This window comes from Lacticaseibacillus yichunensis, from assembly GCF_003946405.1.
Taxonomy (GTDB): Bacteria; Bacillota; Bacilli; order Lactobacillales; family Lactobacillaceae; genus Lacticaseibacillus; species Lacticaseibacillus yichunensis.
In genome coordinates this window covers 57672-111600 of the sequence record NZ_RHOG01000003.1, presented here as the reverse complement: position 1 = coordinate 111600, position 53929 = coordinate 57672, and the positions used below count along the sequence as shown (strand labels likewise).

The window sequence follows — 53929 nt, the reverse complement described above, 5'->3', positions numbered from 1 at the left end:
CCTCTGCATTCATTATACGACAGTAACGGAACGGTTCCCATGAAAACAAGGCACTTACAAATATTCAGTATCCACTAAGTAGTAGGATCTGACGCATCGATTGTCGTTGCGCCGTCCGCCTTCGTCACTTTTTGAACAGTGAACTTGATGCCAGACAGTGGCTTATGAACACTGGTGTCGATGCCAGCTTCATCATCAGTTGTCCCAGTCGCAACACCTGCACCGTCTTTGGTCGAATACTTATGAATGGTAATACTCCGAGTAGACGTGTCATCTGAAACTAATGAACTGCTTGCCGCGATCGTGCTTTGGCCGTTATTGACCAAGGTCACTGCGGTTGTGGTGAGCGCACCCAAGGCCAGGCCGCATACGCCAATTGTATAAAGTAAACGTACAGATTTTTTCATTATCATTCCTCCGAAGATCGCGTCTAGCACGCGATCGAGATACGCAAGTTAGCCTTGCGTTCCACAGCTCAGTTGCCGGCCGAATGGGCACGGCGCTTTTTGAACAATTGCAAAAGGACAAATGATCCGGCCATCACACCGGCCGCAAGAACCAACAGGCTGTACCCCACAGCGGGTACGATGCCACTGGTCTGCATGATCTTTTTGTCTTTGACCTTACCGACGATGGTGCCGCCAAGCGTCTGCTTCTTGGTGCCACCTTCAGACGGAGCTACCAGCCCGGACTTGGGGGTATAAACAAAGTCACTGATGAGCTGGCCAGCCATTTTATAAGGAAGAGAAAAAACGATCGGCGCTGCGGGCTTCGGGACGCCTGGGCCCTTTAACTCCGCGAGCAGGTAATCGCCGGTGGTCAGCTCAGGCCCGCTGATTGTCGCGGTGCCTTGCTGGTCGGTGACTAAGATCTGATCCAATGCATCCGTCCCGCCAACCACTTGATAGGACGATGCATCTGCTGGATCGATCTTTTGTTTGGAAGAAAGGGCCTGCACCTTCACAAGGTGGTATCGCGCGCCGGCTAGTGGCACCGTTGTCTGGGCGGTGCCGGCTTCGCTTTTTGCGGATACCTGTTTTTGAATGGTGATGCTCGGCGCACTTGTTGCCGCCTGCGCCGCGGACCCTTGCGACCCACTGATGGCCAGAAGAAATGTCACGACTGTTAACGCGAATACGCGCAACCGGTTAGTCAACATCTCTCACCACCTTATGTTTGCTGCGATGTAATTGGCTTGTTGTGTCCGACTTCATCACCTTCCTCGCGACTGAAACCAAGCTCGTGAAAGCCGGTCAATACGTCTTGAACTTGATCACAGTGACATCTTATGGAATTTGCTAAGCCCGGAAACAATGTGATACACATCTGATACAGAGAATTTTTAAAATCCCGTGCGGCCCCGGGTTCTAATGGGTCATTTCGGTGCTCTGATTGACGGCAGGTGGTAAAGCGGTCCGCGTGCGATCTGGAAAATAGCGTGCTTCCGCTTCTCGGCGTGCGGCCACCGCCTCATTGAAGCGATGGAAACGCTGGTTCAAAACAATGCGTCCCCGCAGCATCAAGCGCGCGTTCCAAGTCTGGCTGGCTTGATCAAAACTCACGCCGACCACCCCACTGCGGTTTGTCACGCGAATATTCAGCGACGCCGAAACGTTGGTCCCATTCGCAACGCCCAGCTGTGCGGCGCACCCGGCGTGTTCCCGCAGCACCGGTGTCGTCAACATCACTTCCCGCGAACGTTCGCGGCGCAAACACCCACAACTTTGCGTGGTGCCCCTGCGCAAGCGATAACTGTCCACGTCAAGCGTGTTCCCACAATCACATTGACAATGCCACATCGCATTCCCATTTCCGGCGTGGCCGACCCAACTCACCACGACCAGCCGCCCGAAACGCTTACCCGTTAAGTCGATTCGTCTGGTCATCCTAGATTCCCCCTTTCGATAACGCCATCATAAGGGGATTCGGCCGGCGATAACCAAAAGCGTACGCATCTGATACATAATTCTTTTAATTTGCGGGTTGTTTTTCCATTGTCATCAACGTCGCATATCTGCTACACTAGCCAAAACTGAGCGATTATATTGATACAATCCGGTTTGGTAAGGTGTGTCTGGCAATCGTTTGCATAAGCGGCGAAAAAGAAGCACACTAATAACAACAGGGCACGTTTTTCTGTGGGGAGAGTAGCGCGTCTGGTGGTGAGGAGGGACCCATTATGGGTTATATTGGACCGACGATCAGAGACATTCGCACCAACAAAGGTCTCAGTGCGAAATATATGTACAACGACATCATGTCGCGCGTGAACTATTCGCGTTTTGAAAGTGGGAAGATCGATACCTCTGCCGAGAACCTGATGGAGATGCTCAAACGGATCAATTTAATGATGTTCGAGTTCGCCAATTTGTCTGGGCGCGACACGGCTGCGGCGGTGGCCGAAACGGATCGCATGACCCAGCTCGTCGCTGAAGGACATGCGACTAAGAACCCTGAGAATTTTCGCGAGGCCAGCCGCATTGTGTACAAGAGCTGGCAAGAGGAAGGCTACGTTGCCGATCACGACATGTATCTGACGATGAAGGTGTACGCGGACTTCTACGCACATCATGGGCAGGTGATCGACGCGATGCCGGAGCTGCGCGACCTGCTCAATTATCTGGATAAAACAGAGACGTGGTATTCCTACGAGCAGATGATGTTGTATAACCTCTTGCCAATTTTGTCCGTGGACGAACTCTTGATTCTCCTACCGCTGTATCTCCAGCGCATCAACAAGGTCAGTCAGATGGATGCCAACATGGCCACGATCGGCGAGATCTTCGTGCAGGCCTTCCAGGTCGCGATCAATCACCGCGATTACGGCGTGTTCAAGAAACTGTTGGGCATGTTCAACGAGACCCACATTCAGGAGCGCTACATGGCGCCGCATTTCTACCGGCGTCTGTACAACGACTACGCGAATTACTACGATAAAAAAGACAATGCGTGCCTGGGTGAAGTGGAGTCGATGCTGGCCACGGTGCGGAATCTTGATTTTCCTTCTTATTATCCGCAACTTGCCAATACCGCTTTGTCGCTGCATGTTTGGCTGGCGGATGACGCGCCGAGCCTCAAAGATGTCGAAACAAACGGCTAGTGTTGCCTAATCCACTGACATAACCATAAACAGGTCTAAAACTTCGAGTGCTGATCGCACACGGAGCTTTAGACCTGTTTTGTTATATGAGGCTCTGCATTGATTTGTGTTTTTTCCTCTTGTCGCAAAAATATCTTCTCGAATCAAAACAGGTCCTCCCGAAAGAGCACCTGCACAAATATTTGTGAGTGGGAAAATTTCCCAGTCAATCCCGTTTCCGCCGCACGCTGAAGATCAGGCCAATCAGCCCAACCAATAGAGTGAACCCGCCGACGATCGACAGGATCAGGCCGCTTGAACTGCCGGCTTCAGGAAATTGCGAGGCCCATTTTTCCACCTTGATCAGGACATTATCTGAATCGGTGTTGGTGATCGTGATGGCTTTTTGCTTGGCGTCATTTGGATCCGCGAAGTCGTAACCAACCGGCAGCTGCGGGGTGTAGGTCAGGGTGTCGCCAATGTTGCCGGTGAGCGTCACACTGTCGCCGACTTGGACATTATTTTCATCCTGATACGTGATGGTCGCGCTGGCCTGCCGAGAATAGAGGACATAGGTCGCGGCGTTGCGCCCGGTGTAGGTCGAGGTGACGGTGTTGCCTTGGACGGTGGTCAGGTCGGTCAATCCTTGCGGCGCGTCGAGGGTGCCGCCATCCACGGAGACCCAGGAACGGGTGGTCGTGGCGTTTGGAACGTCCGGGGTGATATTGAAACGCGGGCCAAAGGTGATCTGGCGCAGCGCGTCCATATCCTCGAACATGCTGGTAAAATTCGTGACCTTGCTGGTATCCCAGTTGGTGAAATCGAGGACCGCCAGATTGACGGCCCGAGTGAACATGTTTTGCGTGGTGGTCAAATTGGTGGTGTTCCACTTCGCGAGACTGCCGATATTCCGCAATTGGGTGACCCGGAACATCGCCAACATGGTCGTGACGTTGTGCGTATCCCAGTTATCGAGGTCACCGATGTCGGTCAGGGCCGCCGTTTCGTCAAACATATAGGACATGTCGGTCGCCTTGCTGGTATCCCAGCCTGACAGATCCCCAATATCGTTCAGCGTCGAGGTTTGGGCAAACAGATAGTCCATCGCCGTGACGTTCCCGGTATTCCAATCATCCAGGTGGCCGGGCGTCTTGAGCGCGGTGAAGGCAAACATGTGCGACATGGTGGTCACTTGGCTGGTATTCCAGTTGCCGAGGTCCCCCACCGAATTCAGTTTCGTCGTGTTGTAAAACATAAACGACATGTCGATCACGTTGCCAGTCTCCCAGCCGCTCAGATCACCGGGATTCTGGACGGCGCAAGCGCTAAACATACCATCCATCGCCTTTGCTGCGGCGGTGTCCCATTGCGACAGGTCGCCGAGGTTGCTCAAGGCTGTGGTTCTGGCGAACATGGAACTGAACCAGTTGACGTTCTGGACGTTCCAATCATCGAGGCCCGTGATCGTCTTCATTTTTGAATCGAGCTGGAACATGGCGGTCAGATCCTGCACCTGCGAGGCATCCACATTGGCAAGGCCTTTGACCTGGGTCAGGCGCTGATAATTGCCCGCATTTTTCCCGACCGCATCTGTGCCAAACAAAAATCGGCAATTGGCCGGCAAGATCACATGCCCATCGATCGAGATCTGGGTGATGGCATTACTGTAGATGCGCCACGGCGATTCGCCTATGGAATCGGCGCCGGTACCCGGGCCGATGTGGAGCACGTTGCTAGTATCGATGTACCAGCGGCAGGTACCCCAGATGCCCTTTGCCACCACGTTGGTCACCTGCACGTTGACGTTATCCGTCGAATCCGTGGTGATCGTCGTGCTCGGCAAATTGGTCAGGCTGAATGGATCGTCCGTGCGAATGTATCCAGCAAGCGGCCCACTGCCTTTGACGCCACCCGCCGTGTTGATGTTTTCCTGATCGTAGAACATGTCGGTCGGCGCGATCAAGGCGCCGGGCCTGCCCATGTATTTGATCTTATAGACAGGCGTTTGGGCCCCACGATTGTTGACGGTGTAAAACGTGTACAGTGCGACTTGCATCGGCCAAGCCGGTACAGTTGTCCCCTGGCCGTTCGCCGCATTGGTGAATGTGTAGACAAAGGTAGCCGGGAGATAATCGGCATCCCCGAGCTCGTTGGGATAGTGCACCGTCACGGAGGACCCGGCTTTGCCTGTGATGATCACGGTCTGGCTCGAGCCAGTGAGCTGGTCGACAAAATTGATCGTCGCACTCATTTCCGCTTGGGTCGTATAATTCGGATCGAGCATCACGGGAATGGTGACGGTGGTGTCGCTGCCATCCGCCGGCGCCACCGCAGTCGCAACGGTCCCAGAACCACTCGCTAACATATAGCGAATCGGCACCGCCGAGGAGACTGTTGCGCCGGGCTTGCCACTGATCGTATCGGTGCCAACGACCGTCCCCGCAGTGGTCACGTAATTGAACGTCACCTTCCCCCGCGAGTCGATCACCTTCGTCGTGACATTGACGCTTTCGGCGAGCATCATCACATCTACGGTATTCGCGCCAGCTGTCAGCGTGTACGCGACACTGTAGTCCCCATTTTCCGTCGTGTAGCCATCCGGCAACCAGCTGGTCACACTGGCCCCAATCGGCCCGGAATAGCTTTTGGTGGCGATGATGCGCGGATCATCGTATGGATCGGACTGATACTGGAACCGGACACGCAACGTCACCCGGTCAGCCGGGTCAGCCGCATGCACAATTTGCGGGGAAAATTGTGTCGGCGCCATTCCCACATAGGTGACGCCAAGGGTCAGTGCGGCGGCGGATAATAGCACCATCTGAGGACATCGCTGAGGACGCCCACGTGTTTTTCGAATAGAATTCGTTAAAGTCTGCCACATAACATTACTCCTCCATGTTGATCAGGGTGCGAAGCGGGGCGCTTTGGCCTGAGCGGCTAGCTTGGCTCGGGTGCTTGAGGCGCTCTTAGCCTCGAGTGCACGAGACAGCTAAACGACTCAGGCTTGCCCCGCGAAGCCCAACTTCAGGGTGCGAAGGCCCGCGGGATGCTCGAGCAGATAGGGTAGCCTAGTGCTTGGTGGCGCACTTGGCCACCGAGTGCTGGGCGTACCTATATGCCTCGAGCATGCGGGCCGAAGCCCAACTTCAGGGTGCGGAGCGGGGCGCTCAGGGGTGAGCAGCTAACTTGGGCCTGGCGCTTGGGGCCGCCCTTAGTCCCGAGTGACGGGACCAGTTAGATGCCTCACCCCTGCCCCGCACAGCCCAACTTCAGGGTGCGGAGCGGGGCGCCTTGGCCTGAGTGGCTAGCTTGGCTCGGGTGCTTGAGGCGCTCTTCGCCTCGAGTGCACGAGCCAGCTAGACGACTCAGACCTGCCCCGCGCAGCCCAACTTCAGGGTGCGAAGGCCCGCGGGATGGTGGAATCTCGCCACTTGCGCACGCCTGATCCATACGTGGCCACGAAGCAGACTCGCACCACAGATTCGATACCCGATCTCCAGTATGCCCGCGATCACCGGCCACACACTTAGCTGTATCATAACTGTTTCAATTTTGAGCGAAAAATCGGCGCAATCATGCGTCATGACGGGGTTCCTCATGTAAAAGGCGCGAATGACTTGGCCCACGAGACGCAAAAACCGCCGACCCATGTTCGAGTCAGCGGCTTCAATCAACTATTCAATTTAGCGCTCGCGTTTCCGGCGGCTGAAGAGCAAGAGGCCCACTGCTCCGGCCAATAGCGCGACCGCCCCAGCAACCTGCAGGACCAGCCCACTGGCGCTCCCTGCTTGTGGGAATTCGGAGTGCCATTTTTCCACTTTGATAATCACGTTGTCATCCGCGCCGGTCGAAATCGTGATGGTCTTTGGATCCGCGTCGCTTGGATTTGCGTAGTCGTAGCCACCTGGCAGTTGCGGTGTGTAAGTCACGTTGGCGCCGATGTTGCCGGAGACTGTTACCGGATCGCCGACCGGGTCGCCGGTTTCATCCACATAGGTGATGGTCGCTGTGGCTGTCGCGCCTTGATACGTGTAGTCGATCTCGGTGTCTTGAGTCGTGTCCGGATCGACGGTGACTTGCTTCGCCTCTGTCGAACCATCGGAGCCCACGACCTGATAGCCCTCAATGGCATCTGGCGTGTAGGCCGCCCAGATGCCGACCGGCTGGCCATCATCCCCGATGATCGACGGGTCGCCATCCTCTAGCTGCCATGAACCAGTTGCGCTTGCGTCGAGTGCCCCAGTCACCATATCGTAAGAGACGGTGCGGTTATAAGTGACGCTTTGGTTGATCGTCGTTACCGTATTGTCAGGCTTGGTGACGGTGATCTTGCGGGTGATGGTTTTTGATTGCTGATCAGTCGTGTGTTTGTGAGTCAAATGCACGGTGAAATCATCCGTATCATCATGCGTCACGGTCACCGAACCAGTCGCGTTCTCGTCGGGTGTCAGTTGGTAATTTTCCGGTACATCCAGTGTGTAAGCCACATCGGTACCGCGCTCGCCTGTGATTGTTTGGGTGCCAACTGTTTTGCCACCATCGTCATCATCAACAAAGGTTGCAGTGGCTGAGTCTGTTTGAATGGCAAAGACGTAGGTGCCGGCAGGACCGCCAGCAAATGTGGAGAAATACACGCCTTTGCTGTTTGGCGTCGGACTTGTCAAGTTTGTGAGGCCTTCTGGATTATCGACCGTACCATTGTCTACAGATAACCACCAACGTGTTTCGTTACCGTTCGGAAGAGTCGTCGTATTTACAAATCCAGGGCCAAAGGTGATCTGGTGCAAGGATGTCATATTGTCAAACATGCCGCTCGTATTGGTCGTTTTAATCACTGGAATACTGCTTGTATCCCACCCCTCAAGGTCGAGCACCTCGATGGCGGCATCCCCAGAAAATAGGTTCTGCATGGTGGTGACCTTACTTGTGTCCCAGTTTGAGATATCGCCCAGGCTGGTCAAAATGGCGTCTTTCGAAAATGTGCTCATCAAATTAGTGACGTTGCTCGTATCCCAATTTGAGAGATCCCCCAGGCTGGTCAAAACGTAATCATTGCCAAACGTACCATTAAGCGTCGTGACATTACTTATGTCCCAGTTTGATAGATCGCCAAGGCTGGGAACAAGCACTAAGGAATTAAATGTGGTCGTGAGGTTGGTGACATTGCTAACGTCCCAGTTGGTGAGATCTCCTAGGGTGTTGACCGCTTTCATTGAATTAAATGCACTGCTCATATCGGTGATATTGCTAACATTCCAGTTGGATAGATCACCAATGGAGCTGATCCAACTAGTATTATTGAACATTAGTGCGATCGTCGTCACATGGCTCATATCCCAGTCGGATAGATCAAGCGGGCTTGTGAGCTTCGCGTACGAAAACATGCTGCGCATATCCGTGACCTTACCTGTCTTCCAAGTTGAGAGTGACCCAACATTGACGAACCCGGTCTGTAGAAACATGTTTTGCATTGTCGTCACATTTGAGGTATTCCAGTCTGACAAATCTGCCGATATGGTTGACGTACGACTACCCATGTATGAAAAAGTATTTTTAAAGGACGTGACATTCGCCGTGTCCCAGTTATTCAGCCCCTCGATCTGAGTCAGCTTATCATCATATGAAAACATACCCGACATATCAGTCACTGCTGAGGTATCGAAATTCTCGAGCCCTGTCACACTGGTCAACGACGACCACGATCGGATTGTATTCACATTGCCAAAGAGATAGGCAGAGATTGCCGGTAATTTAACATGACCTTCAACGGAGATCTTCTTAATTGTTGTCTGGAAGGCCTCCCACGGCGAATAAGTCCACGTATGAAGCCCATCTGGATCAACGACTGGCGAAGTCGTCGTGTCCATCCCTGTCCCTGGTCCAATGTGCAGGACGTTATCGGTATCGATGTACCAATGGCAGGTGCCCCAGATGCCTTTTGCGACAACTCTCTGGAGCTGAAGCACTTGATCATCACTGGCATCGGCCGAGATGGTCATCGCTGGCAATGGATTTTCCCCAAATGGGTCGTCGGCGAGGACATACGAAGCCAGGTCTCCCGAGCCCAAGGCCCCCGCGGCGGTGTTGATGTTATCCGCAGAATAGGTATCATTGGCGGCATCGGAGATCACAGTCCCTGGCTGGCCGGATTCTGCGATATCTTGAATCACGGTTGATGCGCCGGTCGAGGGATCCGTGTATGTCAATTGATAATGGCCATCCGAATCCGCATCGGCGGCACGGACCGTCTGGACGTTGGTGCCGCTTAATGGTGTTTGCGCGACCACGCCAGCCGTTGTCCCGATAGCCAGTAATGCGACCACGGTGACCCATTTATGTGTTTGCTCGTCGAAGCGTTTTTTCTTGTAATTACGTTTTTGATCACAGCGGTATTGCCCTTGCGTCACTGCACTCACCCTTTCATCACGCGCCTGACCGACCGGCCAAAGCGCGTGTGCCCGCGGCTCTTACGAAATTCGCGAAAACCCAACGATTCCCGTCATTTCCTTTTATGTAGATAATAGCCTCTCGGGATTTCGAGCGTGCTTCGTGTAACACATCTGATACTGGAAAAAGATAGGTAGTGAACTGAAACGTGGTCAGATGCCTGGGCGAGGCGCATCGAACGTTAAAGTGGGGCGTCGCGTTCTGTATAGTGGCATGCGGACTTTACCGCACCAGTAGCCGCACCAACAACGCGCCCAGCGCCACCTGCATCACCAGGGTCCCGCCGCCAAACAAGGCGATGCGCTTGCCTTCTTTGAGAAAGGCGCGCAGGTCCAGGCGCAGGCCGATCGCTGCCAGGGCCGTGGTTTCGAGCCAGCCTGAGAGCCAATGGGCATCGGCCGCGACGACTTTTGGCAATTGGATGACGCTTCCCAGCAGGCAAAAAGCGGCGAAACCCAGGACATACCAGGGAATCAGGAACTGTATTCGCCGCGCGGCGACCGCGGTGGGCTGGGGCTGGGATTGGCCTTGAGTCTGGGATTGAGTCTGGGATTGAGCCTGAGCCTGAAGCCGAGCCTGGCGTTGATGCTGATGGCTAAAGAACAGGACGGCAAAGACCAGCAGGACGATGCGCATGATCTTGAACAGGGTCGCGTAGACCACGGTTTGGCCTTCGACCATGCTGGCGCTGGCGATGACTTGGCCGACGGATTGGACGGTGCCGCCGATCAGCGCGCCGATCGCCAAAGCGGAGCGGCCGACCAAAAGCGGCGCGAGTAGTGGTAGCGTCAGCATCAACACGGTCCCCATCAGATTGACGATGGTGACGATCGTGCCGACTTGCCGCTCGTCGGCTTCGATCACCGGGGCGATCGAGGCGATGGCGCTGGAGCCGCAGATCGCGTTGCCCCCGGCCATGAGTTGGCGCTCCTGGTCGGCGAAGTTGAGGCGCCGGCCGAGCCACAGGACAAAGGCGATGGTGCCGCACATCTGCAGGGCGACGAAGAGAAAGCCGCGAATGCCGATGGCGCTCAGGGTCGACACGGTGAGGGTCAGGCCCAGCAGCATCACGGACACTTCCAGAAACTTGCTTTCGGCGAATTTGGTCCCGCGGGCGAGTTGCGGCTGACGAAGAATGGTGTTGCCCAGCGCGATGCCAAGCAGGATGGCCAGGGTCGCGCCGCCGAGGGCCGGCACGAGCTGGGCGGCGGCTTGGGCGATGATGGCGACGGCCAGGCTGACGGCGATGCCGGGGAGCGTGGCGAGAAAGGTGGTGGTGCGGGTCTGTGTCTCAGTCATTGAGGCGCCTCCTAGAAAAATGATAAGATAAGCGTATCAAATGATTTTCGCGTTACGATACAGATTCTCAATGATACTGATAGAAAAGAGCGATTCAGATGTTTGAGCGATTGCGCGTTTTTGATGCGGTGTATCAGACCCGCAGCTTCACGGCGGCGGCGCAGCGGCTGTTTGTCAGCCAGCCCACGGTGTCGCACCACATTGCCCAGCTTGAGGAGGAGCTGCACACGCCGCTGTTTGACCGAAGCGGCAAGCAGCGCGTCATTCCCCTGCCCGCTGCGGATGCACTGGCCGAATTTGCGCAGGGCACGTTGACGTCTTGGGCGCAACTCCAAGACCGCCTTGCCCATTTGACCGGGGGCAAGGGCGCGTATTTGCGGCTTGGGGTGTCGCAGAGTATCGCGACGCTCCTGTTGCCTCGCGTGATCGCCGCGCTCCAGCAGGAATTGCCCCAACTGCAATATGATCTGACGGTCTCCAACTCGCAGGCGGTGTTGGCGGGCCTTGGCGAGAAGCACCTGGACTTGGGCCTGCTGGAACAGCCCCTCAATCGCAGTGGGATGACGCGCCAGTTATTGGCCGCGGATCAATTGGTGCTGGCCGGGGCGGCAACGGGCCGCCTGTTGACCCGTGAAAATGGGTCCGGGATCAATTTTTACACGGATCAATACTTGCACGAAACGGATCGCCAGCCGACCAGTATCTGTCGCGTCAACAACAATGCCGCGCTGGTCGAAATGGTCGCGGCCGGGGTCGGCCAGGCGGTGATGTCGGCGGCCTTGGTGCCGGATGGCGTCCCGACCACGCCGCTTGGCCCCCATTTCCTGCGCTCGTTTTATCTGATGCGGCCCAGCGACAGCCAGGATCCCTGGTTGCGCCGCGCCAGTGACCTGATCGCGCGGGTCGCGGCGGACGGCGAAGACGAAGACTAGGCCTTGGACAGAGTGGCCCGCGGGATCGCGTTTCTGCGGCGCGTGCCCGGGCCAATCAAAATAGCGTCGACCACTTTCCTTCTATTAAAAAGGAAGTTGGTTGGCGCTATTTGTGTGGCCACATTTGCGGGGCGGGTCAGGTTACGCCTCGTCCATGTCGATCATGTCCACGGATTCCTCGAGGCTGTCGGCGATCTCGTTGTCGTCGATGAAGGTCGCCCACTCTTTGGCGGATTTGTCGGCGCTGATCGAGCCGCTCAACTGGTCGAACACGCTTTTCATAAACGTGGCCTGCGACTTGTCGACGGCGCGGTCGAGTTGCGTCTGGTTCCACCGCTTAGCCGGCTGCCGGCGCTTATTTTTCTCCACCTCATACGCCATCATCTTGGCGCGAAAGTTGCTGACCACCCTCGAGTTCTCATCCAAGTAAGTTGTTAATTCGTCCACATCCATCGCTTTGCCCTCGCTTTCGTTTGTCGATTCCATTGTCGAACATTCGTTCCCAAGTTGCAAGTGCTTTGTTGGGGAAAAATTGGGCGGCGCCGTGGGCGGCTGGCGCGTGCCTATTTTTCCTATGGCGGGCTGGGCCTCGTGGTCGGGTGCGGGCATTTGGGGGCGGCTTGGCCTCGTCAGACGGGCCTGGCCTTGTGGGGCGCGGGTCAGCCGGTGCCTTCTTTGCGCATGCGCTTGCGGTATTCGAGCGGCGAGGTCTGCATTTCCCGTTTGAATTCGTGGTGGAAGGTCTTGACGCTGCCAAAGCCGCAGCGCTCGGCGATGTCGGGCATGGGGTCGTCGCTTTCGGTGAGCTCAAAGCAGGCTTTCATGACGCGGTAATTGAGAAGGAAGCGGCCGAATGTCGAGCCTGTGTTGCGTTTGAAAAACCGCGCGAAGTACTGGGGGTTAAAGCCGACGAGACCCGCGATGGCGGGCAGGCTGATGGGCTCAAAGTAATGATCGTTGATGCAGTCGTAGATCTGGTTCAGCTGGCGCGTGACGGTCTGAGCGCGAAGGATGTTAGGGTCGGCGCTATGGGCGGGCACGTCCTTGAGCTCGGGCAGGCGGTGGACGAAGCAGTCGAGAAGCAGATAGAGGTTGCCGATGACGGTGGCGCGCAGTCCCCCATCCCCTGCAGCCTGGCGCAGCGCGGCGAGGATCCGCGTGACTTCGGCGGCGACAGGCTTGGGCCAGTCCTGGGAGCATGGCGGCCGGTGCAGCATGGTCTCGTTGATGCCAGACAGCGATGTCTGCATCAATTGCACGTCAAAGATCGCAATATCGAACTGAAAGACGTTGCGCAAGGAATTTGGGCTCGGGAGAAAATAATGCGGCTGGCCCCCGGCGAAAAAGAAGATGTCCCCTGCCTCAAGCGTGTACATGCGGTCCCCCACGCCGATGCGCGTCTGGTTCTGCACGGCCTGGATGATCTCGATCTCTTTATGACGATGGGGAAAAACAGGGCCGCCGCCATCGTTTTCAAAGTAGCGAAACGGCAGCGGTTCGGACCAGACAGGAATCTCGATGAAGGTGGACATGGGGGCCTCCGAGTGAAGTTCAAAAATATTAGGGACTGGGGATCGTGTGAGAGTGCTTCGCCATTTCAGAATAGTAGGGCTCCGCCGAGCAGGGGTGGGACATCTAACTGGCTCGTGCACTCGGTGGCATGGTTCGCCACCAAGCACCCGAGCCAGATTAGCTGCCCACCCCTAAGCGCTCGGCTCCGCACCCTGTCACTATTCGGCACAATTTTGTCTTGTTTCTGGGAAGAAAGCGCTTCATGTCATCATTATACTAAAGCCGACTCAAATAGAAAGCCGGTTTTTCGGCAAGGAGGAGCTCTATGACTATCAAGATCGGCATCATTGGTTGCGGCGGAATCGCCAACGGGAAGCATTTGCCGGCTCTCAGCAAGCTTTCTGATGTGTCGCTTGTCGCATTTTGTGACCTCATTCCTGAGCGCGCGGAGAAAGCGTGCCATGAGTATGGGGCACCTGGCGCGACCTGGGGGACGGATTATAAGGAGCTGCTCAAGCAGGATCTCGATGTGGTGCATGTGCTGACGGAAAATGCCCAACATGCCCCACTGACGATTGCGGCGCTTGAGGCGGGCAAGGATGTGATGTGCGAAAAACCGATGGCGAAGACTTACGCGCAGGCGCAGGCGATGCTGGAGGCGGCCGAACGCACGGGCCAGCTTTTGACGATTGGGTATCAGAACCGTTTTCGCAAGGATTCCCTGTACCTGCATGAGATCTGCGAGGAAGGCGCGCTGGGCGATATCTATTTTGCCAAGGCTCATGCCATTCGCCGGCGCGCGGTGCCAACCTGGGGCGTCTTTTTAAACCAGGAGGCACAAGGGGGCGGGCCGCTGATCGATATCGGCACGCATGCGCTGGATCTGACACTGTGGATGATGGCTAATTATGAGCCGGATTATGTCGTCGGCAAGACTTACCGCGAGCTCGGCGATAACCCGCATGCCGCCAACGCCTGGGGACCCTGGGATCCGGCGAAGTTCACGGTGGAAGATAGCGCGTTTGGTTATGTCGTGATGAAAAATGGCGCCAGCATTTTTCTTGAATCCAGCTGGGCGCTCAACACGCTGGATGTGCGCGAGGCCAAAACGACGCTGGCCGGCTCCAAGGGCGGCGCGGATATGAACCACGGCCTGACGATCAACGGCGAGGACCATCAGATGTTGTGGCAAAAAGACGTGGATCTGACGGTCGGCGGCGTGGACTTTTTCGATGGCGCAGGCGATGATCCGGCGCTGACGGAGGCGCGTCAGTGGATCGACGCGGTGAAGAGCCGCAAACAGCCGATCGTGCAGCCGGCGCAGGCGCTGGTGGTCACGCAGATTCTCGAGGGAATCTACCAGTCGTCCAGTACCCACAAGCCAGTTTTCTTCTAGGAGGATAAATCATGATTCGTGTGACTGTATGGAACGAGTTTCGGCATGAAAAAAGTGAGCCCGCGGTGCGCGCGGTTTATCCGGACGGCATTCATGGCCAGCTGGCGAGTTTTTTGGCGGCCCCGGATGTGCGCGTGCGCACCGCGACGTTGGATGAGCCGGATAACGGCCTGCCGCAAAGTGTTTTGGACGAGACGGATGTCCTGCTTTGGTGGGGACACATGGCGCATGGCGATGTGGCAGACGCCACGGTGGACCGGGTCTGGCAACGGGTCATGGACGGGATGGGGCTGATCGTCCTGCACTCTGTCCATTTTTCCAAGATCTTCAAGAAACTGATGGGCACGTCCTGCAACTTGAAGTGGCGCGAGGACGGGCATCACGCGCGAATCTGGAATGTGAAGCCGTCGCATCCGATCGCGGCCGGCATCGGCGATCATATCGAGCTTGAGCAAGAGGAAATGTACGGCGAGCAATTCGATGTGCCGACGCCGGACGACTTGATCTTCATCAGCTGGTTCCCGGGCGGCGAGGTCTTTCGCAGCGGGATGACGTATCATCGCGGCAACGGCAAGATCTTCTATTTCCAGCCGGGACATGAGACGTATCGGAGTTATTACAATCCAGATGTCCAGCGTGTGATTCAAAACGCGGTGCGCTGGTGTGCGCCGGATCATCCTCGCGAGCGACTGTTTGACCACTTCGAGGCCTTGGAGGTTCTATCCGATGACAACCGGTAAACCGCTGCGCGCGGGCCTTCAACTTTATAGTGTGGGCGAGGCGATGGCGGCGGATCCGCTGGGCACGCTCAAACAAGTCGGCGACATGGGCTATGACGGGGTCGAGTTTGCGGGTTATTTTGACCAGCCGGCCAGCACCCTCGCCCATCACGTCGCGTGCGATGGCATGGTGGTCGCAGGTAGTCACATCGGGCTGGAGAACTTTGAGGATCTTGACTCGGTAATGGCTGATGAGGCGAAACTTGGAAACCACAATTTGATTATTCCCTGGATGAATTTTGCCTCGCGGGATGAATGGGCGGATGCGATGGCTCGGCTCGAAGCGCTGGCGCTGCAGCTGGCCGCGCATGATTTTTCCCTGATCTATCACAATCATGGGCACGAGTTCACGGCGTTTGCGGACATCGACTTGCTGGACGAGCTCACGCGCCGGGCGCCGCATGTGCAGCTGGAGGTCGATACGTACTGGCTCGCGTATGCAGGGAAAAATGTGCTGGCGTGGCTTGAGGCGCATGCGAACCGGGTGGCGATGTTGCATCTCAAGGACATGGCCGGCGTCGGGGAGGCGCGGGAAAGCGTGGTGCTTGGCACAGGCGACTTACCACTAGAAGATTACGCAAAATTTGCGCAGGCGCATGGCATTGAGTGGCTGGTGGTGGAACAGGAGGCCTTCAGCCAGATGTCACCTATGGCCGCCGCGGCGCAAAATGCGTCGTATCTGAAGAAATTGATTGGGAGGTTAGAAGGATGAAACTTGGTGTATTTACGCCTGTATTCAACGCGTTGTCGTTTGACGAGATGTTGGACAAGGCGCAAAGTCTGGGGCTCGAGGCGATCGAGATCGGCGCAGGCGGCAATCCCGGCACGGCGCATCTGAATCCGGAAGAATTGCTCGCGAGCGCGGACAAGCGGCGCGAGTATCTGGACAAGGTAGCGGCGCACGGGCTGACGATCTCGGCGCTGTCCTGTCACAACAATCCGATCTCGCCGGTGCCGGCGGTTGCGGCTGAGGCGGATCGGACGCTGCACAACGCAATTCGGCTGGCCGAGCTGATGCAGGTGCCGGTAGTCAACGAATTTTCCGGGGTGTCTGGCGGGAATGAAACGGACACGGCGATCAATTGGCCGACGATCGCGTGGCCCACGGAATACAGCGATAGTTATCAGTTCCAGTGGGAAAAACGGCTGGTGCCTTATTGGCGACGAATCAATGACGAGGCCGGGGCGGCTGGCGTCAAGATCGGCATCGAGCTGCACGGCGGCTTTTTGTGCCACACGCCATACACGATGTTGAAGCTGCGGGATGCGGCGGGCGAGAATATCGGCTGCAACCTGGATCCAAGTCATATGTGGTGGCAGGGCATCGATCCTGTCGCGGCGGTGAAGATCCTCGGTGAGGCCCGGGCGCTGGTGCATTTTCACGCCAAGGACACGTACCTGGATCAGGACAACATCAACCTGCACGGACTGACAGACATGCAGCCATACGAGGCGATGAAGTCCCGCGCCTGGACATTCCGGACGGTCGGCTATGGACATGATATGAAGACGTGGTCCGACATGATGTCCGCCCTGCGCCTGTATGGCTATGACTATGTCGTGTCGATCGAGCACGAGGACCCATTGATGTCAGTGGATGAAGGCCTGCATCAGGCGGTGAAAAATCTGAAGGGCGTGCTGATCAAAGAGACCCCCGGCGCCACCTGGTGGACCGGGGATACGATCTAGAACAGTGCTTTGGCTTGCGCTTGGACCGCGACGCATAAGCCAGGTCCGCGCATTTTTTCTACTATTGAAATGACAACTGGAGGCATTTTTTCATGAAAGAATTGACGATGGCGATCGTCGGGTATGGCGGCATGGGCTCGTATCATGCGCATGCACTGATCCCCGACGCCGCCCACATTCACCTGAAAGGCGCGTTCGACATTGACCCGGCGCGCCAACAAGCGATCGCCGATGATGGCTTCGTGTCGTATCCGAGTTACGGCGCGCTGCTGGCCGACCCAGAGATCGACTTGGTGCTGGTCGCCACGCCGAATGACCGCCACAAGCCGCTGGCGATTCAGGCGCTGAACGCCGGCAAGCATGTGATCTCGGAGAAACCGGCGATGATGAGCCCGGCGGAACTGGAGGAAGTGCTCGCCGTCGCAAAAGACGCCCACCGCGAATTTTTCACGCATCAAAATCGGCGGTGGGATCCCGATTTTCGCGTGATCACGGAGATCGTTGAAAGCCACTCGATCGGGGATGTGTTCCGCATCGAAAGTCGCGTGCATGGGGCCAACGGAATCCCTGGCGATTGGCGGCATTACGCCAAATACGGTGGCGGCATGATTCGCGACTGGGGCGTGCATTTGCTGGACCAGCTGCTATTCTTGCTGGATGGACCGATCAGCCGCGTGACTGCGGAGACCAGCACCATTTTGGGCAATGACTGCGACGATGGCTTCACGGTGCGACTCGATTTTGCCAGTGGTATCCGCTGCGTGGTCGAAGTCGGCACCACGAATTTCATCCCCCTGCCCCGCTGGTACGTCAAGGGCACCAGGGGCACGGCCGAGATCATCGACTGGGATCTGGCCGGTGAGCAGGTCATCGCGACTGGCGTGGACACGACCGCGCCCGCCCCAATCAAAGCTGGCGTCGGCCTGACGAAAACGATTGCCCCGCCGACTGAAAATGCGGTGCGCCACGCCGCCCTGCCAGCCGGGACGCCGCTTGCGGAGAGCTTCTACGACAATGTCCATGACGTGATCACGGACGGCGCCGAGCGCATCGTGAAAAACGAGGAAGTCCTGCGCCTCTTGCGCCTGATCGACGCGATCTTCCAGGCAGCCGAGACCGGGCAGAGCGTGGGGTTTGAGTGACAAACCAAAAGCAGAGAGATCCCTGTTCAAAGCCCTTCCCAAGATTGGCTGGGCCATGATATACTGAATAAGAAAAGAGCCCGTGCTGGTAACACGGACCCCCATCTGAAGCTACAGAACCGTTAAAAGCGGCCGGAGTTTCGATGATCACAATATTACGAGACCATCACGCCCCTCCAACAGGTTAGTGACGGTCTTTTTTATTGCTTGTGCTGCTTCGGCCATGAACCAGCTCAATCAGCATGATGATAAAGCTACCAAGCTGAAGGAGTAGTTCAAGGCAATCTGCGACACTCACTCAGGCGCCTCCTTTCGGTCAGAGTCGTTCGTTGGTCCCATAGGCACCATCTCCTTCCGATTGAAACTGCCGACCGCCGTTCACTGTTCTGCCTAATCAGGATACCACGAGACGTTATCCTTTGGAAAGAAAAAGCGTGAGATAAAGTTCAAGGAAAGATGATATAATAATTATTTTAAAAGTAATCCCCGTGTGACTCCTAAACACAAAATGTTTTTCATCCATTTTAATCATTGTTATGTTTAAAAGTGAGTCTATATTTCTTAAATGACTTGTTGGTATCCTCAAAAAGTGCTTTTCAATCCTCGATACCCATGGTAATCTGAGATTTGAGGAGGCCCATGCGCCAACAGGGCTCCTCATCTGGAGCGCAGAACCGAAACAGCGGTCGAAGTTACGATCTTAGTCTACAGGGCTAGTCACGTCCCCCGGAAAGGTTTAGTGATCGTCTTTTTTCGTCGTTAGTGCTGGATCGGTCAGCCAAGATTCAGATAGGTCAGCGATGGCCTATTTTTTTGGCTCAGTTTTCTGCCCAGCACCAGCCGAAAACTTGCCCCGCCCCCTTGCCTTTTCCGCCCATTGGCCCAAAATACAGATGAAAACGTTCACGCGAACGCGAAAATTTGGCGATGGAAGGACACATACTATGAAAAAATGGACGCGGCTCAAGTATCATCCCAACACGACACTTGGCCCAAACGGTACCCGAATCACGAGCTCCAAGACCCATGCGGACCTGGCGAGGCGTCTGGCGCGCGAGGGGATGGTGCTGCTGAAGAATGACGACAATACCTTACCGCTGACAGATGGGGTCAAGGTCGCGGTGTTTGGCACCAACCAATTCGACTATGTCAAAGGCGGCGGCGGCAGTGCCGATGTGGTCGCCCCTTATGCGCACGGCCTTTATGACGGGCTTGCGGAAAAAGAGGCGGCCGGGCAACTCAGCGTGTTTGCCCCACTCAGCGATTTTTACCGAGAAAGTGTGCAGGCGCAGCGGGCGGCGCATGTTGAAGTCGGTCGCACCACGCAGCCGGCGCTGGATCGCGCGCTGGTCGAGGCCGCGGCGCGCTTCACCGACACTGCGATCATCACGATCGGCCGTTTTTCCGGCGAAGGCAATGACCGCCAGCTCAAGCCCGGCGATGGCGACTATTATCTGGCGCCGGAAGAGGACGCCATGGTGGCCGCGGCGACGACGAATTTTGCCCATGTCATCGTGGTCTTGAATGTCGGTGGCGTCGTCGATACCAACTGGTTCAAGGACGACACGCGCATTCAGGCCGTCCTCCTGGCGTGGCAAGGCGGCGAAGAAGGCGGGCCGGCCGCGGCGGATCTGCTCATCGGCGACGCGACCCCGAGTGGCAAGCTCCCCGACACCTTCGCCGGCCGCGACGATGCCTACCCGGGCGCCGCACATTTCACCGACTCCCCCGACTATGTCGATTACACCGAGGATATCTTCGTCGGTTATCGCTATTTCGAGACCTTTGCCGCTGCGCGAAAACAGGTCAATTATCCCTTCGGCTTTGGGTTGTCCTATACCCATTTTGCGATCAGCGGCGTCAGTGTTGCGCCGCAAGCTGTCACGTGCGTCACGACCATTTCAAAGGTGGGTGGCACTGACGGCCAGGCCGAAGCGTCCGACGGTTTCCAGGTGACGGCAACGGTGCTGAACACAGGCGACCGCGCCGGCAAAGAGACGCTGCAATTGTATCTTTCCGCGCCTCAGGGGCAGCTTGGCAAACCGGCCAAGGAACTCGTCGCGTTTCAAAAGACGCGCCTGCTTCAGCCGGGCGAGGCGCAAACGATTTTTCTTCGCTTCAACTTGGACGATCACGCAAACTTTGATGATCTCGGCAAGATCGCGAAATCCGCGTTTGTGCTGGAGCGCGGTAATTACGCGCTGAGTCTGGGCACCTCGGTTGCGGACGTTGAAACGCTGGATTGGCATCACCGTGAGCCCGCCGACCGCATCGTGCGCCAAGCGGCCAGCCTTGTGACCCCGCATCAGCTGGCAAAACGGCTCTTGGCGGATGGTAGTTACGAGGCCCTGCCGACGGATAACGTGCAAAAGACGGCCGTCAATGATGGCAGTTCTCGCGTGCCGCTGGATGCGACGCTACCGCTGACCCAGGCGCGGCGCCTGACGCCTCAGCCGGTGGACCGGCCGGAAGACTGGAATGATCCAAGCGAGGCTGGCCTCAATCTGCTGGATGTTGCGGAAGGTCGAGGCACGCTGGCGGATCTGGTCGGTGAAATGACGAATGGCGAACTGGCGACGTTGGTGTCGGGCATTCATGTCCAGCAAAGCGTCTCCAACACCGGCGGCTTTGGCGGATTGCCGCAACATGGGATTCCGGAAGTAATGACGGCGGATGGCCCTGGCGGTATTCGGGTCGAACGCAATATTGGCCAGTCCGCCACTGCCTGGCCGTGCGAGACGCTACTCGCTTCGACGTTTGAACCGGCGTTGCTTCAAGAATTTGGCGCCGCGATGGCCAGCGAGATGAAGGAAAATAATTTGGCGGTCTGGCTGGCGCCGGCGCTGAATATCCATCGCGATCCGCGCTGCGGGCGCAACTTTGAGTATTTTTCCGAGGATCCGCTTTTAAATGGGCTGTGTGGGGCGGCTGAGATCACTGGGATTCAGAACCAACATATCGGCGCGACGATCAAGCATTTTGCCTGCAATAATAAGGAAGAAAATCGCGGCGAAAGCGACTCACGCGTGTCTGAACGGGCACTGCGCGAGATCTATCTGCGGCCGTTTGAGATCGCCGTTCAGCTGGCCCAACCGTGGGCGGTGATGACCAGCTACAACATGCTCAACGAGAACTTCAACGCGCAAAATGGCGAGCTGTTGAACGATGTGCTGCGCGGCGAATGGGGCTTTGACGGGCTGGTCATGACGGATTGGTGGAACCGGGCGTTTCACGCCAAAGAGATCGCGGCCGGCAATGATCTGAAGATGCCGGATGGCGAGGCAGGCAACTTGATTGCGGCGCTGGCGTCCGGCGACTTGACCCGCGAGCAGCTGGAAACGGCGGCGCGCCATGTGCTAGAATTGGTGCTTAAACTCGACTGACAAAAGGAGTCCCCACAAATTGACCACTGAGATCACGACACTGGAAAATCCAACTGAGGCCGAACTGGATCAATTGATGTCGATCTGGCTCGCCAGCAACCTCGACGCCCATGGCTTCATCGACCCGCATTACTGGCAGGCCAATGTCCCCGCCGTGCGCGAGGCGCTGGGCGAGGCGGAATTGATCGTCGCCAAAAACGGTCCAGCGATCATCGGCTTTGCCGGGCTTCAAGGCGACTTTCTGGCTGGGCTATTTGTTGACGCAACGTGGCGCGACCGCGGCATTGGCGGCATGCTGATGGCGGCCTGCCAAGCGGTCCATGCGCGTTTGGCGCTTGAAGTCTATGTGGCCAATTCACGTGCGGGCGATTTTTACCTGCATCACGGTTTTCACGTGAGCGGGCGAACGGTGGATCAAGGGGAGCCAATATTAGAGATGGCCTGGCACCGCTGATTGAGGCAGCCGCCGTTAAATTCCGACAGGTAGACAAAAACAGCGAACGGATTTTTGTCCAGTTCGCTGTTTTTTTGCCTTTTATCCGAAAATTACCGCGCCAGCGTCAAGCCAAGCGCCTCATTTCGGCCATCTTGGTAGGCGAAGACCGCCCCGAGATGCGTCGGGTCGGCGAGCCAGTCCGCCGGGGCGTGGCCGGCGAAAAACAGGCGCTTGGCTTCCAGCTCCCCTTGAATCGAGGTCGCCGTGAAGACGGTGACGCCGGCCAAGTCGGTCTGAAGCGGCCAGCCGGTGCGCGGATCCAGCAGGTGGTGATACTTCACGCCATTTTTGACCAAGAAGCGCTCATAAATGCCCGAGGTCACGGCGGAGCAAGCCGGCAAAATGGTCGTGCCCAGGTCGACGCTGCGCGCGCGACCGGGATCCTGGACGCTGATCACCCACTGGCCATCTTCGCGGCGTGGCGACCGTCCGACTGTCAAAAGGTTTCCGCCCAGATCGATGATGCCCACGGTCACGCCATATGCCTGCCACAGCGCCTTGATCTGATCGGCGATGAAGCCCTTGGCGATGCCGCCCAGATCCAGCTCCATGCCGGCGGTGTTCAGGCGCACGGTCTGCGTCGCCGCATCCAGCTTGACGCCATCCGGGTGGCTCAACGCCAGGCCTTCAGCGATCTCCTTGGGCGCCGGGACATGCGCACCTGCAAAGCCGATCTTCCAGCGTTTGACCAGCGGCCCGATCAAGGCGTTGAAGCCAAAATTCTCCCGACTGGCGGCCACGGCCTGATCGATCAAGTCATAGGTCGCGCTGGAGACAGCGACGCCCTTTTCCCCCGCCGCATGATTGACCGCCATCACTTCCGATTGCGGCCGATTCACGGTGAGGCGATCCTCTTCTTTTTGAATCAGGACGGCGGCTGCCTCAAGCGCCGCATCGTCTTGCTCCCCAAAAACGGTCAGGTTGATGCGGGTGCCCAAGGCGTGTAATGTCCGTGTGCGTTTTGTCATCGTTGTTCCCTCACAAAAGCTTGCATCAAGATGGCTGGTTCCGTTGGCGTCAAATTGACCACGCGGTACGCACCGATCGTGGCCGGGACGATGAAGGTCTCGCCGAAATGATACGTTTGGGCAGGAAACTCATCCGTCAGGGACTCGACGCGAATGGCCGTGCCCGAAACCAGGTTCAACATGTTCACCCCGTGGTGCGCGTCGATCGTGCTCGGCTGGGCGGCCAAGTGATGGCGCCGGGTCTCGATGAACTCAAGGGCCTGCAGCCCGGTGTGCTCCTCTTGGTGGCCATCCCCGCTTACGACCGGTTCACTCGGATCGATCAGCTCGCGGCGGGCGAAGTCTTCATCAAAGGCCATGTTCGCGTTGGCCTCGCCATGCGCCAGGTGAACGGGCCGCGGCCGGCCGTCCAAGCCGATGCGGCCCCAATCCCAGAGCTTGAAGGTGAAAATATACGGCGTCTGGGAGATCTCAAGAATCACGGTATTGGCGCCGCCGCTGTGAATCGTCCCTGCCGGAATGGAAAAATGATCCCCGCGATGGGCCGGAAAACGGTTGATGAATTTTGTGTCATCAAAAGGCTGCCCGGTTTCCTGGGCGGCATGGAGCGCCGCAAAAAGTGGCCCCTTCTCGCAGCCATTTTTCACCCCGAGATAGACGCTGGCGCCTTCCCCCGCTTCGAGAATGTAGTAACTCTCACTTTGGGTGTAAGTCATGCCAAATTTGTCTTGGATATAATCGATACGCGGGTGGACCTGGAGGCTGAGGTTGCCACCGCCCATGGTGTCCAGGTAATCGAAGCGAAGCGGGAATTCGTTGCCAAAGCGGGCTTGGACCAGCGCCCCTAACAGTTGCATCGGTCGTTGGTGCACCAGGGCGATGGCCGGCACGCGAAGAAAGCCGCCGGTGAGGGCGAACTTCAGACTATTTTCCTCGGGCACGCCGTCAAACGCCCAGCCGTAATTGGGCACGGTTGGGTCGAGGGCAAATTGCTGCTTCATCCACTGGCCGCCCCAAACGCTTTGGTCAAAATACGGCACGAGCCGAAATGGGCGGTGTGCGGCGGTGTCCAGGCAGGCGGCCAAGGTCGCGGCAGATGCGAGGCGCGGGGCGTCGCGAGCGGTGGTGTCGAGGTACCAGTTCAGGCGCGGCATGTCGGCGTTGCGCTGCCGGTCGCCGAGGCGCCATTCGAAGAAATAACCGCGCTTATATTTGCGGAGCATGTCTTCGTCGCCGTTGGTCGCGTGCCAATTCGGTTGGCCGGCGCGCAGGCGCAGTTGGAGCTGCCAGCGGGTGATGTCGGCGTAGAGGAGCAGGTCCGGCTGGTCGACAAAGAGGCTGGCGGCGCATCCAATCACCACGATCTGACGGTCGCTGGCGTCGAGACGTGTTTTCACTTCTTGGCGGGTCGTCTCCGGGAAAAAATCGGCGAAGACTTGATGCGACAGCCGGCCAAAGACGCGGTCATCGGTGAGCTGCTGGGCGAGTTGCGCGGTCAATTCGGCTGGGGCAATGGCGAAGTCGTCGGCGTTAACGACCTCAGCGTTTGGCCAGGTGGCTTCAGCGAGTTGGCGGATCGCCTGCTGGTCCACGCCGGGGAAGCAGTCGATCACGATGCGCTTGGCGTGGCGACTGAGGCGGTCGTGTTGAAGGGCGGCCACGATGGCGGCGGTGCCTGTTTCGACGTGGCCGGCTGCCTCGATCTGCGGGTCGCGGTCATACGGCACGCCCGGATGAAGTCCGGCCACTGCCTGTTTTTCAGTCATGTGCGTCTTCCAAAATGGCGACCAGACCGCGCATGGTACTCAGGCTCGTCTGGGCACTCTTGCGGACCGGAACCTGCGCCTGGAGCTCGGGCAGGCCCGGTTCAAACAGCCCAAAGCCAGCGGAGACGCCGCCGCCGATCGCGAGGTCATCTGGGGCAAAGCGCGACACAAATGGTAAAAGCGCGTCTTGAATCGCGGCCCCAAAATCGCGGAACGCCTGTTGGGCCATGGGGTCACCGGCTTCGGCGCGGCCAGCCAACGCGGCACCATCGCTTGCGTCGCTTCCGGCGGCCTTGGCAAACCGCATCAGGCCTTGGTTACACAGCCAATCATCGATCACGTCATCTTTGAACGGCACCGGGTACAGCATCCCCTCGTCGTTCAAACCGTATTGGGCGTCGGTGAGCACCTGGCCGTCGATGATGAAGCACGACCCGGTGCCGGTGCCCAGCGTGATGTACATCCCGCGCTTGCTGGCTCGGTCCGGCCGCATCGCGTATTCGCCGCGGCCAAATGCGGTGGCGTCATTTTCAAACAACACCGGCACGTGCACGCCGTAATGATCGGCGAGCACCTGGCCAAATGCCGCTTTGAGATCGACGCCATACAAGCTGTCGTATTTGCGCCGGCCGTGCATCAAACTCTTCCCCGCCGCATAGTCGAAGGGGCCGGGAAAAGACGAGGCGAGCCCCGCGATATCGGCGGGCGCGATGCCACTGGCGTCGACGACATCACAGATCAGGTCGGCAAAATGCGCGAGCAACGCGTCTGTTGGCAGGTCTGATTTGGCCGCATAGTGTTTTGGCTGCGTCCAGCCGAACTGCCCGTCTTCGCTGAAGGTGTTGCCCTTGATGCCGGTGCCACCAACGTCAAATAAGATATATTGCTTCAATAGTTTTCTCTCCTTAATCCGTGATAGAATCGGGGCATGGAGGCCGTCTATGGCAAACTCGCAAGCTCCCCTATACCAACAAGTCGCGATCGATCTCACGCGCCGCATTCAGGCCGGCGAATGGGCGCCTGGCAGTCCACTGCCCGCGGAGGAAGTCCTGGCGGCGCATTATGCGGTCAGTCGCATCACCGTGCGCAAGGCGATTGGCGTCCTGATCGCCGCCGAATCTGTACAGAAACGTCGCGGAGCAAGCGCGACGGTAGCCAGTGCGCAGAATCCGGTGCCGGCCGCGACGGTGATCGCCCCGCCGACCGGATTCATTCAGGAACGCTTCGCCGCGGAAAAACAGACCCGCTTCACGCTCAATCCAGCGTATGCGGATGCACGGCTGGCGGCGCGACTTCAGGTGCCAGTTGGAACGGCGCTGTGGTGCCTGACGCGCCATGTGTTCGACGCGGACGGCATGGTCGCCTTGTTTCAGACTTATTTTACCGCAGAAGCGCTTTCTGTTGGGCGTTTACGCCAAAGTCTCAACGGCGGTCATTCATTTTATGCTTTTTTGCGCGGCGAGGCGCTCTCACCTCAAGTCCAGCGCGAAGAGATCACGGCGCTGGACGAAGATGCCGGACTGCGCGCGATCTTCGGGTTCAAAAACGCCCGGCCGCTGCTTCGTCGCCAACGCGTGGTGGCCAGTGCCAGTGGAAATTACCGCGAGTATAGTGATTGTTATTATGCGGCGGACCGCTATCGGTTTATCTTGGACTTTGCCAGCGATGGGCATGAGGCGGAACCGTTTTAAGTGGATCTGGCGGTTTGAGCTGTGTCTAGTAGGTCGGATAGATTTGCTAGCCACAAGAAAGGCGCAGCGATGGTGATCTGCGCCTTTTTGCGTGCAATCGGGGCGGCTCGACTATCTGCTCGACCGTCCCGCGGGCCTACGCACCCTTAGTTGGGCTTCGCCGAGCAGGGGCGGGACAGATAGTCGTCCCAGACGCCTGATGGCAAAGAACGCCATCAAACGCCCAGGCCGCACTATCTGCCCACCCCTAAGCGCTCGGCTACGCACCCTTTTCATTCGTCGCAATTGTCACCACGCCTTGTGCCTGCGTCCGCAGTGCGGCCTGCGCATCGTCGAGGTCGGTGGTTGTGGCGGTGAAGAGGTCGAATTCGAATTCGTAGAAGCCGGCGAGGTCGACGTTGAAATTGGTCTCCCAGAAATTGTTCATGAGCCAAGCGAAGACCTGCTCGTGATTTTTCGCCGCGGTGTCAGGGCCGGCCAACTCGATCTGGTGTGGGCGTAGGCTGCCCAAGGTGATGAGCGGCGTATCCTGCGGGCAAACGCCGAGTGTTTTCCCTGCTTCATCGCGATAGAGAAAACCCGAGTCCAGCGCCCAGAAATCGGCGTTGGTGCCTGGCAGCTGGTCGATCGCCGGGCGAAAGAGCTGGTCGATCTTTTCCGCATAAAGATCGCTGGTCGCCGCAAACGGCAAGGAGACGTACAGGTTTTCCGGCGCCCATGTACTGTCTTTATGGACGCGCACCGAGGTCTGAATCAGCGGGAGGTGCTTGTAGAATTTGAGTTGCACCGAATAAAGCTGGGTGCCTGTCAGGGAAAAATCGAGGACGACCGTCTGATAGACCGGGCCATCCGCGATGGTGCGGATGTCGGTCAGCTGCGAAAGGCTGCGCTGAACGCCATTGCCTTTGCGGTTGCGGCCCATCCGCCGGCGCTCGTTACATGGATCAGTTTTCACCGGGGTCACTTCATACACGCCGTAGAATGCAGGCGCCAGTGCATCCTCGCGTAACAGCGAGCGGCCCGTCGACTTGTCGGTGAGTGAGGCGATGCCGATCGTGCCATCCAGCCGGTATTCATAGTCGTCGGTCTCAATGACCAGGTCACTGGCCACGCCGGGATGCGCAATATCGCGGACCCCTTCTGTGCCGCGGGCAAAGCCCAGATAGCGGGAGTCGACTGCCGCGTTTTTCCCGAGCCTGATCGCGTAACGGCGAGTCTCTTTTGGCGCGAGATGCGCGGTGATGGTCACCTCATAGGCGCGCGGGGTGCCTGCGATCTGGCGCGGGACCGTGGCGCCCGTCTGGAGATCCACCACCTCCAGATACGGCAGAAGCGCGTCGCACATCCGGTGGCCCTCCAGCAGCTCCGGATACTCGAAATTCAGCACGGCCGGCACGTCGACGGCGCGGTCATGCGGATTGATCACCTTGTACGTCTTATGGCGATTGGCGCGCGGGGTCGCCATGTGGTAGTCGTAAAGCAGCTGCTGGTTGAGGTAGTTATTGGCCAACACCGAGGCCTGCGTGGCAAACGCCGCCTTGCGAAACGAGAGCTCGTTGACCATCGTGTTCCATGGCTCGGAAACGGAGGACGAATAGCCCCAAGTGTGTTCGGCATACAGCATCAATTGATGGCGAATCGCGGCCGCCGTTGGAAGCTGTTTTTCAGCTGGAGTCGCGAGCAATTGCCCCACATGATACCGGCGCTGGGCGTTGCGGTAGATCTTCGTGGCGGCCGGCGTCGAGCCCACCCCATCGGCCCACCAGTCGTTCCAATCGCCCCTGTATGTTGGCAAGGCGCTTAGGTCCTGACTGCGCAGATACGCGAAAAATTGGTTGAGGCCGATCAGCTGAATGCGGATCTCATCGCCATATTGCGCGTTCCATGCCGCGATCGAAGCCAGCAGCGCCTCATTTGGCCCGGCGTTATCGGAAACATAGCCGGAGATCATGGCCGGCGCGAAATCATAGGCATACCCGCGCGCCGCCAACGCCTCGAAGTAGTTAAAAATACGGTCGTGCGCGATCGGCATCTGAGGCGAAGTGATGTCGCCGTTATGTTCATCGGAGATCAGGTAACTCATTTGGCCGCCGGGAATGATGTACAGCTCGTCGCCAAACTGGTAATGCGTCCCGTTCCAAACGAGGAGCTTGCGGCCATCCGCGGTTTGCCACCAAAACGGCACCTGGTCCTCAAACAGCGGCGGGGTGCCGTGATGGCCGTGCACGCAGGTAAAGAAATTGTCGATCTGATTGTCCAGCAAGGCGTCGGCATAGGCCCAACCAAACCCGTTGACGTCACAGGCCATGCCGGAATCCAATTTGCGCTCCAGCGTGTTCGCCCAGGCGCGCCCTTCGCCGAGCACATCCGTCAACACGTCTTTATCCACCAACTCGGTCATGTTGAAGGCGTTGAGCGACACGTCGATGTAGCCGCGCTCGACATACTCATCGAAGCGGCGTTTTTCGGCGTCGGTCGCTTCGCTAAAAAAGTTCTGCACCTGCCAGTAATTTTCACAGGTCCAAACGAAATCTGTGTGCCCATTTGCCTTGAGTTCCTGGTCGATGATCGCCATCGCCTGGCGAATGAACTCGACGTGCTGCAAGGCGATATCTTCCTGGCGGTCGGTGTAGCCGATATCCGTGTGCGAATGGTTGATCAAAAACAGCGTCTTCATTGGGTCTCCTCCTAATTTGTCTTGTCAGCTCGAGTCTACGACAGCGCTTGCAGGTTGGGTAGTCTTTTTCAAAACGCCGGTGTAGCGAGGTTTAACGGCGGTTGTATGCTCACGTCGCAAAACTGAGACTTGTGTTTGGACGCCAAAGTCGGATGATATAGATGAAAACGGTCTCATAGGAGGAAAAAGGATGTCATTGTTGACAGATGCGAGTCGCTGGCACGAGGCGCGCTCACGCTCCCTTTCTGCGGAAAATCCGACAGGGGAGCCGGGATGCGGCGGGCGCGCCACCACTGGCACAGGTGCTTCGGCTGCCCGCGAGCTCGGCGTTGGCTGGAAGGTCTCGCCTTCCGTGATGGTCGAACCGGGCGCGACGCAATTGGTCGGAGCGATCACCGGACCGGGTGTGATTCGCCACATCTGGCTCACCTGCCCACCTGAAGTCTGGCGCGAAACGGTGCTGCAGTTTTTCTGGGACGATGCCGCTGTCCCGGCCGTGAACGTGCCACTTGGCGATTTTTTTTGCGAAGGCTGGGGCCAGCGGTGCAACGTCAATTCCATGGCCGTTGCGGTCAATCCGGCCGGCGGAATGAATTGTTACTGGGCAATGCCGTTTCGCAAAAATGCGCGCATTCAGCTGATCAATTTGGGCGACCGGGAATTTCCGCTTTACTACCAGGTCGACTACACACTTGAGGAAGTGCCGGCTGACACGCTTTATTTTCACGCGACCTGGCGCCGCAGTGACCCCTTGCCTGCAAAAACGCTGCACGAACTGGTGCCGCAGATCAGCGGGCGCGGGCAGTATGTCGGGACGTACTTGGCATATGAATCCCACAGCACGGGCTGGTGGGGAGAAGGCGAAATGAAGTTCTACCTCGATGAGGATCGAGAATTTCCGACGATCTGTGGCACCGGCACTGAGGACTATTTTGGCGGCGCCTGGAACTTCGAACAACCCGCCGGTGAATACGGGCGCTATTCGACGCCTTTTCTCGGGCTGCCTCAGGTGATCAAACCAGATGGCCTGTATCAAAGTCAGCCGCGGTTTGGCCTGTATCGCTGGCATCTGGCCGACGCGATTCGCTTCACAATGGGGCTGCGGGTGACACTTCAGTCGCTGGGCTGGCGCAGTGGCGGCCGCTATTTGGCGCAACAAGATGATCTCGCCACCACTGCCTTTTTGTATTTGGAGACGCCGGGATGTGAGGCACTGGCACAGACTTTGACGGCCGATCAACTTGAGATTCTGTGACTGGGGCTGGGCACGAGTTGGGTCGCAAGACCAATTGACACCGGTTTCATTGGTGATAAACTGAACATAACGGGCGGCGAATATGGACCGTCCCCATCGGCAGTAGCTTGCAAAGGGAGGCATTCTTTTGACAGAAGAATTTAAGAACAATGATTTTGCAGACGTGATGCTCAACCGCCATTCGGTCCGCGAATTTGACCCAAGCGTGACCATCGACCGCGCCGAATTGACCGCGATGATCCAAGAAGCGACCACCGCGCCATCTGCGTGCAACTTGCAGTCCTGGCATTTTGTCATCATCGACACGCCGGAAGCCAAGGAGAAACTCAAGCAGGCGGCGATGAAGTTCAACTACCCGCAAGTCGACTCCAGCTCGGCGATCATTTATATCGCCGGCGACACGCAATCGCACAAGGTCTACCGCGACGTCTGGACCAAGGTCTATGAAGCCGGCAAGATCTCGAAGGAAAAATTGGACCAGATCTTCAACTCCTTCCTGCCACTGTACGAAAATGCCTCGCCAGAATTTTTGACCTTGGACGCGACGATCGACGGCTCCATGGTGGGCATGCAGCTCCTGTTGGCGGCCCGGGCACATGGCTATGAGGCCAACGCGTGGTCCGGCTACGACTTCAAGAAGATCATCCCCGCAGTGGGCCTTGACCCGAAGCGCTTCGTGCCTGTGATGGCCATCGCGATCGGCAAGCCAGCCGCTGGGGCCGACATCTTGAAGACCGACCGCTATGATGTGAACTCGCAGATCTCTGTTTTGTAAGGCTCGTGAGAATCAATGAGGCGCAGACCGATTTTTCCGTCTGCGCCTCTTTTTACGTGCAATGGTTGGCGTGGTCACCGCACCACCAGCATCACACCGTTATACAAGTTGATCACGATCACCGCGACCAGCATTAGCTGAAAGACGCGCGTGACCTTGGCCGGGCTTAGCACATGGCTGAAATGCGCGCCAAGCAAACCACCGACGATCGCCGCTGGGACAATAAACCACAGCATACCCAGGTCGAAGTCGCCCAGCCGGCCAGCCACCGCGATCGAGACCAATTTCGCCAATCGGGAGAAAAAAATGGTGGCGATGGAATACACCGTGGCGGCCTTGATCGGCATGCTGAACAGAAGCATCAATAACGCCACGTTGATCGGCCCCCCGCCGATGCCGAGCAAGCTCGCCAAAAACCCGAGGACAATGCCGCACAGGATGACCCACGCGGCGCCTCGCAGCGCCAGCGTTCCCCAGTGGTAAACGGAATTGAGCAGCGCAAACAAAATGGTCAAAATGGTGAGCGTGATCTGAATGGCGAGCACCGGGGCATCGCCAAGCGCTGCCAACAAACTGGTGAGGGCACGCTCCCCCAGTAGCCCGCCGGCCAGCGCCTCGATCGCCAGCCAGAGGATCATTTTCAGCTGAAGCCGGACGCCATGGCTGACTTGGCTGATGGTCGAGACGATCGACATGGTGAATACCGCCACGGTCGACAGAAATGAGACTGAGGCGACGCTGTCATAGCCGATCACGTCGAAGACTGGCTTGATGATCACCCCGCCGCCCATGCCAGAGATCGCGCCAAGGGCATTGCAGACGACGATAACCACCGCGTAAAGCAACCCGATCCACATAAAAAGCCCTCCCCGTTATACTTTGCTTGTAAGCAAAGTATAACGGGGAGGGCGCGCTGGTTCCTAGCACAGCGGCCAACAAGTTGATTCAACTGGGTGAGTCAAGTGCGGCCTGGGGCGTGCCGGTGTTTCGTTTAAGGCCGCGGATCGATCGTCGGAAATTCCGCGATGCGCAGTTTGGCGCCGCCATAAGGGACCAGCTCAAGTGCGGTCGCCTCGCCTGCATCCACGTTGTACGGCGGTTCGTCCGCGGAGTTGCCGCGCATGTCCCAATTGTTGAGGCGCCAGCCCGTGGTGCGCAGGCTGATCGGCGAATGCAGGCTGTCAAAGACCTGGCCATTGACGAGTGACGCCGCCGAATTTTCCACGACCTCAAACTTGGCATGGGTGGACAGGCCATAGCGCCACTCGGATTCCGGGGTCAGGCCAAAATCCGGATACGGCTGGTTGCCAAAGAGGCGCTGCCAGTGTTCCTTGATCGGCAAGGCAAATAGTAGCGGGCCGTACAAAACCCCGGTGGCACGATTGGCGCGCGGCGCAAAGCGGACATCTGCGCCAAATGCCAGGGTCAGCTGGTCGCCATCTTGGACGGTGAGCACCAGGTAGCCGTCTTGCGGGGTCAGCGGCCGTGCCTCACCATTGACGGTCAAGGTCGTGCCCGTCGCCCAGGTCGGCACGCGCAGTTTGAAGATGAACGGCGCCTCGGTGGTCACAGCGAAACTTGCGCCCAGCGTGAAGGGATAATTGCTGGTGACATCGATCTTGCGCGCGCCATCTTGCACCGTGGCCGGCACTGGCGAGACGCACACGAGGCCATCGTTGTCCTTGAGCCAGGTGCTCGCCACGAATTTTGGCCAACCCTGATGCATGTTGGCCAGACAGCAGCCAAAATGCGGCTCCAGGCCAAAGGTGTTCGCGTGGTCATCATTTTGCGTCCAATTGCGATGGGCAACATCGGCGCGGACTTGGTTGACCTGTTGATCATACTGATGGGCGGTCCAGTCGCGACTGATAGTGGCAGGCAGTGCGTTGAAGGCCAGGCGCTCGAGGCGGTCGCCGAGACTGCTGTCGCCAAAAACAGCGGTCAACGTCTCAAACGAGAACATTGCCTCGACGATCGAGCATAATTCGGTGCCCTGCGTGGGATCGGTACCGGACAGCCATTCATCGCCGGAAAACAGGCCATGGAGCTGGCCGTGATAAGTCTGAAGCGTCGCCCACGCATTTTCAAAATCGGCTTTGGCCTGCGCATCGCCATCCAGTTCATAGGCCAGCGCATAACTCTTCAGCGACATCGCGACGTTCACGACATGATTTTGGTGCGAGAAAAAGCGGGTGTAGCGGCGGAACGGAAAATTCTTGTACAGATCGGCCCAGTCAGCTGTCTGCTTGCGCAAGATCGCGATCAAGTCGAGAAGTTGGTCGTCCTCCGTCTTGCCATACAGCCAAAGCAGGCTCATGATCTCATCCCAGCCGCGCGCCTCGCCCCAATTAGTCAGCGGCCATTCCTCAGTATGCGCCAGATGATAATGCGCGTACTTGGTCATCAGGGGCACGACCCGCGCGTCGCCGGTGGCTTCCTGATACTGAATCAGCACTTTCAAAGCAACCATCCGCGGCCACCAGTCGTCATTGGTGGCGGGGCCAAAGAAGCCGTCTTCACTCTGACTATTCAAGATCCATTCGATCCATGGTTGAACCTTGGCGATCAGCTTTTCGTCGTTGAGCAAATAAGCCAGTGGCACCAGGCCATCGAGATAATACGGGCCGCGCTCCCAATCCTCACCGTCGCCACCCTTCCAGGCACTATTTTTCACATCGTCCCAGTGATCTTCAAGGCCGCCAGTCAAGCCGTTTGCCTGAATGCGCAGCTGGTCTCTGAGCCAGCCGGCCGGGTGAATCGCGCCCAGCGGCAGGTGGGTGAACCGCGCCGTGTCGTGCAATGTTGTCGTCATTTTTGTCCTCCAATAAAGCGCTTTCGATTTCTGCTTTATTGTAGCAAGACGCGGCCGGCTTGCAAGCTTTGTCCGCACTTTTATACCAAAATCGCGATGCGGCTTGAAAAGCGCTTGCAGGCCTGGCTACAATGAAGGGGAACACAGAAATGGAGGTCCTTCTTATGGACGCAAAAACAGAAGCACAACGTATTTTGACAGAATCCGGCCAGGTCGCCGTTGCCAGCTTGACCACGGATGGCAGCGCGCCAGATGTCCGCATCGTCTTGTACACGTATTTGAAAGAGGCGAACACCTTGCTGTTCATGACGGCGGGCAATGCCAACAAGGTCGCGGAATTTGCCGCACATGACGCCGCCGCCTTCACCACCCTGCCGATCGGCGAGACCAACGATGTCGTGCGGGTCCGCGCCGCCAAGATCAATGGCATCACGCCGGATGAGGCCCAACTCGCGCAATACATGGCTGCGTTCCCGCAGACGGCAAAATACGCGGCACACGGGACCTTCTTCGCCCTGACTTTCAGCGAGGCGGATGTCACCGTGAAAAATCAGGAATCGACTGTCGAATTTTAGGCAGTATCGACCTCGCTTTCCTAGAATCAAAAAACCACGTCCAAAGTCAGGCGTGGTTTTTATTTACATTAGAATCAGATCTCTGTCGCGCCGGTCACGGCATCTGGAAAAACAGGCGTCGGGACGGATTCACTTGCCCCCGTCGAGGCGTCGGTCTTGGAAGCACTCGTCGACGCGTCGGCCGCCGTATCGGAACCGGATTCAGAGGCTCCGGTTGAGGCATCCGGCGTTGGTGTTGGGGTCGCGCTGGACTCGGACGCGCCGGTCGAAGCATCCGGCGTCGGCGTTGCGGCTGGCGTGCTGGCTGATTCGGAAGCACCCGTTGAGGCATCTGGCTTGGCAGCGGCGCCGGCTTGAGAAGCCCCTGTTGTCGCATCCGCTTTGTGGCTTGGATCCTGCACAAGTTTTTGGCCCGTCCGCTTGAGGTAGTCCGCGATGATCGGCCAAATGTCTAGCACCCATTCGTTCACACCGCGATACCGATCGTCGGCGTCGCGCATGGCACGGTAAAAATGCATGATGTATTTTTCATTGACCTTGTTGCCTGGCACCGGCATGGACACCAAGTCGGTCTGATGTTGGCGAAGCGCCCAGATCACCTGCTGCACATGGGCAACGGCACGTGGTGGGTGCACTTCAGAGGCCATGTCCCCGACCTGTTTTGGATACCGTGGCGCCAACATGTCATCATGATCCAGGGCATGGTTGTAATAGATGAATTGGTCGTTGTCATCCATGTAGGTTAATTCCATCGGCATGGAGTTGAGGAACCAGTTCAGCTGATCGACCGTCAAAAGCCCGCGATCGAGCTCGACATATTTGTCGCCATTGACCGCACCGGTCTTGGCTGCGCCTTGCTCGACCCAATCGTCGCTGCGCGGAATGTCGATCGAGGTATCGACCGGATGGTGGCCAGTGAGATCCTCTTGCAGCCAAGGCTGGGCCGCTTTTTTCTCCTGCATCGCCGCCAGCACATGGACCCACTTGACGAACTTCGTGATCACCGTACCTAAAAACGCGACGGTGCGTTGGTCCTTCAGGTTGCCCAACTCATCAAACGCATCCTTGGCATTGGCCAGCAAAAATTCGTCGCCGGGCATCACCAAGGCGCCGACACCCGGGGCTTCAAGCACTTGCCGCAGGGACAACTGGGCGCGCGAGGAGCCTTGATCATGCCAGGATGCGCCAAGAATCAGGACCGGCTTGTTGGCCAGGGGGTGCAGCTTGTTGGACAGCCACTCGATAATATTTTTCATGGCTGGGGCTAAGGTGTGGTTATGTTCTGGCGTAGCGAAGATCACGCCGTCTGCCTGCTCGATCTTGCGCGCCAGGTACAACACCGCGGCGTTTGCGCCGGTGTCCTCGTCCTGGTTGAAAACAGGTACGTCGTTGATGTTCAATACTTCAATGTCCGCCTGGGCCGCATATTGATTGGCCGCAAACACAAGGAGCTGGCGGTTAAAAGATTCTTCGGCAATGGAGCCGGCAATCGCAACTAATTTCATGACGTTCCTCCTAATCTTTGACCCAATCAACAGAGCTGGCTTGCTTCTTGATGGCTGCCAGGGACCCGACGAGCTCCTGGGTGATCTTGCCAAACACGCCAAACTCCTTGAACAACACATCCAGCGGCGCGACCAATTGTGGATCCTTGAGGTCACCATTTTCATCAAAGGCATCCAAGGAATGGCCGACTAAAAATTCGGAGCTCGGCATCACGCTGGCACGCACTTCCGGTGAATCGAGGATCTGGCGCAATTGAGCCTGCGCGCGCGAGGTGCCTAGGGAGCCATATGACGCGCCAACGATCATCACCGGCTTGCCGGCCAGCGGATCGATGCCATACGACAACCAGGCCAGGGCCGAGCTCAAAACAGCCGGCACCGCGTGGTCATATTCGGGGGTGGCGATGATCACGCCGTCCGCCTCTTCGATCTGCTTGGCCAATGCGGTCACCTGGGCGGGCAACTTTTTGCCCGGATTTTTCATGAACAACGGCCAGCCGCCGATCTCGGCGATGTCGATCGTTGCTTGGTCCGCAAAATGCTGCTTCATGTAGGCAATCAGCTGGCGATTGGTCGAATGCACCGCGTTTGTGCCTGCAATTCCAATATAGTGTGTCATGATCATACTCCTTCAGTGAAAAGATCGACCCGCTCGAGGCGGCTTCTACCTGCTCATTATAGCGGAAACCGATTACATATTTCTGCCTTTTTTTGCAGGTGTATACGGGGCTTATAAAATAGCTGCGGAAGGACGCAAAAAGTGGCGCAGACGGATTTGACCGTGTGCACCACTTTTGAGCTGAGGCAGGCGAAGCAGCTCGCGGGCCGCCGCACTTGCAGTTGGGCGCCGCGCGGCAGGTCTGAGGCATCTAGTTGACCCAGTCACTCGGGACTCAGACCTGCCCCAAGCGTCTGGGCCAAACTAGCTGCACGACCATAAACGCGCACCTTCGCACCCTATTTCAAATAAACTTTCACTTCATACGGCCGCAGTATTTCCCCTTGATCACCGGCATAGTTGCTCAGCAGCAGTTTGCCTTCGCCTTTTGCCCGCGCCAAGGTCACCGGTTGCGCCGTGAAGTTGGCGGTGAGCAGAAGCGTTTGCCCATTCAGGTGGCGGGTGTAACTCCAGGTCTGCTCGTCGTCCGGGTCAAGTGGCGTGAAATCGCCGTATGTGATGATGTCGTATTGTTTGCGCAGGGCGTTCATCTTCTGATAGAAGGCGAAAACAGAATCCGGGTCGTCGACTTGGTTCTCGGCGTTGATGTCCGTGTAGTTCGCGTTGACCGCGATCCACGGGTCGATGCCTTCACGAGTGAAGCCGGCGTTGACGCTGTCGTCCCATTGCATCGGGGTGCGTGCGTTGTCGCGGCTGACGGCGTGAATCCCGGCCATCATTTGCGGATGCGTCAGGTCGCGTTTTTCCTCAACATGCTCGCGATACGCGTTCAACGTCTCGATGTCGCGATAATCCTCGATCGAGTTGAAGCTGTGGACGTTGGTCATGCCGAGCTCTTCGCCTTGATAAATGTACGGCGTGCCCTGCATGAAATGAAGCACAGCGCCGAGCATCTTCGCCGAAAGCACGCGGAAGTCGCCTTCATCGTTGCCAAAACGTGACACTACCCGCGGCTGGTCGTGATTGTTCCAGTACAGCGAGTTCCAAGCCTTGCCGTTCAGCTCTGTTTGCCAGCGCGCCATGATTGCTTTGAGCTCGCTGAGCAAGAACGGATGCTGGACCCATTTGCCAAACTTTGGATCCTGACCGATGTCCATGTGCTGGAACTGGAAGATCATGTTCAGCTCGTGGCTGTCAAACCCGGCGTATTTCAAGGCGTCTTCGGGCGTCACCCCGCCTGTTTCGCCAACCGTGATGCAGTCGAAATGGCGGAGCACCTTCGCGTTCATTTCCTGAAGGTATTCGTGCTCCCGCGGCCCATTTGCCGGCCACTCAGTCAAGCCAGTCAGATCATCCGGCTTCGAGATAAGATTGATGACATCCATCCGAAACCCATCGACGCCCTTATCCAGCCAGCGCGTCATCATGTCGAATACATTGGTGCGCACCGCCGAATTCGCCCAGTTCAGATCGGGCTGCTTTTTGGAAAATAGATGCAGGTAATATTGACCCGTCGCGTCGTCGAATTGCCATGCGGAGCCAGAAAATGCGGCTTCCCAGTCATTTGGCGCATGCCCGTCGACCGGGTCCCGCCAGATGTAGTAATCCCGGTACGGGCTGGTCTTGCTGCTACGGCTCTCGATGAACCACTGGTGCTCATCGGATGTGTGATTGACGACCAGATCCATCATGATCTTCAAGCCGAGCTTGTGGGCGTCGGCCAGCAGGCGATCAAAGTCCGCCATGGTGCCAAAATCGGGCTGAATCGCCTCGTAGTCGCTGATGTCATAGCCATTGTCATCATTTGGCGACGCGTAGATCGGGTTGAGCCAGATCACCGTTGCCCCGAGCTTTTTGATATACGGCAGGCGCTGACGAATCCCTTCCAGATCGCCGATGCCATCGTTGTTGCTGTCTTGAAAAGAGCGCGGATAGACCTGATAAACGACCGCTTCTTGCCACCAATTTTTTGCCAATTTGTAAACGCCTCCAGTTTTCTTATCAGCTCTACGCTAACATTTCTGCGGGCACATCTCAATTGAAACGCGGTAACAGATTGCCGCCGCGGCGAGTGGAAAACAGAGCTGAACGCAAAAAGGCGTCGGATGCTCATGGCACCCAATGCCTTGTTTCAACGAGCTACTATTTTTTCCTGAAGCGCACGACTATTTTCGCCGGCGCAGGGTCACGACACCGCCCACGGCCACAATGGCGACCAACAGCACCCCGGCAGCCAGCGTCAACCAGCTGTGCAGGCCCCGAGCGGTTTGATCCGGCTTAGTCTTGGCCTGCACCGCATCGTCAGAACTGCTGGCCGTCTTGGCGTCCGTCGCTTTGGCCGAAGATGAGGGGGCCTTGCTGCTGGCGTCTTTTGGCGCAGCCGCAAGCACCACTGTGGCCGTTGCGACGCCGGCCTGGTTGACTGTCAAAACGGCGCGCTGGACGTTGCTGGTCAGCGGCAGCCGTAGCGAAAAGGTGCCGTCGTTGGCCAAGGTGCTCGTCGCCAAGGTCTTCTCGCCTTCCTTGGCCGCGATCTTCGACCCGCCGGATACTTTGCTGGCGATCACGCGGCCTGTGATCGTCGCGGTTTTGCCAGACGTGGTCGTCTTGGTCACCGTGACGCGCGGCGTCTCGACCATCGCCGCCGTCACTAGGCCCAACTTGACCTTGAGTTGAAGAATGTGGCGCACCGCGTTATCCAGCTGCGCCATCGTGATCAACCCATTTGTCACGGCGGCCTTGATGGCGGGAATGCCGGTCGCATAATCGTCGGCCATCACGCCATCGTTGCCGGCTTCGACCGCCAGCACATCCGGGGTGCTCAGGTTATGGGCGGTCGCAAACTGTTTGATCGCGCCCATCGCGAGGTCGTCGGTGATGATGACGCCTTCGAAATGCAGGTCGCCGCGCAGCAATTTCACGACTTTGGCCGACAGCGAGGCCGGATAGTCGGGGTCGATCGCAGACATGACGATATGGGTGACCATCACGCTGTCCACGCCAGCGTTGATGCCCGCCTGAAACGGCACAAGATCCTCAGCCTTCAGCGTCGCCAGCGGCCGGTCGACCGTCGCGAATTGGGTGTGCGTGTCGATGGCTGAGCCGTAGCCAGGAAAATGTTTGAGCGAGGCGGCCACGCCTTGTTTTTGAATCGCCGGCACCACCTGACTGATCACATTGGCGGTATCGCCATAGGACATCCCCATGGTGCGCGCGTAGATAAAGCTGTTCGGGTCGCCTGAGACATCGGCGACCGGTGCAAAATTCCAGTTAACGCCCAGTGTTTTCAACAGCTGCGCACTCGTTTCGGCGGCCTTCACCACCGCCGCCGTGCCGCCCGAAACAAAGCTTTGTTGCGGGCTGGGAAAACTGCGACCCGCGCTGATGGCGGCACTATCGGACAGACGCGACACAGTGCCGCCTTCTTGATCCGTTGCGATCAACAGGGGCAACTTGCTTGCGGCCTGAAAGCCCGCGAGTTTTGCCTGCATCGAGCTGACGGTCTGGCCGGAAAAATCCGTGCCAAACAGAATCAACCCGCCCAGATGATACTGCGCGACATCATTTTGCGCCTGCGCGACACTGGCCGGCGTCCGGCTGATGAAAAGCTGCCCGATCTTTTCATCCAGCGACATTCGGTCGATGTAGCGATCAAGTGTCGCGGTGTCGACCTTTGGCAAACTCACTGCCTGAACTGGTTGTGTTGCCCCAGTCCCCAGCATGACCGCAGCTGCAAGGGCCGCTGTCCCCATTTTCCACCCTGTCATTGCGCACCCCTCTTTGGCTTGCTTTTCTACAGTCTACTACTAAACTGAAGAAGAGCGAATAGGAGGCACATTATGGTAGACATCCAAACACAGATCATGGACGCGGTGCGCGCCCATGACACGATCATCATCCACCGCCACGTCAATCCGGACCCGGATGCTTTTGGCTCCCAGCTGGGCCTGGCCGAGATCTTGCGCGAGGCTTACCCAACCAAGCATATTTTTGCAGTCGGCGAACCCGAGGCGCGGCTGGCCTGGATCGGCGTCCCCGACCAGGTCGATGATGCCGTGTATGACGGCGCCTTGGTGATCGTCATCGATACCGCCAACACCGAGCGCATCGCCGATAGCCGATACGATCAGGGCGCGCTTTTGATCAAGATCGACCATCATCCCAACCGCGAACCATTCGGCGACTTGCAGCTGGTGAACACCCATGCGAGCTCCAGTTCCGAGATCGTCGCCGATTTGGTGCGCGACACGCCCGACCTCAACTTGTCGCAAGCCAGCGCGGCAAAATTGTACGCCGGCATCATCGGCGACACTGGCCGCTTCTTATTTGATCTGACCACCCCGCACACGCATGAGGTGGCCGCCGAGTTGATGGCCACGGGCATCGATGCCCCGGCGCTTGGCCGCCAAGAGGATGAATTATCTCCCCGCGGCGCCAGTTTGATCGGCTACGCGCTGAGCAACGTGACCGTGTCCCCCAATGGCGCGGGTTCCCTGCTCATCACCCAGGACCTGATCGCCCAATTTGGCTTGGCCCCCGGTGAGGCGCAAATGGCGGTCGGATTCATCGGCAAGCTCGACACGATCAAATCATGGGTCGTGTTCACCGAGCGCGACGACGGCCGCTACCGCGTGGAACTGCGCAGCAAGCAGGCGCCGATTCAGCCGCTGGCCATTGCCCACGGCGGCGGCGGCCATCCGCTGGCAAGCGGGGCGATCGCCGATGATAAAGAAGAAATGCAGGCCATCGTTCAGGAACTCGACGACTTGGTCAAAACTGTTTAGGAGGGTCCCATGCCATTTTCATTCGTGCCTTACCATCCCGCCGCATTAACAGGGGTCCAAAACCCGGCCGACGTGGAACGCTTCAACGCTCACCTGCCCAACGCGCGGCTCGTTTTGGCCGGCGACACCCCACTGGCCGCAGTTACCCACTGGAAAAATGCGGTGCATCCGCAATTGATGCCGGTGGCCGTTTTGCTGGCCGAAAACTGCCCCACCGAGCTTTTCCCCGCCTTGATCGAGGCGATCGTCGCCAACTGGCTGGCAATCGCTAAGGCGCAGCATTTCGCCGGCATCAGCCTGACCACGCAAAGCGACGCGACGGCGCTGGCCAGCGAACTGAACATGCGCGGCATGCGGCGCGTGCGGACGACGTATTTGCCGGCAGTGCCGCTTAATGCCGTGACTCGCGAGCAGACGACGGCGGCCGGCGACGGTGACGGCGTTGATTCCGAAACGACTGCTTCGCCGGTGGCTGCAGGGCGCGTCCTGACCTTACGCGCGCTCTTAGCCACGCAGCCACTGGCGACTACCTTCAAGACGACTGTTCAGGCCGCGTATGCCGCTGTCCATCAGCTCAACCCAGTCCGCGAAATGACGCCCGATGAGTGGTGGCACCTGATCGAAACAGACTTATTGCAGGACCTCCCCACGGGCTTGATCGATGCCACTGGGCAGGTGCGCGCCTTTGTGTTGAGCTACCGCGCCAGCGCCACGGCGGCGGAATGCGGCTATGTTTTCGGTGAGAAAAACGACTTGTTGCCGCTGTGGCAAACGGTTATCGAAGCCCTGCAGGCACAGGGATTCACGACGCTGACCGGTGAGTTCGACGACACCGACCCCAGCGCCTTGGCAGTTTTGACCACCCTGCCGCAAGCCGGGCTCGCGGAACTGGCCACGTTCGTCATTAAGTTCTGACGGGTCAAATCGGCGATGCTGCCCCGTCCTTTTCTGGCAGGCCTGATTTTTCCCGCGGTCTGCCGTACAATGAGACATGAAACTATCTGAAAGAAGCGATTCAAATGACCAAACGCATCAAAGGCTCCTGCACTACGATTCTGGTAGGAAAAAACGCGACAATCGATGGCTCGACCATGATTGCCCGCAACGAAGACGGCTATGCGCCGCTCAATCCGGAAAAATTCGTCGTCGTGAACCCGGCCGACCAGCCGCGGCACTATCAGGCGGTGCTGTCCAAGTTCAACCTCGACCTACCCGACGACCCGTTGCGCTACACGTCCACCCCGGATGCCGTTGACGGCCACGGGCTGTGGGCGGCAGCCGGCATCAATAGTGAAAACGTTGCGATGACCGCCACTGAAACGATCACCACCAACTCCCGCATCCTGGGCGTGGATCCGCTGGTCGATGACGGGCTCGGTGAAGAGGACATCACGGCGATCGTGCTGCCTTACATCCATTCGGCGCGTGAAGGGGTCAAGCGGCTCGGCGCGCTACTCGAGCAATACGGGACCTATGAGACCAACGGCATCTGTTTTTCCGACAAGGACGAATGCTGGTACTTCGAAAGCATCGCCGGACATCATTGGGCCGCGATTCGCATTCCGGATGACGCCTATGTGATCGCGCCGAACCGCTTCAATATCGATGACTTCGATTTCGACTCGGATGACACCCTGTTTGCCTCGGACCTGCCCAAGCTCATCGACCAGTATCATCTCAATCCGGACCGCGATCGCGTCGACCTGCGCCACATTTTCGGCTCGGCGACGATCAAGGATACCCGCTACAACAACCCGCGGGCGTGGTACGGCCAGAAGTACTTCAACCCGGAGATCGAACAGGATCCGTTCGACCAGGACCTGCCATTCATCTGCCGCACGCAAAAGAAGATCAGCATCGAAGACGTTAAGTTCGTGCTGAGCTCCCATTATCAAAATACGAAATATGACGTTTACGGCTCGACCAACACCGACGCGGAAAAGAAGCTGGTCCGCCCAATCGGCATCAACCGTAACCAGGAGCTGCACATTCTGCAGATTCGCAATGATGTCCCCGCCGCGATCGCCGGGATTCACTGGCTCGCGTATGGCCCGAACACGTTCAACGCCATCATTCCGTTTTACGCGAACGTCACCGACACGCCGACGCAATACAAGAACACGACAGAACACTACAGCCAAGGCAGTCAGTACTGGCTGAGCTACCTGCTGGCGACGTTTGGCGACTACGACTTTTCCTTGTTTGAAGATCAGGAGAACATTTTCGAGGAAAATACTGTCGCGGCTTGCCGGCACCTGCAGATCGAGGCGGATGAAAAAGCTGCCAGCGAATCCGCGCTGTCCGATTACCTGGAGACTGTCAACCAGCAAATGGCCGACATTTCCTTCAACAACTCAAACAAGCTGCTCGGTCAAATGATCGACCTGGCCGCCCCACTGATGAAGTTGCAGTTCACCCTGCACGACTGATTCGATTGGACGCAAAAACGCTCGCAACAAGCAGAGCTTCTCTGCTGAGTTACGAGCGTTTTTTTGCGTACAGAGGCTGCGGGTTTTTCAGCAGGTCTCCCCGTTGATCGTCGTGCCTTGCTTGAAGGCCGCAAGCACGGCTTTGCCATCCGCGATGCGAACACTATTGTCCAGCAAATGCGCGTTGTCCTTCAACGAGATCTGCGCGTTGGCAAAATCCAAGGTCAACCCGGCCTGCATGAAGATCAGGTCATAATCTGAGGTGTAGATCGCCAAGCCTGCCTTGTTTTCAAGGCGCACCGGATAGTCTGGGTCTGGGGCATCCAAGATGATCAGCGTGAAGGTCGTGCCGATGCTGCACGCGCCGCCTTGCAGGGAATACTTGCCGCCGCCATCATCTGTGATCAGAACGATGACCTTATCCGCCAAGTGTTTTGCCTGCATCAATGCCACAAATGAATCCGTTAATGTGATCATGTCAGTCTTCCTCTCCGACCGGGTAGCTCGTGATCAGCAGATGCGCCACGTCGCGGGTATTCCGGTTCTTAAAATTGACACCATACGTCTTATCAAACGTGGTCACATGCAGGACGCGCCCGTCTGGCAGCAGCTGGCCCGCCGGATACAGCGCGCGAATGAACGGCGTGTCCTTGATCACCAACTGCCAATTTGCCAACGTCTGGGTGGTCAGGAAGGTCGCCAGTCGTCGCTGCTCATTTTGGCCAAAATCGTGCTGGGCGTAGGTTGAAAAATCGCTGTCGTAAGGCGGATCCAGAAAAATGAAGTCATCAGTCTGGGGCGCGGCCTGCGTCAAAAAGTCGGCGAAATCGCCGCAATACAGCGCCGTCTTGTTCAGTAGCGCGCGCATCGCTGGCGCCTGATACGCCGAGACGCGATGCGCGAGGGTGATATCGTTGTATGTTTTGCCACCATAGGGCACATTAAAGGCCCCCGTCTTTGAGTAGCGGAACATCCCCGAATAGCAGTACTGGCGCATGTTCAGATACAGCGCCGCCTGCACGCCAGGCGTTTCGGCCGCCATCTGGTTGAACCGCGCCCGCCAATAAACGTACAGTGAGGACTTGAAGGCCGTGTGGAGAATCGCATCGCGGTCGGTGGCGCTGATCAGCACGCCGTTTGCCGCCTGCTTTGTCAAAAATCGGAGCTTGCGCGCCAAACTCGCCGGCAGATCCGCGAAAAAGATGGCGCTCGCCTGCGCCGGCACAAACGTCATCACAGTCGCGTGGGCGGCGGCCCAGGCCGCGACGAGCACTTTGATCTGGGCCGGCTGGCGCATGCCAGTTTGAATCAAGGAATCCAGAGACTCACGATGGCGTGGGATAAAGGCGTCGACGGCAAGCCACGCCTTGTCCATTTCCGCTAAGGTCGCAAAAAAGTCGGGATCTTGGGTCTGCACGGCGCGATACAACCCAATCAACTGCGCGCTGTAGTCGTTGATCGCATACGCTTCGCCGATGTCCGCTGCAGCCAGCGCAAAATAAACGGCGCCACCGCCAATAAATGGTTCGAAATAATGATCGACCCGGGGCGGCAACGCGGCCATGATATACGGCAATTCGCGCGTCTTGCCACCTGGGTATTTTAATAGAGGCGAAAGTGTCACGGGCCAGTCCTTTCTTTGACGCGTTTTGATCAATAGTTGAACGCAAAGGCCATTATATCACGGAATGCGCGTCGCGGAAGACGCCTCAGCAAGGACCAAGCCCGCCTTGCAACTACTGCACAAAAACAGCCGACCCCATGCGCGAAGGTCGGCTGTTTTCGGTATGACAGAGCTAATTTACGCAGTTTTGCGTCGTTTCAATGATCTGATCAACGCCAAGGCGCGCCTACGCGTCTTGATGTTTGGACTTTTCGTCTGGCGGCGAGCGGTCGCCACGTCGTTTTTCGCCATTCTCTCACCTCCCAGTACCAGCGCTGTTGCGGCAAAATTGTGAGCTCCGACTCTCGTCACCTGCCCTGCGCGCCGTTATTTGAGTAATTTCGCCAGCTGTTGATACTGCTGAGACATCCAGGTCACATACGTCATCCCGGCTGGTAGCGTCTCCGTCACTTCAAGCATCGGCACCCCTGCCTGCTTGCATTCCGCAGCGAGCTCGGAGACAAGCTTGCTGTCGACTTGAATGTTGCGAACGAAAAAGGCGATCTTCTTGTTCTTGATGTCGGTCTTCAATGCGGCAAGGTCGGCCGGACTGGGATCGTTGTCATCCTCGATCGCATTGGCAAAGTGCTCATCAGAAACGGTGTACCCCATCGCACTCAAGGCGTTGTTGAAAACAGGCTCTGAAACCGCAACACGCTGGCCATTAGCGCCTTGCTTAAGCTTGGCGATCAAGTCCATCACCGGCTGCAACTTCTTGATATAGGCCGCTGCATTTTTCTGATAAGACGCTTTATTGGCCGGGTCCCGTTTGGCAAAATCCTTGGCCAGCGCGTTTGCGATCTTCGGCATCGCGTCTGGCTTGTACCAAATATGTTCGTTCTCCCCGTCCTTGACGCCGACGATCTGCGCCGCGGTGATCAATTTTGCCTTGCCACTCGCCTTCACGAGCTTATCCATCCAGCTGTCATAGCCGGCGCCGTTTGCCAGCGCGATATCCGCCTCAGCGACCGTTTTACCGACAGCGGTGGTCGGTTCATAGTCATGCGGATCGATCTCAGGCTTCGTGATGATCGACGTGACATGCCCGTGCGACCCCAGCACCGCCTTGGCGACTTCGCCATAAAAATCGACAGTCGCCACCACATTCAATTGCTTTTTGCCCGTATCATGTGCGGAACTGCTACTGCTGCAGGCACTCAGCGCAAGGCCCAAGGTGACAATAGCGACCAGGCCCAACGCCCACCGAATAAAATGCTTCAAGATGCTCCCCCTTTTTTGATCAAACGTGCCGCGTTTGTTCTAAACGTAACGGTTACGATTTAACGGTTTTGAGAATACCAGCTACGGAACGGACTGTCAAGGGCGCTTCGCCAAATTATTGGGCGTCGAAACAGTTTTTACAAACGCGACCCAGATCGTTACAAGATCGATAACTGTTTGCGGTCATGCTTTTACATTTGAGTTGATAGGCTGAAATAAGCGGTCCGAGGACCGGAATATTGACCTTGGAGGGTTTTTGATGAAGAAAAGACGCTTGTTCGCGTGGGCCACACTGCTGACGCTGTTGATCAGTTGGCTCGCCCCGAGTTTCAACGCCTTGAAAGTGCAGGCGGCCGGGATGCCAGTGACGGTGGCCCAATACCACTTTGATGGGGATTACAAGGATACCAGTGGCAATGGCCACGACGGCATCCCCCACGGCACGCCGACATTCAGCGAAGGCGTCTTCGGCCAGGCGCTGCATATTCAAAATAGCCACGGCAGCAAGGCCACCGCGGCGGACCAATATGTGCGATTTGCGCACCCAACTGGCCTGCAGTTCGGCAAGGACGCCTTTGCGGTCAGTCTGTGGTATCAGACAAAGCGCGGCGATTCAAACGGCGCCAGCATTTTGGGCAACAAGGATTACAACTCCGGCACCCACGCCGGATTCGTACTTGGGAGTTTTGGCCAGGACCTGCGCATCAACTTGGCGGATGGCCACACGCGCGTTGAATCCGACCGTATCGGCGGAACGATCGACGGGCAGTGGCACTACATCGTCGCCAACTACGACCGCGGCGGCGATCTGACCACCTACAAGGATGGCAAGATCACGAGCCGCAAGTCCTTACTGCCGATCAAGGACTTCGATGCCAGCGATGCCGCCAATTTGCAGCTGACGCTCGGCGCAGACGGACTTGGCCAATTCGGGCTCGATGATGCCTTGATCGACGAGCTGACTATCTACCGGGGCGTGGTGCCGGAATTCCGCATCAGTGCCGAATACGCCAAGTTTGCGGCGCAACAAGAGCTCAACAAGGCCCGTGCGCTGCTTGCGGCTCATTCGCAGCAGCCCACCGATCGCAAAGTAGCCCTGCAAAAGGCAATCGACCTGTTGGCGCAGACGATGAAACTTGGTGCCGACGCAACGAATGCGATTGCCGCGCTCAAGCAGGCGCAGATCGATTTTCTGGACGAGACCAGTAACACCGTTCCGGGAAAATTCACCTTCAACGTGTTTTCCGATGTGCATCTCTCTAGTGCGCAGACCGTGACGAATTTTCAAAACGCGCTCAAACAAGTCGACCGCATCAATCCCGACTCACAAGCGGTGATCATGACCGGCGACAACACCGACAACGGGAAGATCGACCAATACAACAACTTGTATGACAGCATCGACCAATTCATCACCCCAAAGCGCACCCCAATCGTCGCGCTGGGCAATCATGACGTCCGCTGGCAAGGGACCAAGCAGAACCCCAGCAAGGATGTCCAGGACCCGACGACGGCCCCTGGCGCCACGACGCCGGTGTTTGATCGCTATCTGCAATATAACCGCCGCTACATGGCCAACAGCAAGACCCATCAAAACCCGGCGGACCAGCGCAAGGTCTACTGGGATCAATGGGTCGGCGGTTACCATTTTTTAGTTCTCAACACCGAACGCGACTTGAAGGACCAGGCCTATTTATCTGACGAACAGATTGCCTGGGTCGACAAGACGATCGCGCAGGAAAATGATCCGTCCAAACCCGGTTTCCTGTCGATTCATCAAACGTTTGAAGGCTATGCCGACCACATCAACTTGGATCGCATCGGTGGCGGCGAGCAGAAGCTGAAAAACGTGCTCAAGAAATACCCACAAGCCGTGATCTTCACCGGCCACATTCATTCCGGCCCAGACATGGTCGCCACGTACCACACCGAGTTTGGCCACATCGTTGACGTCCCTGCCTTCATTCGTCAGGATTACGGCTCGGATCGTAGCACCCAGCTTGGCTACCAGGTCACCGTCGACGGCACCAAGATCCACGTACGTATTCGCAACTACGCGACGCACGAATGGATCTACGCCGACAAGATGGATTTTGATCTCAAGGACCGCGACCCACAATTCTCCGACAGCATTCAGCCAACCGGGTACACCGTCAGTGCCGCCAGTCTCCAGCGCGACAATGTCGGCCTCGACTATCTCTCAGACAGCGGCGAGGAAGCCCGCCGCACCAACTGGAAGTCCGCGGAAAGCAGCAATCTGGAAAAATACGGCTGGGTCGATTTTGCCTTCAAGCAGCCAACCGCGATCGATGGTATTCGCTACACGCCGAAAAACACGAAGATGGGCACCGACGCGCTGGGCACTATTTTAAGTTATCGCGTCGACATCAGTACGGATGGCGGAAAGACCTATCGTGCGGTCGGCCAAGGCAATTGGCAAATCAGCCAAAAGGAAAAATTCGCTCAGATCAAAAAGCAGACTGTGACGAACATTCGCCTGGTGCCGCTCGCCACATATGGCATGCAAGTCCAGCATCGCACCACTGGCTACGTTGAAGCATCGCACATGGCGCCGGCATTGCTGGCGGCCCCGGTCGAAAAACCGAGTGAGCCCGGGAAGCCAGAAGTGCCTGGCAAGCCGGAGACCCCGCAAAATCCTGGCAAGCCGGAAACACCGGTTAAACCCGAGGCACCAAAGCAACCGGAAGTACCAAGCAAGCCTGAGACGCCGAACAAACCGGAAACGCCAAGCAAGCCTGAGACCCCGGTAAAACCGGAGACGCCTGGCCGGCCGGACACACCGAGCGCACCGAAAGCGCCAGCCAAGCCGGCCCCAGCTGGGAAGCCAAACACAACGCCTGACAAGAAACCAACGACCAACAGCGAGCAACCCGCAAAAAAGGTCGTGGTGGTTCCAGCGCAAAAGACGATGCCAAAGACTGGCGATGACCAGGGCACTTTGTTGATCTGGGCAGGCTTGTTGCTACTCGGCACGATCATTGCGGGTATTGCCAGCGTCGAATGGCGCACCCACCGATCCAAGTAGCACACATTCTCTTATCGCATCGATTCCCCCGATCTGTGCGCGAATGAGACGACAAAAAAAGCGGCGCCGACAAACACAATGTCGACGCCGTTTTTGAGTCGGGATGGCGGTCCAGCCACGACAAAGAGGCCCCGAAAGGCCCCAATTTTGCTTTTATTCGATTACGTGACTGCAGTGCCCTATGTGACCGCCAGCATGCGACCAACTGGCGGGACCCTTTTCACCTTGGCGGGTAACGGCGATAGCACTGTCGCTACCTCTAGTCACTATAGTAGTAATGGTGACCGTCGTGGCTTTATACCACTTGAACTAAGTCAGCGGACCTCGCCCAAGTGGCCCCGGGAAAAGCTGATGATGCTCGGAACCCGGCGCACCGGGTGGATCTCCGAAAAATTGTACAGGAGAGCAGTAGGTTAGCAAGGCCTACACCTGCAATCGAGAATTCTACTTTATTTTATATAGTAAGCGGTTTCTTGTCAATCATCTGAACCGCTTGGCTCAAAGCTTCAGAGCGCCACAAGAACCGCGTCAGGACGCGGTTCCAGACCATCTGCAGACAGTCACGACCGCCAGTTTGGTGAATCGTTCATTTTATTGGCGAATCGTCAACTTAACAGCGCTTCGAGTTTGCTGAGTTGCGCCTCGAACGTCGCAAAGGCTTCCTCGAGATAATCAGCCTTGGTGACATCGATTCCAGCATTTTTTAACACATCGACCGGCGTCTGCGAGTCGCCAGCGGACAGGAACTGCTTGTATTGCGCAGCGGCAGGCTCACCTTCCGTCAAGATGCGGTGGGCAAAACTGGTCGCGATCGCCTTGGACGTCGCGTACTGATACATGTAGTAGTTATAGAAGAAATGCGGGATATGGGCCCAGTAGGCTTTCGGCCAATCATTCGGGGTCACGGCCGGCCCGGCGTACGCGGCATCGATCTTATCCCATTTTGCTGTCAGCGTTTCTGGCGTCAGCGGTGTGCCATTTGCCTCTGTTTCGTACATGAACTGCTCAAATTCAGCGAACTCCGCCTGACGATACAGTGTGCCGGTGAAATCACTGACGGCCTCGGTCAACAAGTAGATCTGTTTTTCCTTGTCGTCCTTGGTCTGCTCAAGCATATACGCATTCAGGAGGCTTTCGTTGGTCGTTGAGGCGATCTCGGCGGTGAAGATCGGATACCACGAGTTCCAGGGCAATTGATTTTCGTCCGAATAGACACTTTGCATCGCGTGGCCACTTTCATGGACCAGGGTGCTCATGTCGCCGTATGTGTCGGCCCAGTTGAGCAAAATATACGGATGGGTGCCATTGGCGAAGTTCTCAAAACCACCAGAGGTCTTGCCCTTGGTCTCAAGGACATCGACCCAGCGCCCGTCGAATTCAGCGCGCAGGTGAGCCAGATAGTCTTCACCAAGTGGGGCCAGGGCCTTCAGTGCCGTGGCTTTGGCTTCCTCATAGGTAGGCGCGATCGGCGGCTTTTTCCCGGTCAACGGCACGCTGCCATCATAGCCATACATCGGGTCGAGCCCCAGCACCTTTTTGCGCAGGGCATAATAGCGATGCAGCAGGTCCAGATGGGCGTGCGTCTGCGCGATCAAGGTATCGTAAACGGATTCTGGCACCGCATTGGCCGCCAGATCCATCTGCCGGGCGGAGTCGTAATGCCTGATCTTCGCGATCGTATTTTGCGCGTGCATGTGATCGTTCAATGTCTTGGCAAAGGTGAAGCGATGGTCATAGTAACTGGTCTGGAACTGCTTGCTGGCGATGCGGCGGACGTCACGCGGCGCGGAGGACGAGATTGGCCCCATCAACCCCTTCGTCAGCGCCTGCGTCTTGCCATCGTAGTCGATCTGGCCAAATGTCAGGTCGGAGTCATCCAGCGTTTCTTGAATCGCGCCGGCGCTATTGAGGCTCGAGCTGAGTTGGGCCAGCAGGGCTTCCTGTTCTTTCGGCAACACATGGCCGACCAGGGTGCGAATCTTCGCAAGCTGGCGCGCATAATCTGCCAATTCAGGCAAATTACTCTGAAATTGTGTTAGCGTCCCCTCATCCAGCGCCACAACAGCCGGCGAGAACCAGGCCGTCGCTTGGTCAAAGGCCGTGCCGACTGTCTGCACGTCCGCCCAATCTTGAAGGCCGGTCGCGTCGGTCGTGTCCTGCGCATTTTCCAGTTCCGCGTACAAATAGGCGCGGGTCAACTTTACCAACGCATTGAAATAATCACGCACTGCCTTGAGAAAATGGTCCCCGTCTTTGGTGAAGTCTTCGGCTTGGGTCGCCAAATCGGCCCCGAGTTGCTTCAATTCCGTCAACGCGGCCGCAAAATCCGTCGGTGTTTCGAAAAGATCCTGCAAATTCCAAGTGAGTGCTACTGGTGCCTCGCTTCGTTTCAACTGATCTGCCATGATACCCCTCTTTTCATTTTTCTCATATCGTTCTCATCCTAGCATATCTGGACTACCAGCGAAACGGGGGGTGGAACTTGACTGCGCCGGATTCATTTCCAAATGAAGTCATCCACGGCTTTGGCCACCTGAGCATTTTCATGTAGGGCACTGTGCTGGGCGGACTTGCCGGTGAAAATGCGGGTCGCGTACAAGGCGGCGGTCGGCATCAAATACCGCAGGCTGCGCGCACTGGCAACCGGGACCCGGCCATCACTTTCGGAGCCGTCTTTGAGGTCACCGATCAAATTGAGGACCTCAACGCCTGCTGGCCATTGATCGCGCAAGGCAGCCAACTGTCGATAATCAGGCGTTTGATACTTCGGTCGGCCGTCTTTGGCAAAAACATTATGTGCGAACTGCGCGCCAGTCGCGTTACCCGTGATGCCTGTGAGCGCGGCATTCCCAATGTTTGGATCCACGATGCCGTTGATTGAGGCCGCGATGGCAACGTAATGCACAAGTTGTGGCTGGCCAGGCTTTTTCCCGTCGCGCAGCTCATATGCCATGGTCGCGTTGTTGCCCATGGAATGCGCCACGATGCCGATCTTCTTGACGCCATACCGCTGCTTCAACGCGCGCGTCACGTTGCGAAGCCACAAGCTCAGGTGTGCAGGGTCGGGGTCGCGATTCTGCTGAAAAATCACCTGCACAAGCGGCCGCGTGGCAGTCTGGGGCCAGCGTCCGGTAAAATGGACCTTGCCAGAGGCGTTGACGGTGGCCACCAGCGCTTTGGTGGCCCCGGCATGCGCCACCGCATAATTGATCAGAAAATTGGTCGAGCCTTTACCTCCGCTGTAGCCATGAACATACAGCACTGTTTCCGGCGCGGGACGCGCCGTCTTTTGTCGATTGGGCTGGCAGCTGGCCAAAACCAATAGACCCAGCGCCAAAGCCAGTGTCGCGCGCCATTTTTTCCCCAAAAGAATCATGTGCCCACCTCCAGTTGCGCCCATGATACCCGCGGCCGGGAGTGAAAACAAGCAAACAGCCTTGACCTTTGGCCCTGCGCAATGGCTATAATCGAAGGCATAGACAAACGGAGGCAAATTATGACAGGGACCCTTTTCAATACGGTGATGATCATCGTCGGCAGTGCAGTCGGGGCGCTATTTAAGCGCGGCATGAACGAGACCATCACGCGCGACCTGATGACCGGACTGGGCTTGGCGGTCGTGTGTCTGGGGCTGAACACGACGATCAGCCACATGGGCGCCAGCCATTATCCCGTCCTCTTCATCGCCAGCCTTGCGATCGGCGCGGTGATTGGGAGCGCGCTTCGCCTGGAGGACCGCTTCGATCACCTGCTGGCGCGGTTTGACCACGAGGATGGCGGGCCGTCTCTGGCGCAGGGGCTGGCAACTGGCATTTTGCTTTACTGCATCGGAACGCTGTCGATCGTCGGGCCAATGCAGGCCGCGCTCAAAGGCGACCAGACATTTTTATTCACCAATGGGATGCTGGACGGCATCACCGCGATGGTCCTGGCCTCGACATTTGGCATCGGCATGATTGCCGCCGCCCCGGTCCTTTTTTGCTGGC

The 53929-nt window shown here is 57.4% G+C and carries 43 protein-coding genes (1 of these 43 running past the window's edge); 18 read left to right on the top strand and 25 right to left on the bottom strand.

Annotation, left to right across the window (positions count from 1 at the left end; all coding sequences use genetic code 11):
* Positions 1-74: 74 nt before the first annotated feature.
* The 3 genes from EKM95_RS02110 to EKM95_RS02100 all read right to left on the bottom strand — a co-directional run bounded on the left by EKM95_RS02110 (position 75) and on the right by EKM95_RS02100 (position 1886).
* Positions 75-407 carry a hypothetical protein gene (locus tag EKM95_RS02110; protein ID WP_125696180.1) on the bottom strand — a complete coding sequence of 111 codons (333 nt, stop codon included), beginning with the start codon at positions 405-407 and terminating at the stop codon, positions 75-77.
* A 68-nt stretch (positions 408-475) separates the two neighbouring features.
* Positions 476-1120 carry a SpaA isopeptide-forming pilin-related protein gene (locus EKM95_RS02105; protein WP_225423127.1) on the bottom strand — a complete coding sequence of 215 codons (645 nt, stop codon included), beginning with the start codon at positions 1118-1120 and terminating at the stop codon, positions 476-478.
* A 247-nt stretch (positions 1121-1367) separates the two neighbouring features.
* Positions 1368-1886: an alcohol dehydrogenase gene (locus EKM95_RS02100; protein WP_225423125.1), complete on the bottom strand. Its 519-nt coding sequence runs from the start codon at positions 1884-1886 to the stop codon at positions 1368-1370.
* 293 nt (positions 1887-2179) lie between these two features.
* On the opposite strand from EKM95_RS02100, the gene EKM95_RS02095 reads away from it, so the two are divergent.
* Entirely contained in the window at positions 2180-3100 is a 921-nt protein-coding gene (locus EKM95_RS02095) for a helix-turn-helix domain-containing protein (RefSeq protein WP_125696178.1), read from the top strand.
* Between the two features lie 205 nt (positions 3101-3305).
* On the opposite strand, the gene EKM95_RS02090 is transcribed toward EKM95_RS02095, so the two are convergent.
* The 3 genes from EKM95_RS02090 to EKM95_RS02080 form a co-directional block, all read right to left on the bottom strand.
* The gene (locus tag EKM95_RS02090) at positions 3306-5900 is read right to left on the bottom strand and encodes a BspA family leucine-rich repeat surface protein (protein WP_164510053.1); all 2595 of its coding nucleotides are present in this window, start codon (positions 5898-5900) and stop codon (positions 3306-3308) included.
* An 865-nt stretch (positions 5901-6765) separates the two neighbouring features.
* Positions 6766-9498 carry a BspA family leucine-rich repeat surface protein gene (locus EKM95_RS02085; RefSeq protein ID WP_225423123.1) on the bottom strand — a complete coding sequence of 911 codons (2733 nt, stop codon included), beginning with the start codon at positions 9496-9498 and terminating at the stop codon, positions 6766-6768.
* A 253-nt stretch (positions 9499-9751) separates the two neighbouring features.
* Positions 9752-10828: a YeiH family protein gene (locus tag EKM95_RS02080; RefSeq protein WP_125696175.1), complete on the bottom strand. Its 1077-nt coding sequence runs from the start codon at positions 10826-10828 to the stop codon at positions 9752-9754.
* A 98-nt stretch (positions 10829-10926) separates the two neighbouring features.
* Between EKM95_RS02080 and EKM95_RS02075 the strand changes: the two genes are divergently transcribed.
* Positions 10927-11760 (top strand): LysR family transcriptional regulator, encoded by an 834-nt coding sequence (locus EKM95_RS02075; RefSeq protein WP_125696174.1) that lies wholly within the window; start codon positions 10927-10929, stop codon positions 11758-11760.
* Positions 11761-11901: 141 nt separating this feature from the next.
* On the opposite strand, the gene EKM95_RS02070 is transcribed toward EKM95_RS02075, so the two are convergent.
* On the bottom strand, positions 11902-12246 hold the full coding sequence (locus tag EKM95_RS02070) for a hypothetical protein (RefSeq protein ID WP_125696173.1): 345 nt from the start codon (positions 12244-12246) through the stop codon (positions 11902-11904).
* 173 nt (positions 12247-12419) lie between these two features.
* Positions 12420-13292, bottom strand: coding sequence for a helix-turn-helix domain-containing protein (locus EKM95_RS02065; protein ID WP_125696172.1), 873 nt, complete (start codon positions 13290-13292; stop codon positions 12420-12422).
* Between the two features lie 305 nt (positions 13293-13597).
* Between EKM95_RS02065 and EKM95_RS02060 the strand changes: the two genes are divergently transcribed.
* The 5 genes from EKM95_RS02060 to EKM95_RS02040 all read left to right on the top strand — a co-directional run bounded on the left by EKM95_RS02060 (position 13598) and on the right by EKM95_RS02040 (position 18278).
* The gene (locus EKM95_RS02060; protein ID WP_125696171.1) at positions 13598-14668 is read left to right on the top strand and encodes a Gfo/Idh/MocA family protein; all 1071 of its coding nucleotides are present in this window, start codon (positions 13598-13600) and stop codon (positions 14666-14668) included.
* Between the two features lie 11 nt (positions 14669-14679).
* Positions 14680-15408 (top strand): ThuA domain-containing protein, encoded by a 729-nt coding sequence (locus EKM95_RS02055; protein WP_125696170.1) that lies wholly within the window; start codon positions 14680-14682, stop codon positions 15406-15408.
* A complete protein-coding gene (locus EKM95_RS02050; protein ID WP_125696169.1) occupies positions 15395-16159 on the top strand; it encodes a sugar phosphate isomerase/epimerase family protein in 765 nt (254 codons plus the stop codon). The genes EKM95_RS02055 and EKM95_RS02050 overlap by 14 nt, the downstream gene beginning before the upstream one ends.
* Complete coding sequence (locus tag EKM95_RS02045) at positions 16156-17136, top strand: sugar phosphate isomerase/epimerase family protein (protein WP_125696168.1); 981 nt, start codon at positions 16156-16158, stop codon at positions 17134-17136. Before EKM95_RS02050 ends, EKM95_RS02045 begins: the two co-directional genes overlap by 4 nt.
* A 92-nt stretch (positions 17137-17228) precedes the next feature.
* A complete protein-coding gene (locus EKM95_RS02040; RefSeq protein WP_125696167.1) occupies positions 17229-18278 on the top strand; it encodes a Gfo/Idh/MocA family protein in 1050 nt (349 codons plus the stop codon).
* A 184-nt stretch (positions 18279-18462) separates the two neighbouring features.
* Here EKM95_RS02040 and EKM95_RS11960 read toward each other — a convergent pair whose 3' ends face one another.
* On the bottom strand, positions 18463-18576 hold the full coding sequence (locus tag EKM95_RS11960) for a putative holin-like toxin (protein WP_225423122.1): 114 nt from the start codon (positions 18574-18576) through the stop codon (positions 18463-18465).
* A 646-nt stretch (positions 18577-19222) separates the two neighbouring features.
* On the opposite strand from EKM95_RS11960, the gene EKM95_RS02035 reads away from it, so the two are divergent.
* Together EKM95_RS02035 and EKM95_RS02030 are read left to right on the top strand one after the other, a co-directional pair.
* Positions 19223-21661 (top strand): glycoside hydrolase family 3 protein, encoded by a 2439-nt coding sequence (locus EKM95_RS02035; protein WP_125696166.1) that lies wholly within the window; start codon positions 19223-19225, stop codon positions 21659-21661.
* Between the two features lie 19 nt (positions 21662-21680).
* Positions 21681-22115, top strand: coding sequence for a GNAT family N-acetyltransferase (locus EKM95_RS02030; protein ID WP_225423120.1), 435 nt, complete (start codon positions 21681-21683; stop codon positions 22113-22115).
* Positions 22116-22207: 92 nt separating this feature from the next.
* On the opposite strand, the gene EKM95_RS02025 is transcribed toward EKM95_RS02030, so the two are convergent.
* Genes EKM95_RS02025 through EKM95_RS02015 form a run of 3 tightly spaced genes read right to left on the bottom strand, consistent with a single transcriptional unit; the run spans position 22208 to position 25783 of the window.
* The gene (locus tag EKM95_RS02025) at positions 22208-23125 is read right to left on the bottom strand and encodes an FAD:protein FMN transferase (protein ID WP_125696165.1); all 918 of its coding nucleotides are present in this window, start codon (positions 23123-23125) and stop codon (positions 22208-22210) included.
* The gene (locus EKM95_RS02020) at positions 23122-24891 is read right to left on the bottom strand and encodes a class I mannose-6-phosphate isomerase (RefSeq protein ID WP_125696164.1); all 1770 of its coding nucleotides are present in this window, start codon (positions 24889-24891) and stop codon (positions 23122-23124) included. The genes EKM95_RS02025 and EKM95_RS02020 overlap by 4 nt, the downstream gene beginning before the upstream one ends.
* Positions 24884-25783: an ROK family protein gene (locus tag EKM95_RS02015; RefSeq protein WP_164510052.1), complete on the bottom strand. Its 900-nt coding sequence runs from the start codon at positions 25781-25783 to the stop codon at positions 24884-24886. The genes EKM95_RS02020 and EKM95_RS02015 overlap by 8 nt, the downstream gene beginning before the upstream one ends.
* Before the next feature lie 49 nt (positions 25784-25832).
* Between EKM95_RS02015 and EKM95_RS02010 the strand changes: the two genes are divergently transcribed.
* Entirely contained in the window at positions 25833-26582 is a 750-nt protein-coding gene (locus EKM95_RS02010; protein WP_164510051.1) for a GntR family transcriptional regulator, read from the top strand.
* A 259-nt stretch (positions 26583-26841) separates the two neighbouring features.
* Here the strand turns inward: EKM95_RS02010 and EKM95_RS02005 are convergent, their stop codons facing one another.
* A complete protein-coding gene (locus tag EKM95_RS02005) occupies positions 26842-29259 on the bottom strand; it encodes a glycoside hydrolase family 38 N-terminal domain-containing protein (RefSeq protein ID WP_125696161.1) in 2418 nt (805 codons plus the stop codon).
* 190 nt (positions 29260-29449) lie between these two features.
* Between EKM95_RS02005 and EKM95_RS02000 the strand changes: the two genes are divergently transcribed.
* Complete coding sequence (locus EKM95_RS02000) at positions 29450-30514, top strand: glycoside hydrolase family 172 protein (protein WP_125696160.1); 1065 nt, start codon at positions 29450-29452, stop codon at positions 30512-30514.
* Positions 30515-30680: 166 nt separating this feature from the next.
* Entirely contained in the window at positions 30681-31289 is a 609-nt protein-coding gene (locus EKM95_RS01995) for a nitroreductase family protein (protein WP_125696184.1), read from the top strand.
* Between the two features lie 74 nt (positions 31290-31363).
* Here the strand turns inward: EKM95_RS01995 and EKM95_RS01990 are convergent, their stop codons facing one another.
* Both EKM95_RS01990 and EKM95_RS01985 read right to left on the bottom strand, forming a co-directional pair.
* A complete protein-coding gene (locus tag EKM95_RS01990; RefSeq protein ID WP_125696159.1) occupies positions 31364-32146 on the bottom strand; it encodes a sulfite exporter TauE/SafE family protein in 783 nt (260 codons plus the stop codon).
* A 134-nt stretch (positions 32147-32280) separates the two neighbouring features.
* Positions 32281-34101 (bottom strand): beta-L-arabinofuranosidase domain-containing protein, encoded by a 1821-nt coding sequence (locus tag EKM95_RS01985; protein ID WP_125696158.1) that lies wholly within the window; start codon positions 34099-34101, stop codon positions 32281-32283.
* A 164-nt stretch (positions 34102-34265) separates the two neighbouring features.
* Between EKM95_RS01985 and EKM95_RS01980 the strand changes: the two genes are divergently transcribed.
* Positions 34266-34676: a pyridoxamine 5'-phosphate oxidase family protein gene (locus tag EKM95_RS01980; RefSeq protein WP_164510050.1), complete on the top strand. Its 411-nt coding sequence runs from the start codon at positions 34266-34268 to the stop codon at positions 34674-34676.
* 74 nt (positions 34677-34750) lie between these two features.
* Here the strand turns inward: EKM95_RS01980 and EKM95_RS01975 are convergent, their stop codons facing one another.
* The 4 genes from EKM95_RS01975 to EKM95_RS01960 all read right to left on the bottom strand — a co-directional run bounded on the left by EKM95_RS01975 (position 34751) and on the right by EKM95_RS01960 (position 40567).
* Positions 34751-36181, bottom strand: coding sequence for an NADPH-dependent oxidoreductase (locus EKM95_RS01975; protein WP_125696156.1), 1431 nt, complete (start codon positions 36179-36181; stop codon positions 34751-34753).
* A gap of 10 nt (positions 36182-36191) precedes the next feature.
* The gene (locus EKM95_RS01970) at positions 36192-36800 is read right to left on the bottom strand and encodes an NADPH-dependent FMN reductase (RefSeq protein ID WP_125696155.1); all 609 of its coding nucleotides are present in this window, start codon (positions 36798-36800) and stop codon (positions 36192-36194) included.
* Positions 36801-37138: 338 nt separating this feature from the next.
* On the bottom strand, positions 37139-38776 hold the full coding sequence (locus tag EKM95_RS01965) for a glycoside hydrolase family 13 protein (protein ID WP_125696154.1): 1638 nt from the start codon (positions 38774-38776) through the stop codon (positions 37139-37141).
* A 189-nt stretch (positions 38777-38965) separates the two neighbouring features.
* Positions 38966-40567 carry a glycoside hydrolase family 3 protein gene (locus EKM95_RS01960; protein ID WP_125696153.1) on the bottom strand — a complete coding sequence of 534 codons (1602 nt, stop codon included), beginning with the start codon at positions 40565-40567 and terminating at the stop codon, positions 38966-38968.
* 72 nt (positions 40568-40639) lie between these two features.
* Between EKM95_RS01960 and EKM95_RS01955 the strand changes: the two genes are divergently transcribed.
* The 3 genes from EKM95_RS01955 (at position 40640) to EKM95_RS01945 (ending at position 44013) form a co-directional block, all read left to right on the top strand.
* Positions 40640-41584: a DHH family phosphoesterase gene (locus EKM95_RS01955; protein WP_125696152.1), complete on the top strand. Its 945-nt coding sequence runs from the start codon at positions 40640-40642 to the stop codon at positions 41582-41584.
* 9 nt (positions 41585-41593) lie between these two features.
* Positions 41594-42499 carry a hypothetical protein gene (locus tag EKM95_RS01950; RefSeq protein ID WP_125696151.1) on the top strand — a complete coding sequence of 302 codons (906 nt, stop codon included), beginning with the start codon at positions 41594-41596 and terminating at the stop codon, positions 42497-42499.
* A 104-nt stretch (positions 42500-42603) separates the two neighbouring features.
* Positions 42604-44013: a C69 family dipeptidase gene (locus tag EKM95_RS01945; RefSeq protein WP_125696150.1), complete on the top strand. Its 1410-nt coding sequence runs from the start codon at positions 42604-42606 to the stop codon at positions 44011-44013.
* 87 nt (positions 44014-44100) lie between these two features.
* Here EKM95_RS01945 and EKM95_RS01940 read toward each other — a convergent pair whose 3' ends face one another.
* The 4 genes from EKM95_RS01940 to EKM95_RS01930 form a co-directional block, all read right to left on the bottom strand.
* Complete coding sequence (locus tag EKM95_RS01940; protein WP_125696149.1) at positions 44101-44490, bottom strand: iron-sulfur cluster biosynthesis family protein; 390 nt, start codon at positions 44488-44490, stop codon at positions 44101-44103.
* A 1-nt stretch (position 44491) separates the two neighbouring features.
* A complete protein-coding gene (locus EKM95_RS01935; protein ID WP_125696148.1) occupies positions 44492-45637 on the bottom strand; it encodes a DNA adenine methylase in 1146 nt (381 codons plus the stop codon).
* Positions 45638-45814: 177 nt separating this feature from the next.
* A complete protein-coding gene (locus tag EKM95_RS11595) occupies positions 45815-45928 on the bottom strand; it encodes a putative metal homeostasis protein (protein WP_164510049.1) in 114 nt (37 codons plus the stop codon).
* 75 nt (positions 45929-46003) lie between these two features.
* On the bottom strand, positions 46004-46900 hold the full coding sequence (locus EKM95_RS01930) for a metal ABC transporter solute-binding protein, Zn/Mn family (protein ID WP_379897281.1): 897 nt from the start codon (positions 46898-46900) through the stop codon (positions 46004-46006).
* A 256-nt stretch (positions 46901-47156) separates the two neighbouring features.
* Between EKM95_RS01930 and EKM95_RS01925 the strand changes: the two genes are divergently transcribed.
* The gene (locus EKM95_RS01925; protein WP_125696147.1) at positions 47157-49943 is read left to right on the top strand and encodes a metallophosphoesterase; all 2787 of its coding nucleotides are present in this window, start codon (positions 47157-47159) and stop codon (positions 49941-49943) included.
* Between the two features lie 605 nt (positions 49944-50548).
* Here the strand turns inward: EKM95_RS01925 and pepF are convergent.
* The gene (gene pepF, locus EKM95_RS01920; protein ID WP_125696146.1) at positions 50549-52348 is read right to left on the bottom strand and encodes an oligoendopeptidase F; all 1800 of its coding nucleotides are present in this window, start codon (positions 52346-52348) and stop codon (positions 50549-50551) included.
* 92 nt (positions 52349-52440) lie between these two features.
* Positions 52441-53319 carry an alpha/beta hydrolase gene (locus EKM95_RS01915; protein WP_164510048.1) on the bottom strand — a complete coding sequence of 293 codons (879 nt, stop codon included), beginning with the start codon at positions 53317-53319 and terminating at the stop codon, positions 52441-52443.
* Positions 53320-53439: 120 nt separating this feature from the next.
* On the opposite strand from EKM95_RS01915, the gene EKM95_RS01910 reads away from it, so the two are divergent.
* A protein-coding gene (locus tag EKM95_RS01910; RefSeq protein WP_125696144.1) for a DUF554 domain-containing protein crosses the window boundary here: on the top strand, positions 53440-53929 show its 5' portion. 206 nt of this gene lie beyond the right edge of the window; only the first 490 of its 696 coding nucleotides appear in the window; the start codon lies at positions 53440-53442; its stop codon lies beyond the right edge, outside the window.

What these genes read in the sequence shown, in the direction of transcription:
- EKM95_RS02110 (WP_125696180.1), bottom strand. Translation starts at nt 407, where the DNA reads ATGAAAAAATCTGTACGTTTACTTTATACAATTGGCGTATGCGGCCTG.
- EKM95_RS02100 (WP_225423125.1), bottom strand. Translation starts at nt 1,886, where the DNA reads ATGACCAGACGAATCGACTTAACGGGTAAGCGTTTCGGGCGGCTGGTC.
- EKM95_RS02095 (WP_125696178.1), top strand. Translation starts at nt 2,180, where the DNA reads ATGGGTTATATTGGACCGACGATCAGAGACATTCGCACCAACAAAGGT.
- EKM95_RS02090 (WP_164510053.1), bottom strand. Translation starts at nt 5,900, where the DNA reads ATGGTGCTATTATCCGCCGCCGCACTGACCCTTGGCGTCACCTATGTG.
- EKM95_RS02080 (WP_125696175.1), bottom strand. Translation starts at nt 10,828, where the DNA reads ATGACTGAGACACAGACCCGCACCACCACCTTTCTCGCCACGCTCCCC.
- EKM95_RS02075 (WP_125696174.1), top strand. Translation starts at nt 10,927, where the DNA reads ATGTTTGAGCGATTGCGCGTTTTTGATGCGGTGTATCAGACCCGCAGC.
- EKM95_RS02070 (WP_125696173.1), bottom strand. Translation starts at nt 12,246, where the DNA reads ATGGAATCGACAAACGAAAGCGAGGGCAAAGCGATGGATGTGGACGAA.
- EKM95_RS02065 (WP_125696172.1), bottom strand. Translation starts at nt 13,292, where the DNA reads ATGTCCACCTTCATCGAGATTCCTGTCTGGTCCGAACCGCTGCCGTTT.
- EKM95_RS02060 (WP_125696171.1), top strand. Translation starts at nt 13,598, where the DNA reads ATGACTATCAAGATCGGCATCATTGGTTGCGGCGGAATCGCCAACGGG.
- EKM95_RS02055 (WP_125696170.1), top strand. Translation starts at nt 14,680, where the DNA reads ATGATTCGTGTGACTGTATGGAACGAGTTTCGGCATGAAAAAAGTGAG.
- EKM95_RS02050 (WP_125696169.1), top strand. Translation starts at nt 15,395, where the DNA reads ATGACAACCGGTAAACCGCTGCGCGCGGGCCTTCAACTTTATAGTGTG.
- EKM95_RS02045 (WP_125696168.1), top strand. Translation starts at nt 16,156, where the DNA reads ATGAAACTTGGTGTATTTACGCCTGTATTCAACGCGTTGTCGTTTGAC.
- EKM95_RS02040 (WP_125696167.1), top strand. Translation starts at nt 17,229, where the DNA reads ATGAAAGAATTGACGATGGCGATCGTCGGGTATGGCGGCATGGGCTCG.
- EKM95_RS02035 (WP_125696166.1), top strand. Translation starts at nt 19,223, where the DNA reads ATGAAAAAATGGACGCGGCTCAAGTATCATCCCAACACGACACTTGGC.
- EKM95_RS02025 (WP_125696165.1), bottom strand. Translation starts at nt 23,125, where the DNA reads ATGACAAAACGCACACGGACATTACACGCCTTGGGCACCCGCATCAAC.
- EKM95_RS02020 (WP_125696164.1), bottom strand. Translation starts at nt 24,891, where the DNA reads ATGACTGAAAAACAGGCAGTGGCCGGACTTCATCCGGGCGTGCCGTAT.
- EKM95_RS02010 (WP_164510051.1), top strand. Translation starts at nt 25,833, where the DNA reads ATGGCAAACTCGCAAGCTCCCCTATACCAACAAGTCGCGATCGATCTC.
- EKM95_RS02005 (WP_125696161.1), bottom strand. Translation starts at nt 29,259, where the DNA reads ATGAAGACGCTGTTTTTGATCAACCATTCGCACACGGATATCGGCTAC.
- EKM95_RS02000 (WP_125696160.1), top strand. Translation starts at nt 29,450, where the DNA reads ATGTCATTGTTGACAGATGCGAGTCGCTGGCACGAGGCGCGCTCACGC.
- EKM95_RS01995 (WP_125696184.1), top strand. Translation starts at nt 30,681, where the DNA reads ATGCTCAACCGCCATTCGGTCCGCGAATTTGACCCAAGCGTGACCATC.
- EKM95_RS01990 (WP_125696159.1), bottom strand. Translation starts at nt 32,146, where the DNA reads ATGTGGATCGGGTTGCTTTACGCGGTGGTTATCGTCGTCTGCAATGCC.
- EKM95_RS01985 (WP_125696158.1), bottom strand. Translation starts at nt 34,101, where the DNA reads ATGACGACAACATTGCACGACACGGCGCGGTTCACCCACCTGCCGCTG.
- EKM95_RS01980 (WP_164510050.1), top strand. Translation starts at nt 34,266, where the DNA reads ATGGACGCAAAAACAGAAGCACAACGTATTTTGACAGAATCCGGCCAG.
- EKM95_RS01975 (WP_125696156.1), bottom strand. Translation starts at nt 36,181, where the DNA reads ATGAAATTAGTTGCGATTGCCGGCTCCATTGCCGAAGAATCTTTTAAC.
- EKM95_RS01970 (WP_125696155.1), bottom strand. Translation starts at nt 36,800, where the DNA reads ATGACACACTATATTGGAATTGCAGGCACAAACGCGGTGCATTCGACC.
- EKM95_RS01960 (WP_125696153.1), bottom strand. Translation starts at nt 40,567, where the DNA reads ATGACAGGGTGGAAAATGGGGACAGCGGCCCTTGCAGCTGCGGTCATG.
- EKM95_RS01955 (WP_125696152.1), top strand. Translation starts at nt 40,640, where the DNA reads ATGGTAGACATCCAAACACAGATCATGGACGCGGTGCGCGCCCATGAC.
- EKM95_RS01950 (WP_125696151.1), top strand. Translation starts at nt 41,594, where the DNA reads ATGCCATTTTCATTCGTGCCTTACCATCCCGCCGCATTAACAGGGGTC.
- EKM95_RS01945 (WP_125696150.1), top strand. Translation starts at nt 42,604, where the DNA reads ATGACCAAACGCATCAAAGGCTCCTGCACTACGATTCTGGTAGGAAAA.
- EKM95_RS01940 (WP_125696149.1), bottom strand. Translation starts at nt 44,490, where the DNA reads ATGATCACATTAACGGATTCATTTGTGGCATTGATGCAGGCAAAACAC.
- EKM95_RS11595 (WP_164510049.1), bottom strand. Translation starts at nt 45,928, where the DNA reads ATGGCGAAAAACGACGTGGCGACCGCTCGCCGCCAGACGAAAAGTCCA.
- EKM95_RS01925 (WP_125696147.1), top strand. Translation starts at nt 47,157, where the DNA reads ATGAAGAAAAGACGCTTGTTCGCGTGGGCCACACTGCTGACGCTGTTG.
- pepF (WP_125696146.1), bottom strand. Translation starts at nt 52,348, where the DNA reads ATGGCAGATCAGTTGAAACGAAGCGAGGCACCAGTAGCACTCACTTGG.
- EKM95_RS01915 (WP_164510048.1), bottom strand. Translation starts at nt 53,319, where the DNA reads ATGATTCTTTTGGGGAAAAAATGGCGCGCGACACTGGCTTTGGCGCTG.